Source organism: Micromonospora salmantinae (assembly GCF_022230905.1).
In the GTDB taxonomy this organism is placed as follows: domain Bacteria; phylum Actinomycetota; class Actinomycetes; order Mycobacteriales; family Micromonosporaceae; genus Micromonospora; species Micromonospora salmantinae.
The window spans coordinates 115,344-171,990 of sequence record NZ_JAKKFG010000040.1 but is presented as its reverse complement, the minus strand read 5'-3'; the positions used below and the strand labels follow the sequence as shown (position 1 = coordinate 171,990).

Sequence of the window (56,647 nt, the reverse complement as noted above, 5' to 3'; positions counted from 1 at the left end):
GGACGGATGCCCCGCAGGCTCAGATCGACACCGTGTCGGGCACACTCGGCGACCAGCGCCCGGGAGTCCACGAACAACCGCGGATCGTGGATGCCTCGGGGCACCGTCGGCAGCCGCTCGGCGATCCGGACCGCGACGAGCCGGGCCAGCGCCGTGTCGTTGAGGGTGTCCAGCACCAGCACGCCACCCGGGCGCAGCAGCCGACACGCCTCGGCCACGGCGCGCGGCCAGGCCGGCACGTGCTCCAGCAACTCACCCGCCGAGACCACGTCGGCGCAGCCGTCGGGCAGCGGCACCGCTGTGGCATCACCCTGGACCACCCGCACCCCGTGCTCGGCCGCCTGGACGAGCGCCGAGCGGGTCAGATCCACCCCGACGTGGCGGTAGCCCTTGCCGGCGAGGTGCGGCGCGAGCAGGCCGGCGCCGCAACCCAGATCGACAAGCACCGCGCCCGGACGGGTGGCCGGCGGCACCAGCGCGGCCCGGGCCTCGGCCAGCCAGTGCAGCATCGCGAACGCTCCATCCGGCCGCCACCACTCACCGGCCAGATCGTCGTACTGACGCGGATCGTTTCGCGGCAGCACCCTCGGACCGGTGGGCGCCCCGGCCGCAGCCACGTCTCGCATGGAACCGAGCGTGGCACGACTGCTCGGTAACGACCAGACTTCCGTTATGTCGTCGAGGGTGTTAGGGCTGGTCAGAGCAAGCCATCCGGAACCGGCCGCGGCGGTGACCACGGTGGCCGGTCTGCTGGCCTGGGGAGTGGGCCACCGGCCGGCCGGAATCGTCTCGGTGGTGCTCGCCGTGCTGGCCAGCCAGCTCGCCGTCGGCTGGACCAACGACGCGCTGGACGCCGAGCGGGACGCCACTGTGGGGCGTACCGACAAACCGGTCGCCAGTGGCGCGGTCGGTCGACGCGTCACGGCCTGGGCCGCCGCGGCGGCCGCGGTGGCCTGCCCGCTGCTGGCGCTGACCACGAACCCGGTGGCGGCGTTCTGGCTGACGCTCGCCCTGGTCTCCGCCCTGCTCTACGACTGGCCGCTCAAGGCCACCGCGTTCTCGGTGCTGCCCTACGCCGTGTCGTTCGGCGCGTTGCCCGCCTTCGTGGTGCTGGCGCTGCCCGGTCAGCCGGCCCCGCCGGTCTGGCTGGTGGCGGCGGCAGCCTGTCTGGGCGCCGGCGCGCACTTCGCCAACGTGCTGCCCGACCTGGCCGACGACGCCCGCACCGGCGTGCGCGGCCTGCCCCACCGGCTGGGCGCCGCCGGCAGCCGGGTGGCCGCGGCGGGTCTCCTCCTCGCGGCGACCGCGACACTGGTCCTCGGACCACCCGGGCCGCCGTCGGCGGTCGGCTGGGCGGCGGTCGGCACGGCCGCCGTGGTGCCGCCGCTGAGCTGGTACGCCGGGCGCTCGGCGATCCGGGCCGGCCGGCGGCCGGTGGCGGCCTTCCGGGCGGTGATGCTGGTGGCCCTCATCGACGTGGTTCTGCTGGTGGCGAGCGGTCGGGTGGTGTGAACGCCACCCGGGCAGGTGGCATTGCCGGGTCCGCGTGCGGGCCTCGATCAGTCCCAACTACCCTGGAGCGCGGTCTGCGCGGGTATGGCCACCGTGCCCGGCGTACGGCCCGGGTGGGATTGTGACGAGGAGGACCGACGTGACGCGCTCGATCAGGGGATCCCGGCGGGCGGCCCTGTTGCTGTCCGGGATTGCGGCGGCCAGTCTGCTGGCTTCCGGATGCGGCACCGGTCAGATCGCCGAGACCGCGTTGAAGGAGCCGTCGGTCCAGGGCGTCAGCCTCACCACCAGCAACGGTTCCTTCTCGGTGCGGGGCCTGCTCGTGGACTTCCCGGGCACCGAGGGTTACCAGGCCGGGCAGGACGCGGGGCTCGGCGCTGTGATCTACAACGACTCCAAGGAGACGGTGACTGTCACCGTCACCACGGAGAGCGCCCGCGAGGTGGTGATCAGCGGCGGCTCGGCGAGCCCGTCGCCGTCCGCCTCGGAGTCCGCCTCCATGAGCCCGTCGCCGTCCGGTTCGGCCAGCCCGTCGAACTCGACGTCCGGCTCGCCGAGCCCGTCGGTGACGCCCTCCGAGACCGGATCGTCGTCGGCCACCCCGTCCGCCCCGGAGTCGGCGCGGGCGTCCGGTTCGGCCAGCCCCTCCGCCCCGGGCCAGCCGGCCCGGATCGAGCTGGCGCCGCTGAGCTACATCCAGTTCAACTCCGAGGCCACCACGCAGCTCCGGCTGATCGGCCTGACCGAGGCGCTGCGCTCCGGCCAGAACGTCGTCGTGACCTTCGACTTCGGCAACGGCAACACGGTCACCGGGCAGGCGCCGGTCGCGGTTCCGCTCACCCCGGCGGCCCCTCCGTCGCCGATCATCGAGCGCGAGGGTGGCTACGAGGGCAACGAGGGCGGCACCACCCACGAGTGACCCGACCCGCACATCGACAAACGCCCCGGCGTGGTGACCACCACGCCGGGGTGTTTTCGTCGTACGGGAGGGCTAGCGTCCTGATGTGACCACCTCCCGATCGACCCCTCCGCGTGGCGGCACGGCCGGTGCCGCCCGTGGTCGGTCCGCCGCCCGCGAGCCGCGTCCGGCCTACCAGTGCGACGCCTGCGGGCACCAGCCGCCCAAGTGGGTGGGGCGCTGCCCGGAGTGCGGCGAGTGGGGGGCGGTGGTCGAGCACACGGTGACCGGCCCGACCGTCTCCGGTCGGGTGGTCAGCTCCCGGATGCCGTCCGAGCCGGCCCGACCGATCGCCACCATCAGCGCCGCTCCGGCCCGCGCCGTGCCCACCGGGGTGAGCGAGCTCGACCGGGTGCTCGGCGGGGGCCTGGTCCCGGGTGGCGTGGTGTTGCTCGCCGGCGAGCCCGGCGTGGGCAAGTCGACCCTCCTGCTGGATGTGGCGCAGCAGTGGGCGGTCGGCGCCGGCACCCCCTCGCTGGTGGTCAGCGGCGAAGAGTCGGTCAGTCAGGTGCGCCTGCGCGCCGAGCGGATGGGCACCCTGCACGAGCAGCTCTACCTCGCCGCGGAGAGCGACCTCGCCTCGGTGCTCGGTCACCTGGACGCGGTCAAGCCGGGCCTGTTGGTGCTCGACTCGGTACAGACCATCTCGACCACCGGCACCGAGGGGGTGCCCGGTGGGGTGACCCAGGTCCGCGCGGTCACCGCCGCGCTGGTCTCGGTGGCCAAGGAGCGGGGCATCGCCACAGTGCTGGTCGGGCACGTCACCAAGGACGGCCAGGTGGCCGGGCCTCGGGTGCTGGAGCACCTGGTCGACGTGGTGCTGCACTTCGAGGGCGACAAGCACTCGTCGCTGCGCCTGGTGCGCGGCGTGAAGAACAGGTTCGGCGCGGCCGACGAGGTCGGCTGCTTCGAGATGCACGAGGGCGGCATCAGCAGCCTGGCGGACCCGTCCGGGCTGTTCCTGACCCGCTACGCGGAACCGGTCCCGGGCACCTGCGTGACGGTGGCCATGGAGGGGCGTCGTGCCCTGGTCACCGAGGTGCAGGCGCTGATCGGCGCGACAGTGGCGGGTTCTCCCCGACGCACCGTCTCCGGCCTCGACTCGGCGCGACTGGCGATGGTGCTCGCGGTGCTGCAACGGCGCACCGAGCGGCTGACGTTGCACGACCGGGAGGTCTTCGCCGCCACAGTGGGCGGGATCCGGGTGGTGGAGCCGGCCGCCGACCTGGCGGTGGCCCTGGCGGTCGCCTCCGGCGGGCTCAACCTGGCGATCGCGCCGCACCTGGTGGCGATCGGTGAGGTGGGGCTGACCGGCGAGGTGCGCCGGGTCGGGGCGGTGCCGCGCCGGCTGGCCGAGGCCGCCCGGCTGGGGTTCAAGGTGGCCCTGGTGCCGCCCGGCTGCGGCCCGGCCAGCACCGGCGCAGGCCCCGAGCAGATGCGGGTGACCGAGGTCACCGACGTCCGTTCGGCCCTGCACCATGCGGCCCGCGCGTCCGCCGAGTGACCCACCGTGCCGACGAGGGCGGCGAAACTGGACAGCACGTCGCAAGCGGGAAACGGTGGAAAGGGCGGCATCGTGACACATCACAGTAACCACGACAGCACCCACCGCACGGCAGTCCGTAGACTGTGCCCGTGCCGATCGACCGCGATACCACCAAGCCAGCCGGCGCGCCGCCCCAGGCCCGCACCGGCGCCGTGGGCTCGCCCGCCCGCCCGATCAGCGTGAGCGTGACTGCGGGAGCCGCCGGGAGCGCCGGAGATCCGCTACGGGCCAATCTCGCCCTGATGGCCCCGGGCACCGCCTTGCGCGACGGCCTGGAGCGCATCCTGCGGGGCCGCACGGGCGCGCTCATCGTGCTCGGCTACGACAAGGTGGTCGAGGGCCTCTGCACCGGCGGCTTCCCGCTGGACGTGGAGTTCTCCGCGACGCGCGTGCGCGAGCTGTGCAAGATGGACGGCGCTGTCGTGCTCTCCAGCGACGGCACCAGGATCGTCCGGGCGGCAGTGCACCTGATGCCCGACCCGTCCATCCCGACCGAAGAGTCCGGCACCCGGCACCGCACCGCCGAGCGGGTGGCCCGCCAGACCGGCTATCCGGTCATCTCGGTCAGCCAGTCGATGCGGATCATCAGCCTTTACGTCAACGGCCAACGGCACGTGCTCGACGACTCGGCGGCCATCCTCTCCCGCGCCAACCAGGCGCTCGCCACCCTGGAGCGCTACAAGCTCCGGTTGGACGAGGTCTCCGGCACGCTCTCCGCCCTGGAGATCGAGGATCTGGTCACCGTGCGGGACGCGGTGGCCGTGGTGCAGCGACTGGAGATGGTTCGCCGGATCGCCGACGAGATCGCCGGCTACGTGGTGGAGCTTGGCACCGACGGCCGCCTGCTCGCCCTGCAACTCGACGAGCTGATGGCCGGCGTGGACGCCGACCGCACGCTGGTCATCCGGGACTACCTCCCCGTCGGCCGTAAGTCACGCACGCTGGACGAGGCTCTCGTCGAGCTGGACCTGCTCGGTGCCACCGAGCTGATCGACCTGGTGTCGGTGGCCAAGGCGATCGGCTACCCGGCCGCGTCCGACGCGCTCGACGCCGCGGTCAGCCCGCGCGGCTTCCGACTGCTGGCCAAGGTGCCCCGGCTGCCGGTGGCGGTGGTCGATCGCCTGGTGCTGCACTTCGGCAGCCTCCAGCGTCTGCTCGGCGCGACAGTGGAGGACCTGCAAGCCGTGGAAGGGGTCGGCGACGCCCGGGCCCGTGGCGTCCGTGAGGGGCTGTCCCGGCTCGCCGAGGCATCCATTCTGGAACGCTACGTCTGACCCGGCTCAGCCGGTGACGGTGAGCTTCACCGGGTCGCTGAGCTTCGTGCCGACCCGAGCGAACACCTGGTACGACCCGACCGGCGGGAACGGCCCGGCGGCCAGCGCGCCGTCACAGCGGCTGGTGTCCCGCCCGTTCCACGGCACCTGGTAGGAGCGCTCGAAGTTCGGCGTGAATGACTGCACGTCCGAGCCCTCGACCTTGCCGCAGGTGTCCGACGACCAGACCTTCTCGGCCCCGGACTTGATGAAGATCTCCTGAAGGTCGGCGCCGACGTTGCGGCTGCACGTCCGGTCCGACGTGTTCTTGATCCTCAACTGCAGCTCGACCACCGCGCCCCGCTGCACCGAGGTCGGGCTCGCCGACGAGACCACGCTGATCTCCTCGTTGGTGCAGGTGCCGTCGTCCTCCGAACCGGCCGCCGCGCCCAGCGGCGGTGTGTTGCTGGTGATCGCCGGGCTCGGACTCGTCGCACCCGAATCAGCGGACGCGGACGACGACGGACCGCCGGTCTGCGGCGTCAGCACCGGCCCAGTGGGACCGGACGTCGCAGCGGACGTCGCCGACGGCGAACCTCCCGCCTTGGGCTCCTTGTCGCCGGAGCGACCCGAACCGGTGCAGGAGTAGAGCAGGACAATCAGGAACAGGAACCCCGCTCCGAGTACGACGGCGCGACGCCGCCAGTACACGGCGGGTGGCAGGGGGCCGACCGTCAGACGCATGATGCCCTCCACCGTAGCCGCGCCGTACCCGGCAGTGCGGCGCGACGCGCCGGAGCCACTGCGGGGCGCCCGCACGACCCTCCATTGAGGACGGTCAGGCACCCGATCACAGGTAGACCTTGCGCTGATAGACCGCGTGCGCACCGGCCACCCGGTCCAGGAAGAGTAGCCCCGCACAGTGGTCGATCTCGTGCTGCAACGCCCGAGCCTCGAAGCCGTCGGTCACCAGCCGGACCGGCACGCCGCTGCCCGGCAGGTCACCCTCCACCACCAGCCGGCTGGCCCGCTTCACGTCCCCGGTCAGGTCCGGCACCGACATGCAGCCCTCCCGGCCCGGCTTCCACCGCGTCGCCTCCACCACGCGCGCGTTGCACAACACGAAGGTGCCGTGCGTCGTCACCGCCTTCGGGTGCCCGGTCACGTCGACGGCGAAGACCCGGGCGCCCACCCCGACCTGCGGCGCGGCCAACCCGACGCAGCCCGGCGAGACCTTCATCGTGGCTATCAGGTCGGCCGCGAGCTGGACCGTCTCCTTTGCCGTGGGGTCGACCTCGTCCGCGCCCCGACTCAGCACCGGATGCGGGGCGGACACCACCGCCCGCACCTCGCCCGGCACGTCCAGCGACTCCGGTGTCCAGTCACCCAGGCCGACGTCCGGCTCGCGCTCCTCGCCGGTCACAACAGATCCGGATCCGCCGGCCGGAGGGTGACCTCCACGCCCAGCTCGGCAGCCGTCCGGTGCAGCCGGTCGAGCACAGCGTCCGCAACACCGGCCGGCAACTCGACCTCCGCCAGGACCACGTAGAGCGCACCGGTCAACCGGGTACTCAGGTCGGTGACATTCCCTCCGGCGTCCACCAGCACCCGCGTCATCGCCGCGACGATGCCCATCCGGTCCGAACCGTGCACCGCCATCACGTACGGCTCACCAGCCGGAGGAACATCACCGTCCGGGGTGACCGCGCGTACCGTCGCCAGCAGCTGGCCCTCGGCGGCCAGCGACGCCAGTGCGGCCTCGACCTCGGCGGCGGCCGGGCCGGTGCAGATGAGGGTCATCGCGAAATGCCCCCGCAGCCGCGTCATCGTGCTGTCGGTGAGGTTCGCGCCCAGTCGGGCCAGCACCTCCGCGACGTCGGCAACGATGCCCGGCCGGTCCCGACCGATGACGGTGATCGCGAGCTCGTTCATCCGCGCATTCTCCCCCGTCCACCGAACGAGGACGTGGCACCCCGCCCGAGCCGCCCACCCAACGGGAACGCCGGGCGTGACATCATCGACGACGCCATGACTCAACCCGACTTCGCCACAGTGGTCAGCCGCTGGTTCCAGCAGCACGCCCGTGACCTACCGTGGCGCGAGCCCGGCGTCACCCCGTGGGCCATCCTGGTCAGTGAGGTCATGCTCCAGCAGACACCAGTGGTCCGGGTGGTGCCGGCCTGGCAGGCGTGGCTGGCCCGCTGGCCGGAGCCGGCCGCGTTGGCGGCGGACACGCCAGCCGAGGCGATCCGGATGTGGGGACGCCTCGGCTACCCCCGTCGGGCGGTCCGCCTGCGTGAGTGCGCTGTCGCGATCGTGGACCGGCACGGCGGCCAGGTGCCGGACCGGCTGGAGCAACTGCTCGCTCTGCCCGGCGTCGGCACGTACACCGCGCGGGCGGTTGCCGCCTTCGCGTACGGGCAGCGGCACCCGGTCGTCGACACCAACGTACGCAGAGTCGTGTGCCGGGCGGTGGCCGGCGAACCGGACGCGGGGCCCGTCACCCGACCAGCGGACCTGGTCGCCACCGAGGAACTGCTTCCGACCGAACCGGCCGCAGCGGCACTGGCCAGCGCCGCGTTCATGGAACTGGGCGCGGTGATCTGCACAGCCCGGTCGCCGCGCTGCACCGCCTGCCCCGTCGAGTCGGTCTGCGCCTGGCGGGCGTCCGGCCAGGAGGCGCCGGCCGGGCCGACCCGCCGACCCCAGCGGTACGCGGGCACCGACCGACAGGTCCGCGGTCTGTTGCTCGGAGTGCTCCGGGACAGCACCGGCCCGGTCCCACACCAGCGGTTGGACCAGGTCTGGACCGACGACGTGCAGCGCGCCCGCGCTCTCGCCGGGCTGGTGCAGGACGGGCTGGTCGAACCCGCCGGCGACGAATCGTTCCGCCTGGTCGGTGACGGCCCGTCCCTGCCAACCGCGGATCTCACCACCTGACCCGCCCACCCGGCGCATCCTGCGCGCCGGCCCCGTGGGCCGGCAATCGGCGCCTTCCACCTCAAGATCGTGCTCGATCCTGAATGGAGTGGTGTCGGCCGCGCCGGATGCCACTACAACCAGGATGTTGCGCGATCTTGCGAGTGGGCGGGCGAGCGCGGGCGGCGGCGGCGGGGTGATGTGAGAGGGACGCAACAAGGCGGGGCCCCGGTGGCTTGCGCCACCGGGGCCCCGCCCCTTGCTGGTTGTGTTACTCGTCCACGCCTGCGGCGGCGGTGCCAGCGGCAGTGCCACCGAGATCGGCCGGGACGGCGTCCGGAACTTCGACCGGCTTGTCCGAGCCCCGGAAAACGAGCTTGGACTTGTCGATGTCGTCCGGGTCGCCCTCGCAGTCCACCACGACGATCTGACCCGGGGTCAGCTCGTTGAACAGGATCCGCTCGGAGAGGTTGTCCTCGATGTCGCGCTGGATCGTGCGACGAAGCGGACGGGCACCGAGCACCGGATCGAAGCCCTTCGCGGCCAGGTACTTCTTGGCGTTGTCGGTCAGCTCCAGACCCATGTCCTTGTTCCGCAGCTGGCCCTCGATCCGCTGGATCATGATGTCCACGATCGAGAGGATCTCGGTCTGGCGCAGCTGGTGGAAGACGATGGTGTCGTCGATCCGGTTGAGGAACTCAGGCCGGAAGTGCTGCTTGAGCTCGTCGTTGACCTTCTGCTTCATCCGGTCGTAGTTGGACTCGGAGTCCTCCGACTGCTGGAAGCCCAGCGACACCGCCTTGGCGACGTCACGGGTGCCCAGGTTGGTGGTCAGGATGATGACCGTGTTCTTGAAGTCCACGATCCGACCCTGACCGTCGGTGAGCCGACCGTCTTCGAGGATCTGCAGGAGCGTGTTGAACACGTCCGGGTGGGCCTTCTCGATCTCGTCGAAGAGGACCACCGAGAACGGCCGCCGCCGCACCTTCTCGGTCAGCTGCCCGCCCTCGTCGTAGCCGACGTAGCCGGGAGGGGCACCCACGAGCCGGGAGACCGTGTAACGGTCGTGGAACTCGGACATGTCCAGCTGGATGAGGGAGTCCTCGCTGCCGAAGAGGAACTCGGCGAGCGCCTTGGACAGCTCGGTCTTACCGACACCGGACGGCCCGGCGAAGATGAACGAGCCCGACGGGCGCTTCGGGTCCTTCAGGCCGGCCCGGGTACGCCGGATCGCCTTCGAGACCGCCTTGACCGCGTCCTCCTGGCCGATGACGCGCTTGTGCAGCTCGTCCTCCATGCGCAGCAGGCGCGAGGTCTCCTCCTCGGTCAGCTTGTAGACCGGGATGCCGGTCCAGTTGCCGAGCACCTCGGCGATCTGCTCGTCGTCAACCTCGCTGACGACGTCCAGGTCACCGGCCTTCCACTCCTTCTCCCGCTGAGCCTTCTGGCCGAGGAGCTGCTTCTCCTTGTCGCGCAGCTGGGCGGCGCGCTCGAAGTCCTGCGCGTCGATCGCGGACTCCTTGTCGCGACGCACCTGGGCGATGCGCTCGTCGAAGTCACGCAGGTCTGGCGGCGCGGTCATCCGACGGATCCGCATCCGGGCACCGGCCTCGTCGATCAGGTCGATCGCCTTGTCCGGGAGGAAGCGGTCGGAGATGTACCGGTCGGCCAGGGTCGCGGCAGCCACGAGAGCGGCATCCGTGATCGAGACGCGGTGGTGAGCCTCGTAGCGGTCCCGCAGGCCCTTGAGGATCTCGATGGTGTGGGCCAGCGACGGCTCACCCACCTGGATCGGCTGGAAGCGGCGCTCGAGAGCGGCGTCCTTCTCCAGGTGCTTGCGGTACTCGTCGAGCGTGGTGGCACCGATGGTCTGCAGCTCACCACGGGCCAGCATCGGCTTGAGGATGCTCGCGGCGTCGATCGCGCCCTCGGCGGCACCCGCACCCACCAGGGTGTGGATCTCGTCGATGAACAGGATGATGTCGCCGCGGGTGCGGATCTCCTTGAGCACCTTCTTGAGGCGCTCCTCGAAGTCGCCGCGGTAGCGGGAACCGGCGACGAGCGCGCCCAGGTCGAGCGTGTAGAGCTGCTTGTCCTTGAGGGTCTCGGGCACCTCGCCCTTGATGATCTTCTGGGACAGGCCCTCCACCACGGCGGTCTTGCCGACGCCGGGCTCACCGATCAGGACCGGGTTGTTCTTGGTACGGCGGGAGAGCACCTGCATGACCCGCTCGATTTCCTTCTCGCGCCCGATGACCGGGTCGAGCTTGCCCTCGCGGGCGGCCTGAGTCAGGTTGCGGCCGAACTGGTCCAGCACCAGGCTGGTCGACGGCGCGGCCTCACCCGGCGCGGCGCCCGCCGCGGCAGGCTCCTTGCCCTGGTAGCCGGAGAGCAGCTGGATCACCTGCTGGCGGACCCGGTTGAGGTCGGCGCCGAGCTTGACCAGCACCTGGGCGGCGACGCCCTCGCCCTCACGGATCAGCCCGAGCAGGATGTGCTCCGTGCCGATGTAGTTGTGGCCGAGCTGCAGCGCCTCGCGCAGCGACAGCTCCAGCACCTTCTTGGCCCGCGGCGTGAACGGGATGTGCCCGCTCGGCGCCTGCTGGCCCTGGCCGATGATCTCCTCGACCTGCTGGCGGACGCCCTCCAGGGAGATGCCGAGGCTCTCCAGGGCCTTTGCCGCGACGCCTTCACCTTCGTGGATCAGGCCCAGCAGGATGTGTTCCGTACCGATGTAGTTGTGGTTGAGCATCCGGGCCTCTTCTTGGGCCAGGACGACAACCCGTCGCGCTCGGTCGGTGAACCGCTCGAACATGCCCTCGTGCTCCTCACGTGCCGTGCGCCTTGATGGTCAAGATCTTGGCGGGGCCGGTGCACGAACGTCCAGGACGGGCGTCCGTGCCTCCTTACTCTATCGTCGTTGACCGACTCAGCTGAGGTCGTGTGTCTCTGCTCTGGGTCGGTTCCACGTCGTTTTGAACAACCGTCCGCGCTCAGGAGGTGTTCCGGTAGCCCTGTCGCTACGCGCAGAGCGAAATCCGACTGGCTCGACGGAAGCCCGATCCGGGGTCCGGGAGCGCTCCGGGAAGCCCCGGAGGGCGGACCGGCGGTCGCGACGAGTGCCGCGCCCGGCCCCTGGGGAAGGTTGTCCACAGGCTGTGGATAGCTGTTCCACTGGTTGTGGACAACGTCGGTCGGCCCGGAATGCTTCCCGGCCATGAACGGGCACGGCGACGCCACCCGGATATGGCGACGCCGGCCCGGAGAACTCCTCCGGCCCGGCGTCGGTGTCGCCTGCGGTGGCGGCTGACCACCAGGCTGCTGACGGATCAGCGCTTCGCGTGGAACTCGTCCACGATCTCCTGCGGGATACGACCCCGGTCCGAGATGTCCTTGCCGGCCTTCTTGGCCCACTCCCGGATCGCCTTGTTCTGTTCCCGATCGGCGGTCGCGCCACCCCGACCGCGGGCAGCTCGCCCACCGATCACGACACCGCCCCGGCCAACCTTGGTGCCGGCGCCCACGTACGACGCAAATGCATCGCGCAATTTCGCGGCGTTGGCGCTCGACAGGTCGATCTCGTACTGAACGCCGTCGAGGGCGAACTTGACGGTCTCGTCCGCGTCCCCGCCGTCCAGGTCATCGACCAGCTTGTGAATGATCTGCTTGGCCACGTCCCACATTCCTTTCGAGCAGGGTGCTCCTGCTAACGAGAGCACAATAACCCGCGCGCCGCTCGTCGCGTCAATAGGACCCGGTTACGGCTCGGCGTACGCCCGGACGGGACTACTCCTGGCGGACCAACGGGAAGAGGATCGTTTCCCGAATTCCGAGGCCGGTCAGGGCCATCAAGAGCCGGTCGATTCCCATTCCCATACCGCCGGCCGGCGGCATTCCATACTCCATCGCCCGAAGAAAGTCCTCGTCGAGACGCATCGCCTCGTCGTCGCCACGGGCGGCCAACTGCGCCTGGGCGACCAGCCGTTCCCGCTGCACGATCGGGTCGACAAGCTCGGAGTACGCGGTGCCCAGCTCGAAGCCGAGCACGTAGAGGTCCCACTTCTCGGCCAGCCCCGGCTCGCTGCGGTGCGCCCGGGTGAGCGGGCTCGTCTCCTCCGGGTAGTCCCGTACGAAGGTGGGCGCCTGCAGGCCGGGAACGACCAGTTCCTCGAACAACTCCTCGGCCAGCTTGCCCGGGCCCCACTTCGGGTCCACGGCCAATCCCACCTTGTCCGCGTACTCCACCAGGCGGGAGCGTTCGGTGCGGACGGTGACCTCTTCGCCCAGCGCCTCGGAAAGCACACCGAACAACGTCACGGACCGCCACTCGCCGCCCAGGTCGAACTCGCGCCCGTCGGCGTGGGTCACCACCGTCGAGCCGCTCACCGCGATCGCCGCCTGTTGCACGAGATTGCGGGTCATCTCGGCCATCGTGTCGTAGTCGCCGTACGCCTGGTACGTCTCCAGCATCGCGAACTCCGGCGAGTGCGAAGAGTCGACACCCTCATTACGGAAGTTGCGGTTGATCTCGAAGACGCGGTCGACGCCGCCGACCACAGCGCGCTTGAGAAACAGTTCCGGAGCGATTCGCAGATACAGATCGGTGTTCAACGCATTGCTGTGGGTCACGAACGGTCGGGCCGCCGCGCCGCCATGCAGCAGTTGCAACATCGGCGTTTCCACCTCGATGAAGCCCTGCCCGTGCAGTGAATCGCGCAGACTGCGTACCGCGGCGGCCCGGGTGCGCACCATCTCCCGTGCCTGCGGCCGGACAATCAGGTCGACGTAACGCTGCCGGACGCGCGCCTCCTCGGAGAGGGGCTTGTGGGCCACCGGCAATGGCCGTAGCGCCTTGGCGGTCATCTCCCACTGCTGGGCCAACACCGACAGCTCACCCCGGCGGCTGGTGATCACCTCACCGGTCACGCCGACGTGGTCGCCGAGGTCGACGAGGCGCTTCCACGCCTCCAGCCGCTCCGGCCCGACCCGGTCCAGGGAGAGCATCGCCTGCAACTCGGTGCCGTCACCGTCCCGGAGGGTGGCGAAGCAGAGCTTGCCCGTGTTGCGTACGAAGATCACCCGGCCGGTGACCGCTACCTGGTCGCCGGTCGCGGTGTCGGTCGGCAGGTCGGCGTAGGCCGCCCGGACCTGCGCCAGGGTGGTGGTGCGGGGAAAGCCGACCGGGTAGGGCTCGACGCCCTCGGCGAGCATCCGGTCCCGCTTCTCCCGGCGGACCTTCATCTGCTCGGGAAGGTCATCGGCGGGGTCCACTGGCACGGGGTTCTGCTCGGTCACGGCACGCTTCCTCGTCACGGAGATACAGGGGGTCAGGCCCGAGCGTACTCAAGCGGTCCGGAGGTCGTTACGGGATAACCTGCCCGTCATGGCCGATCACACTCACGCCCTGTCGTTCGGTGCCGCCGCGAGTGATTACGACCGGTTTCGGCCACGTTATCCCGAGGCTGCGGTCCGTTGGGCACTCGACGGGCTGAGCGAAGCCCGGGTGGTCGACCTCGCGGCGGGCACCGGCATCCTGACCCGCGCTGTGCTGGCACTGGGTCACACTGTCGTACCGGTCGAGCCCGATCCGGGGATGCGGGCGCAGCTCGCCGCCAGCACCCCGGGCACGACGGCCTGGCGGGCAGCGCCGAGGCCATGCCGCTGCCCGACTCGGCGGTGGACACGGTGCTGGTCGGGACGGCGTACCACTGGTTCGACCGGGAGCCCGCGCACGCCGAGATCGCCCGGGTGCTCCGCCCCGGCGGCACCTTCGCCCCCATCTGGAACATCCGGGACGGCAGCGTCGACTGGGTGACCGAGCTGGGTCGCATCGCCCACTTCGGGGACAAGTCGACCAGCCAGGTCTTCGGCGAGCGCCCCGACTTCGGCCCCGCGTTCGACGCCGTCGAGAAGCGCGAGTTCACGCACCGCACCACGCTCACGCCGGACGAGGTGCTCGGCATGGTCCGCACCCGCTCGTACTGGCTCACCGCCTCCACCGACGATCAGCGGCGGGTCGAGCGCGAACTGACAGCACTCCTGAACACCCACCCTGCCCTGGCTGGCCGAGACACCATCGAACTGCCGTACCGGACGCTGGTGCTGCGCGCCCGACGGCACTGACGCCCGCACGAAGGCCGCCCCGACGGCGGCCGGGGTCACAGGTTGCGGTCGTAGACCATCCGCAGACCGATCAGCGTGATCATCGGCTCGTGGTGGGTGATGCTGCGACACTCGTTGATCACCAGGGAGGCGAGGCCGCCGGTGGCGATCACCGCCCGCACCTCGCCCAACTCCTCGGTCATCCGCTCGACGATCCGGTCCACCTGCCCGGCGAAGCCGAAGTACAGGCCGGCCTGGAGGCACTCCACCGTGTTCTTGCCGATCACCGAGCGGGGCTTGGTGGCCTCGACCTTGCGCAGCTGCGCGGCCCGGGCGGCCAGCGCGTCGAAGGAGATCTCGATGCCCGGGGCGAACGCGCCGCCGAGGAACTCACCGCGCTCGCTGATCACGTCGAAGTTGGTGGTGGTGCCGAAGTCCACCACGATCGACGGGCCGCCGTAGAGGGTGTACGCGGCCAGGGTGTTCACCACCCGGTCGGCGCCGACCTCCTTCGGGTTGTCGATCGCCAACTGCACCCCGGTCCGCACGCCCGGCTCTACCACGACGCTCGGCAGGTCGGCGTAGTAACGACTGAGCATGGTGCGCAGCGACCGCAGCGCGGCCGGCACCGTGGAGCAGGCGGCCACACCGGTGATCTCGACGTTGTCCCCGGCGAGCAGACCCCGGAACATCAGGCCCAGCTCGTCCGCCGTCGAGCGGGCATCGGTCTTGATCCGCCAGGAGTGCACCAGCTTGTCGCCGTCGAAGGTCGCCAGCACGGTGTTGGTGTTTCCGATGTCGATGCAGAGCAGCACGCACGCAGCCTAGACAACTAGTCGGTGCGCAGGTCCAGCGCGATGTCCAGGATCGGCGACGAGTGCGTCAGCGCGCCCACCGAGAGGAAGTCCACGCCGGTGGCCGCGTACCGGCCGGCCACCTCCAGGGTCAGCCCGCCGGTCGCCTCCAACTCCGCCCGGTCACCCACCGCGGCCACCGCCCCGGCCAGCACCTCCGGCGTCATGTTGTCGCACAGCAGGAAGTCCGCACCGGCCTCCACCGCCTCCACCGCCTCGTCGACGGTGGTCACCTCGACCTGCACCGGCACCTCCGGGAACGCCTCCCGGACCCGCCGGTAGGCAGCAGTGATCCCCCCGGCCGCCAGCTTGTGGTTGTCCTTGATCATGGCCACGTCGTAGAGGCCCATCCGCTTGTTGGTGCCACCGCCGGCCCGCACCGCGTACTTCTCCAGCGCCCGCAGGCCCGGCGTCGTCTTGCGGGTGTCCAGCACCATCGCCTTCGAGCCGGCCAGCGCGTCCGCCCACGCGCGGGTGTGGGTGGCCACCCCGGACATCCGGCAGAGCAGGTTGAGTGCCGTCCGCTCGGCCGTCAACAGCAGCCGGGTCGGGCCGGTCACCGTCGCCAGCACGTCGCCGCGGGCCACCCGCTCACCGTCGCGGGCCAGCACCGACACCTCGACGGTACGACCGAAGCCAGTCACCTCGCCCACCAGCTCGAACACGGCGGCGGCCACCGCCATCCCGGCCAACACCCCGTCCGCGCGGGCCACCAGGTCGGCGGTGTCGGTCTGTTCCGCCGGAATGGTGGCCACGCTCGTGACGTCCAGGAAATCCGGGCCCAGATCCTCGACCAGCGCGCCCTCGATCACCTGCCGTACGTGCGCCGGATCCAACCCGGCCGCCCGCAACGCCGTCTCCGTCGACTCCGTCATGACGATGTCCCCTCCCACTGTTGCGTCACCCGGCCCTGCGCCCCGACCGCCCCGACCAGATGGCCCAGCCACCGTTCGTCGGCCGTCGGGAAGTCCTCCCGCCAGTGGCAGCCCCGGGTCTCACCACGGGCGTACGCGGCGGCAACCAGCGTCGACGCCACGGTGAGCAGGTTCGTCGCCTCCCAGTCGGCGGTCCTCGGCCGGCCCCGGGCAACGCCCAGCTCGGTCAACGTCCCGGCCGTTCCGGCCAGCGTCGCCGCGGATCGGAGCACCCCGGCCCCCCGGGTCATCGCCCGTTGCAGGGTCGGTGTCACCTCCGCGGGCAGCACCCAGCCCGTCCCGCCACGCCAGGCACCGGTCCCCGCCGGCTGGGCCTGCTCGGGCAGGCCGGCCGCGATGTCCTCGGCGATCCGCCGGGAGAAGACCAGACCCTCCAGCAGCGAGTTGCTGGCCAGCCGGTTCGCGCCGTGCACGCCGGTGCAGGCGACCTCGCCGCAGGCGTACAGGCCGGGGATGGAGGTACGGCCGCGCAGATCGGTGCGGACCCCGCCGGAGGCGTAGTGGGCGGCCGGCGCCACCGGGATCAGATCGGTCGCCGGGTCCACGCCGATCGCCAGGCAGGACGCCACGATGGTGGGGAACCGGCCGGCCAGGAAGTCGCCGCCCAGGTGCCGCGCGTCGAGGAAGACGTGGTCCGCGCCGGTGGCCAGCAGCACCCGGTGGATGCCCTTGGCCACCACGTCCCGGGGTGCCAGCTCAGCCAACTCGTGCTGGCCCACCATGAACCTCTTGCCGTCCGCGTCCACCAGGTACGCGCCCTCGCCGCGCAACGCCTCCGAGACCAGCGGCTGCTGCGCGTGCCCCGCCCCGGGCACCCCCGCGCCGGACGGGGTGATCAGGGCAGTCGGGTGGAACTGGACGAACTCCACGTCGGTCACGGCCGCGCCGGCCCGCAGCGCCAGCGCCACCCCGTCCCCGGTGGAGACCGCCGGGTTGGTGGTGGCCGAGAAGATCTGCCCCATGCCGCCGGTGGCGAGCACCACGGCACGGGCCAGCAGCGCGCCGACGCCGTCCTCGCTGCCCTCACCCAACACGTGCAGGGTGATCCCGCAGGCCGGGCCGAGCCCGTCCGGACCGTCGCCGGGCGCGCGCAGGAGATCCAGCACGAGGGCGTGCTCGACCAGCCGGATCCACGGGTCGCGCTGCACAGCGGCGTGCAGGGCCCGCTGCACCTCCGCGCCGGTGGCGTCGCCGCCGGCGTGCACGATCCGGTCCGCCCGGTGCCCGCCCTCACGGGTCAGCATCAGCGAGCCGTCCGGGTGCCGATCGAACTCGGCGCCGATCCGCATCAGCTCACGGAGCCGGGTCGGACCCTCCTCGACCAGCACCCGGACCGCCGCCGGGTCGCACAGCCCGACCCCGGCGACCTCGGTGTCCCGGGCATGCGCCGCCGGGGTGTCGGCCGGGTCGAGCACGGCGGCGATGCCGCCCTGCGCCCACCGGGTCGAGCCGTCGTCAATGTTGACCTTGGTGACCACAGTGACGTGCAGACCGGCCTCACGCAGGTGCAGCGCTGCGGTCAACCCGGCCACGCCGGAACCCACCACGATCACGTCGGTGGTCTCCACCCAGCCGGGCGCGGGCGCGGCCAGCAGCGCGGGTAGGGCAGGCAGGTCGACGGTCGGGAGGTCCATCCCCCCAGTCAACCCGAACCATCCTCGCCCGGGGCGGCGGGGGCGGGACGAGTGTTTTGGGCGACCCCGTCCGGCGCGCGCCACGCCGCGCCGACCGTCAGGCCGTGGTCACTTCGTCCGGACCGGCAGACCAGCCGGGCCCGCGCCCTTCAGCGAGGCGGCAACCGTACGGTCGCTGAGCCACAGGTAGCAGCGGACGCCGCGATCACCGACCTTCCAGCGCCCCGCCCCCGGCGGGCGGACCACCACACCGCTGCGGAAGCGCAGCTTGGTGTCGTCCGGTACGCCCGCGTACCGGGCCAGGACGCTACGACAACCCGTGTAGAGCGGCAGCCAGTCGGCGTCCCGGGTCGGGTACGCCAGGTCCGGTGCGCGCCACACCCCGACGAACTCGGCGTCGTGCTGTGTGCCGCACTCCACCGGGGTCAGCGTCTGCACACCCCGGCCGGCGCCACCGCGGGTCTGCTGGCAACCGAGGCGCAGCCCGGTGGGGCCCTTCAACGCGTCCCGCAGACTGCCCGACCGGACCACCACCGTGGCTGCCGCCTCGACAGTGGTCAGCTCTGTGAGGTCGCAGCGGAACCACCGGGAACCCGCCGCCCACCCCGGCCCGTTGGGCAGCGCCACTGACAGCCGCAGCCGGCCGGACCGCCAGTCGTCACCCACGTAGCCGGTCGCCCGGGTGTCGCACTCGGCGAACGCACCCCGCAACTCGGCCGAACCACCCGCCGGAGCGGCCGTCCGCTCGGCCGGGAACGCCCCGACGTGCACGGTCTCCAGGCGGTGCGGCCCGGCGCAGTCCACCGGCTCATAGCTGGCCAGGCTGACCAGATCGGTGAAGTCGGCGGTGTGACACACACCGGCGGCCGGGGTGAACGCCGACGGTGCCGGCAACGCCGCCCAGTCGTCGGTCAGATCACCGTCCAGGCCGCCGGACCCGGCACAGCCCACCAGCAGCACTGCCGTCACGGCAGCGGCGAACAGGGTCGTCATGGCACGGCGCATCGCGGCCTCCCCCAGCCACCGACCGGCTTCCGCCAGCGTGCCCAGGGTAACCGGAAATGACCTTCTGGTGACAGACCGGAATCGCGGTACGCGGGATCAGACTCCGGACACGGCCAACGGGCTGGGCACCGGGCTACCGGCCGTCCCAGGCGCCACCGCAGCCGGATCGGTACCCAACTCGATCACGCGGTTGTCGGCGTCGACGTGCACGACCCGTGGCCGGTAGGACCGGGCCTCGGCATCGTCCATCTGCCCGTACGAGATCAGGATGACCAGGTCGCCGGGGTGCACCAGGTGCGCGGCGGCGCCGTTGATGCCGATCACGCCGCTGCCCCGCTCGCCCGGGATCACGTACGTCTCCAGCCGGGCGCCATTGGTGATGTCCACGATCGCCACCTGCTCGCCGGGGAGCAGGTCGGCGGCGTCGAGCAGATCCTCGTCCACAGTCACCGAACCGACGTAGTGCAGGTCGGCCTGGGTCACAGTGGCTCGGTGGATCTTCGACTTGAGCATGGTCCGCAACATCGGAGTGGCCTTTCGCGGTATCGGTGGAGGGTGGTACGGCCGGGTCAGGGACGCGGGGCGAGGCGGATCGCCGCGTTGTCGATCAACCGGGTGGCGCCCACCCAGGCGGCGATCACCAGCCGGGCCGGCCCGGTCACCGGCCCCGGTTCCAACTCGGGATCGGTGAGCACCAGGTAGTCGAGGCGGGCACCGGGCGTACCGGCGCCGAACGCGGCGTGCGCGGCGGTCAGCACCGCCCCCGCGTCCAGGCCGTCGTCGGCGGCTTGCGCGCCGGCCCGCAGCGCGGCGGACAGACTCAGCGCGGCGGCCCGCTCCGGCTCGCTCAGGTAACGGTTGCGGCTGGAGAGCGCCAGCCCGTCCGGCTCCCGAACGGTCGGCACGCCGACCACCTCGACCGGCACGTCCAGGTCGCGGGTCATCCGCCGGACCAGGGTGAGCTGCTGGTAGTCCTTCTCGCCGAAGAACGCCAGGTCCGGCCGGGTGAGCTGGAGCAGCTTCAGCACCACAGTGAGCACGCCGTGGAAGAAGCCGGGGCGGCTGGCCCCCTCCAGCTCGGCGCCGAGCGGGCCCGGATCGAGGCGTACGCGGGGCTGACCGTCCGGGTACATGTCCGCCACCGACGGGGCGAAGACCAGATCGGCGCCCGCCCGCCGGCACACCTCCAGGTCGGCGTCGAGGGTGCGCGGGTAGCGGTCGAAGTCCTCGTTCGGCCCGAACTGCAACGGGTTCACGAAGACCGTAACCAGCACGTGGTCGGCCTGTTCCCGGGCCGCGCGCAGCAACGTCTCGTGCCCGGAGTGCAGCGCGCCCATGGTCATCACCACCCCGACGGTGCCCTTCAGCCCGGCCCGGGCCTCGGCCAACTCGGCGCGCGTGTGCACCACCTGGGTCATGCCGCCACCTCCCGACCGCTGTCGGCCAACACGCCGAGCAGCGACTGTGCGTCCACCGGCCGCAGCCGGCCGGCGGCGATCGCCCGGTCGGCGGTACGACGGGCCAACGCCAGGTACGCGGGAACGGACTCCGGTGCGGTGGCCGTCAACCGGGCCAGGTGCCGCTGCACGGTGCCCGCGTCGCCGCGGGAGACCGGGCCGGTCAACGCGTCGTCGCCGAGCCGCAGCGCGTTCTCCAGGGCGGCCCGCAGCAGCGGGGCGAGCACCTTCTCCGGCCGGGACACCCCGGCGTCCCGCAACCGGTCGGTCGCCTCGTTGACCAGAGTCACCAGGTGGTTCGCGCCGTGGGCCAACGCGGCGTGGTAGAGCGGACGATCCGACTCGGCCACCCACTCGGGCACGCCACCGAGGTCGGCGACCAGCCGGGCAGCCAGCGGACGCAACTCCGCCGGGGCGGTCACCCCGTACGAGATGCCGTCCAGCCGGGCCAGGTCGTCCGGCGTACCGGTGAAGGTCATCGCGGGGTGCAGGGCGAGCGGCCGGGCGCCGGCCGCGACGGCCGGCCCCAGCACGGCCAGGCCGTGCGCTCCCGAGGTGTGCGCGACGATCTGGCCCGGGTGCAGCGCACCCCGCTCCGCGAGGTCGGTCACCACACCGGCCAGTTTGTCGTCCGGCACCGCGATCAGCAGCAGGTCGGCGGCGGCGTGGGCCACGGCGGTGACCGGGCGGCGAGGCACCTCGGGCAACAGCAGGGCGAGGCGGGCGCGGCTGGCTCCGGAGCTGCCGGAGACGGCAACCACCCGGTGCCCGGCGGCGGCGAGCGCGGCGCCCAGCACGGCGCCGACCCGACCGGCGCCAACGACACCGACGGTGAGCAGACGGGAGGTGGCGCGGGCGCCGGGAACGGCGCTATCCCACGAGGCGGCGGGCCCGGTTGGGCCGGCCGGACGCGGGCGCAACGGTGCGCTCATGACGACGATCCAGTCCTCGAGAAGGGGTACCGGTCGATCGCAAGTATGCGCCCGGCCTACCGAACCCGGACAAGCATGTGTGAAAACCTTCACCACCCCCGGAAGTGCCCTCCGCCACCGTCCCCGACCACCGCAGAAGCGCCCCCACCAGCGCGTTCCCGCGACCAGCTTGATCAAGTGATGAAAAATAGGCACCCGGATCGTTTCTGACCTCCTTTTCATCACCTGATCACCGCATGCCGCACCCTGGACCTGGAGTGACCTGATGTCGATCGCCTGGCGAGACGCGATGAGCCGGGCCCTCTACGGGCCGGGCGGCTTCTTCGTCGCCGACACCGGGCCGGCCGACCACTTCCGCACCAGCGTGCACGCGTCCCCGGCCTTCGCCACCGCCCTGCTGCGCCTCGTCACTGAGGTGGACGCCGCCCTCGGCCACCCCTCGCGACTTGACGTGGTCGACGTGGGCGCTGGGCGTGGGGAACTGCTGCAAAGCCTGCTGGGGCTCGTCGCTTCCGCACCCGCCGTCGGGGTTGCGGTGGGGGTTTCCGGGGAGCCCACCCGCTCCGGGCGGTCAGGCTTGATCCCTGCGCGGGCGGGCTCCCCGGAAACCCTGACTCCCACGGCCTCCGTCCATCGGTCGCCCGACGAGCCGTCGTCGGTCGCCCCCCGTACGTCGCTCGCGGAACGGATCCGCTTCACAGCCGTCGAGTACGCGGACCGCCCCGAGAACCTGCCCGAGGAGATCAACTGGACAGCCGAGATCCCCGACAGGATCACCGGAGTGCTACTCGCCACCGAATGGTTGGACAACGTCCCGCTGGACGTCGCAGCACACACCGAGGACGGCTGGCGATACCTGCTCGTCGATCCCAAGAGCGGTGCCGAATCAGTTGGCGAACTGGTCAGCCCCGATGATCTCGACTGGCTCACCACCTGGTGGCCCGGCCCCGAAACCCCCCACAGCAACCACGGACGAGCCGAGATCGGCCGGACCAGGGACGAAGCCTGGGCCGACGCGGTGAGGAAGATCAGCCGAGGGCTGGCAGTGGCAGTCGACTACGGGCACCTGCGGGAGAGCAGGCCGGTGAACGGGACGTTGACCGGGTACCGGGGTGGACGGCAGGTGCCTCCGGTTCCCGACGGGTCGAGTGATGTCACCGCGCACGTGGCAATGGATTCGGTGGCCTCCGCTGGTGCGGCGGTCGCCCGGTGCGCGTACTCCCTGGTCTTGCAGCGGGAGGCGCTGCGGGCGCTCGGGGCCGACGGCGGGCGACCACCGCTCAGCCTGGCCGGCACCGACCCGGTCGGCTACGTGCGGGCGCTGGCCGCCGCGTCGGCGGTGGCCGAACTGACCGACCCGGCCGGGCTCGGCGGGCACTGGTGGTTGCGCCAGCCGGTCGGCATCCCGCTCGGGCCGGCCGTGGCACGATGACGGGCATGACCACCGACGCCGGGGACCTCCGTGAACTGACCGTCGGCACCGGGGCCGGGCTGATCGCCGGCACCGGTGATCAGCAGCTCGGCACCGACATGGTGCTGAACATCGGCCCGCAGCACCCCTCCACCCATGGTGTGCTGCGGTTGAAGCTGGTGCTCGACGGCGAGCGCGTGGTCGCCTGTGAACCGATTGTCGGTTACATGCACCGGGGCGCGGAGAAGCTCTTCGAGGTGCGTGACTACCGGCAGATCATCGTGCTGGCCAACCGGCACGACTGGCTCTCGGCGTTCTCCAACGAGCTGGGTGTGGTGCTCGCTGTGGAACGCCTGATGGGCATGGAGGTGCCGGAGCGGGCCACCTGGCTGCGGATGGCCCTCGCGGAGCTGAACCGGGTGCTGAACCACCTGATGTTCCTCGGCTCGTACCCGTTGGAGATCGGGGCGATCACGCCGATCTTCTACGCCTTCCGGGAACGCGAGACCATCCAGGCGGTGATGGAGGAGGTCTCCGGCGGTCGGATCCACTACATGTTCAACCGGGTGGGTGGCCTCAAGGAAGAGGTGCCGTACGGGTGGACCGGACGGGCCCGCGCGGCGATCGGCGAGGTACGCCGCCGGTTGCCAGACCTGGACCACCTGATCCGGCGTAACGAGATCTTCCTGGCCCGTACCGTCGGCGTGGGTGTGCTGTCCGCCGCGGACGCCGCCGCGTTCGGCGCGTCCGGCCCGGTGGCCCGCGCGTCCGGGCTCGACCTGGACCTGCGCCGCGACGACCCCTACCTGGCCTACGACGAGCTGGACGTGCCGGTGGTCACCAAGACCGCCGGCGACTGCCACGCCCGTTTCGAGGTGCTGCTCGACCAGGTGTACGCGTCACTGGACCTCGCCGAGCAGTGCCTCGACCGGGTGGACCGGCTGACCGGGCCGATCAACACCCGGCTGCCGAAGGTGCTCAAGGCGCCGGAGGGGCACACGTACGCCTGGACGGAGAACCCGCTCGGCATCAACGGCTACTACCTGGTGTCGCGGGGTGAGAAGACGCCATGGCGGTTGAAGCTGCGCACCGCCTCGTACGCGAACGTGCAGGCGTTGGCCACCCTGCTCCCCGGCTGCCTGGTCCCGGATCTGATCGCGATCCTCGGCTCGATGTTCTTCGTGGTCGGCGACATCGACAAGTGACCCGAGCCGCCTGACCGGTCACCGCCAGCGGTCGGTGGGTGGCGCGCCGCCGGCACGCGGCACGTCGTCCTGCGGCGGGTAGCCGTAGCGCTCGTCGACCCGCCGCCGGCCGGTCCGTTCCGGCGCGGGTTCCGCCTGGTGGCCGCGTTGGCGCGGTGGGCGCCACTCGGCCGGCACCGGCACACCGCCCACCGGCAGCGCGGGCCTTCCCGGCTCGGCCCGCCGACCACCGTCGTGGCGGCGGGGTTCTTCATACCGGCCGGCGGCCTCGTGGCGGCGCGGCTCCTCGTAGCGGCCGGCGTCCTCGTGGCGGCGCGGTTCCTCGTGGCGGCGCGGATCCTCGTGACGGCGCGGTTCCTCGTAGCGGGCGGCGTCCTCGTCACGGCGCGGCTCCTCGTGACGGACGGCGGCCCAGCGGTCGGCCACCCGGTACTCGGTGCCGGTGGCGTCAGCGTGCACCTCGGCCCGACGTTCGCCGACCCGCAACTCGCGACCGTTCTCGTCGTCGCGGACGGCGGCCCACCGGTCACCGGCCCGCAACTGCGACCAGTACTCGCCGGTGTCGTCAGCCTGCAGCGGCGGCCCGGGCTGCGGTGCGGCGGCCCCCGTCCGGTCGCGCTGCTCCGACCAGCCCCGGTCGTCAGGGCTGTCCCAGGATTCCGCCGGCGGTCTCTCCGGGGTGCGGTGTGACCGGGCCGCCGGGGCGGGCTCGTCGGGCTGGGCGTAGGCGTCACGCCGATCGGTCCACTCCGGTTCGTCGCGGCGGCCCGTCCAGCCCGGCTCGTCGCCGTACCCGGCCCTGGGGTGCTGCTCCGGCTCGCTCCTCGCCCGGCCGGACGGCCGCGGGGGCTGATCGGCGTCGCCGCGGGTCCACTCCTGCGCGGGTGCGGTCCACTGACCGGCGTACCCGCCGCCGTAGCGCCCGGCCGGCTCGGCCGGGCCACCGTCCACCACCGTGTGCCGGGTGGTGACGTGCACGGTCTCGGTGTGTCGGACCACGCCACCCGGCCGGTGCGCGGCCTCGGGGCGGTCGTGCTCCCGGGGACGGGCCGAGCCGTACGCGGTGGCGGCCGGCCGTTCCCCGCCGTACATCCCGGCGGCGGCCGGCGGCTCGGGGGCCTCCCGGGCGTACGCCGGCTCGTCGTCGTCCGCGTGCTCGGGGCGCCCCCACCGGGGCGCGTCGTCGGGGCCGGACACCCGGGCTCGGCCGGCCGGCGCGTCGCCCCGGTTACGGGCCACCGGCGTGTCGTCCACCGGCGGCTCGACGGCAGCCACCCGCGCCCGTCCGGCGCCCGCCGGCTCGACAGCGGGGGCGGCACCGGCGAGGGCGGCACCGCTGGCGTCGAGACGACGGCGCACCGCGGCGATCCCCTCGTGGGCCCGTTGCGCCTGGTCGAGCGCCTGGTTACCGCGCTGGGCGGCGGCCACGATCTCGCCGCGCAGCTCCCGACGCAGTTCCTCGATCTCGTCCAGCAATTCGTCGGTCCGCGCCGAGGCGCCCTCGCCGTCGGGCCGCAACGCGATGGAGAGGCCGATCAGCACCACCGCGAGGATGGCGAGCACCGCGGCGAAACGCAGCGGGCCATTGCCGTCGGCCACCAGCAGGATCAGCGCCGCCACCGGCGCGAGCGCGACGCCCGCCCAGAAGAGCATGGTCAGCAGCAGTGGTTGACGCCGGGCGTCAGAGGTGGCCGGGGCTGGCATGGATGTGCAGCCTACCCACGATATCCACCGGAGGGAACGGGGTCCCCGGGACGTGCGGACGCCCCCGCCCGGTCGGGGGCGGGGGCGTCCTCAGCACGTGCGGAAAGGGCTCAGCTGGTGGCGAAGGCGCCATCCGAGGAGAAGATCAGACCCACGCTGATCGAGCCGTCGCGCAGCCCGCTCTTGGTCAGCGGCCCGCCCTGGTCCAGGGAGGAGAACTTGCCGACCGACAGCCCGTAGGTCTTCTCCAGGCCCGGCTTGCAGAACGGACGCTGCTCGCACTCCGGCGGGCCACCCAGCACTGTCGCGCTACCGGAGCACTTCGCGGCCAGCTCGGAGAGGGTCCGCACGCCGTACTTGTCGGCGAATGCCTGGGTCACCGCGAAGGCGTTCTGGTCCTGCGCGGCGGCCGGGGTGCCGAAGGTGAGGCCGGCCTTGTCGCCCTCGGCCTTCAGCGCGGTCACCGTCGTGTTGACGTCCGGCGAGGAGATCGGCTGGGCGTTCTGGCCGTTGGCCTTGGTGTTGAGGAACTCGGCCATGGTCGCCGCGTACTCCGGGACGACCTGGATCTCGCCCTTCTCCAGGGCCGGCGCGTAGAGCTCCCGGTTGCCGATCTGCTGCACCTTGACCTGGTAGCCGGCGGCGGTGAGCGCGATCCGGTACAGCTCGCCCAGGATCTGACTCTCGGCGAAGTTGCCAGCGCCCACAGTGATGTCACCGCCCGGCCCCTTGGCGATGCCCGCGGTGAGGTTGTTCGCGCTGGCGAACTCCTCGGCCGCCACCTTGGGGGTCTTGCGGTCCTCGTTGACGGCCTTGTTGAGCTGGATCAGCTTCGGGGTGTCGAGCGCGGCGGAGACCTTGTCCAGTGCGGCGATCAGCTGCGGATTCGCCGCCTTGCTGTTGACAGCGGGAATGACGTTGTCGGAGTTCTGGAGCTTCTTGTCGTCCTGCAGAGCGATGAGCTGCTGGCCGGCGACCGGGGCGCACCCGGCGCCGGAGGCGCTCGTCTGGGGTGCGTCGGTGCCGGACGAGCCGGCGTCACCGCAGCCGGTGAGGAGTGCTGCCCCGGCGACGGCGCTGACCGCCCCGATCGCCAGACGTGTACGTGCGCGCATGTGCCCGCCTTCCGTGTCCCGGCGCGGCCCGTTCCGGGCCGGCCGCGTGTCCGACGGGCGATCCTGACTGTCGGCCGCCCGCGAATGTCCACCCAACATGCTCCGGAACCGACCGACAACTTGGGATGGACTTCGTCACCCCATCGTCACCGATTTGACGGGCGTGGGTCGTCAGCTCGCCGCGCTCTCACCCGGACGGGTCAGGCGCTCCCGGTGGCGTCGGCGGCCCGGGGCCGCCCGAGGCGCTGCCGCCCGCGCCGCAGCGGCTTGGGGGTGACCAGCCGTTCGACGCCGCCGAGGACCACCTCGGCCAGCAACGCGAGCCCGGCCACCAGCACACCGCCGGCGACGATCTGCCCGCCGCCGGCCGCGATACCGATACCGAAGCCGGTCCGGATGATCTGGCCCAGGCCGCCGCCGTTGACGAAGGAGGCCAGCGCCGCGGTCGCGATCACCTGGACCGCCGCGGTGCGGAAGCCGGCCGCCAGGTAGGGCACCGCGAGCGGCAACTCCACCCGGCGCAGCAGCTGCCCGCCGGACAGACCCATCCCCCGGGCCGCGTCGCGGGCCTCCGGGTCCACCTGCCGCACCCCGGTGTACGCGTTGGCCAGCAGCGGCGGCACGGCGAAGACAGCCAGTGCCACCACGACCGGTGTCTTCCCGAAGCCGCTGGCGAAGACGACCGGGAGGATGGTCAGCAGCGCCAGGGTGGGGATGGCCAGGGTCGCGTTGGAGATCAGCACCACGAGGCCGCCACCTCGACCGAGGTGCCCCAACCAGAGCCCGAGCGGCCAGGCCACCAGGCAGCCGAGCGCCACCGCCAGGGCGGAGATCGTCAGGTGCTCGCCGAGTCGGTCCAGCATGCCGCCGGGGTTCGTCCAGTTCAGTGGGTCGTTGATCCAGGTGATGGCCTGCCCGATCGGGTTTTCCGCGACGGTCACCGTGCCCTCCGGGTGGACCAGGGAGTCACCAGTCGGGCGACCAGGATGAGCAACAGGTCGAGCACGACAGCGAGCGCCACGCAGAGCAGGGCGGCCGTCATGATCTCGGCCTTGTAGAGGTTGTTCTGGAAGCCCGCGAAGATCAATTGCCCGAGCCCGCCGTGCCCGACCAGCACCCCGACCGTGACCAACGCCACAGTCGAGACCGTCGCCAGCCGTACGCCGGTGACGATGCCCGGCAGCGCCAGCGGCAGGTCGATCCGGAACAGCCGCCTCCAGCGGCCGTAACCCATGCCCTCGGCGGCCTCGCGAACCTCCGGAGGCACCTGATTGAGACCGGCCACCACGTTGCGCACGATCAGCAGCAGCGCGTAGAGGACCAGCCCGACCAGCACCGTGGTCGCCCCGGTGCCCAGGTAGGGGGCGATGAACGCGAAGAGCGCCAACGACGGGATGGTGTAGACCACCCCGCTGACAGCGAGGATCGGACCGGCGAGCGGACGGACCCAGTACGCCAGCACTGACAACGGCAGGGCGATCAGCACCGCTATCAACACCGCTCGGCCGGTGAGGGAGGCGTGTTCGCGCACCGCGGCGAGGATCGTGTCAGAGTTGTCCCGCACGTACTGCCAGGAGAACCAGGGGTTACCCGGGTCGGCCCGGTAGCTCAGGCGGAAGGACATACGTGGACGTTACCCCGGAGGCTGCCAGCGTGGCCCAGTCCCCTCGCGCGGCGTCGATCTCCCTGGAGGGCATCCAGAAGCGCTACCCGAACGGCACCGAAGCTGTCCGGGACCTCAGCCTGGAGGTCCGGGCCGGCGAGCTGGTGGTGCTGATCGGCCCGTCCGGCTGCGGCAAGTCGACGGTGCTGCGGATGATCAATCGCCTGATCGAACCGACCGCCGGTCGCATCACGCTCGGCGACGAGGACGTCACGAACGTCGACCCGGTGCGACTGCGCCGTCGAATCGGATACGTGATCCAGAACGTCGGTCTCTTTCCACACCAGACCGTGCGAGCCAACGTGGCCACCGTGCCGGGCCTGCTCCGCTGGCCCAAGGGCCAGACCCGGGCCCGGGTCGACGAGCTGCTCGACCTGGTCGGGCTGGACCCGGCGGAGTTCGGCGGGCGCTACCCGCACGAGCTGTCGGGTGGCCAGCGGCAGCGGGTCGGGGTGGCTCGCGCGCTCGCCGCCGACCCGGTGGTGCTGTTGATGGACGAGCCGTTCTCGGCCGTCGACCCGATCGTCCGGGCCCGCCTGCAGGAGGAGTTCCTGCGCCTCCAGGCCGAGGTGCGCAAGACGATCGTGCTGGTCACCCACGACCTCGACGAGGCCGTTCGGCTCGGTGACCGGATCGCGGTCCTCTCCGAGGGCGGGCACCTGGAGCAGTACGACACTCCGGCCGCACTGCTCGGCGCACCCGCCACTGCGTTCGTACGCGAGTTCGTCGGCGCCGACCGGGGCATCCGCCGGTTGGCGGTCACCCCGCTCGACCGGGAGGCGCTGGAGCCGGTGCCCGAGGACGCCGCACCGGACCTGCCCACCGTCGCTGTCGACGGCTCGGCGTACGACGCGTTGGCGGTCCTGCTCACCTCGGGCCGGGACCGGCTCCTCGTGACCGACGCCGGCCAGCCGGTGGGCGCGCTCAGCCGACAGCGCCTCCTCGACCTCGGCCGCCCGACCAGCTGACCCCCTGGCCGGGGCAGGTACGACCGTCGCGCCCGGCCTGGCCTCGGTCGGGTCAGGCGCGACCGCCGAGGCTGGCGATGCCGATGATCCACCCGGTGAGGAAGCCGTAACCGGCACCGGTGCTGGCGTCCTGTAGGGCCCCCAGCAGTGACGGTGCCGGGCCGAGCAGCGCCGCCAACACGGCGGCCAGCCCGCCAGCCAGCACGTACGCGGCCCAGCCGGAGAAGAACTGGCTGACCGGGCCGGGCACCCGGGCGACCTGAGCGGCGGGCAACAGGTAGAGCAGCGCCACCGCGAGGACCACCAGCAGCACGGCTCGCAGGTCGGCGGCGAACAACCCGCCGGCCTGCCCGTCCGCGTCGAGCCGCCAGGCTGGCCAGGCGAGCAGGCGCGCGTAGAACGCCCCGCCCGACTCCGGGTCGGTCAGTGTGACGGCCCAGCCGGTGTACGCCGGACTGCCGCAGATCCCGACCAACAGCAACACGGCGAGCGCGCCGGTGCCGGCGGCCGTGCCGTAGCGGCTGACCGGGCCGGAACGGTGGATGAGCGACGCGATCCGCCCAGGCCCCGAACCGGTGGCTCGGACGGACCTGGGCTGCCCCGAGCGGCTCAGTGCTTCATCAGGTAGTCGATGAAGGCGGCCCGCAGCAGCGGCGCCGACTCCTCGTAGCCGTGACCGGTCAGCTCCCGCCACAGCGCGTTGGCCTCGTCGATCGTCGGGCCGATCGAGTTCGGGGCGCCATCCAGCACCGTGGCCTCGTCCGCGTTCGGCAGGTGGCGCAGCACCGACCAGAAGAAGCCCACGTCCCGATGCTCCCGGGCCCGGGCGAACGCCCGCTCCCGCAGCTCCTCGGTGGACAGCGCGTCAAGCTCCTCGAACGAGGTTCCGCCCGGGGTGGCGGCAGGTGAGTCGGTCATGTCGCCGAGCCTAACGGTCGAGATCAGCTCCGGCTCGGCGGACGCGACGCGGCTCACCGCTCGTCGGTGTCCCACCGTCGCGGGCTGTCCTCCCACCGCGGATCCCGCCACGGGTCGATCGGTTGCGGCGCGGCCTGCGTCGGCAGCGTGGGAGGCCAGTTGTCGACGGACTGCGGCTGCGGCGTGGTCCAGCCCGAGCTGATCGTGCCGTCGCCGACCGGCTCGACCCGCTCAGGGCTGCCCGCTCGGGGCCGCCCGAGCGTCTCGACCAGCCGGGTGGCCAGCAGGCCGACGCCGAGCGCCGCCCCGCCGACCACCCAGTTGCTCAGCGTCCAGCCGCGCTCCGGCGCGTACACCTGAAAGACCGTGACCAGGCCGACCGCCAACAGCGTGCCGAACACACCGCCCCGGCGGCCGTACGCGCTGGTGCCGGCGAGCACTGCCACGCCGATGGCCAGCACCGTCCAGTCCAGCCCCGAGGTGGGCGCCACCGGCCCGGGGTCGTTGGCGGCGAGCAGGATGCCGGCCAGAGCGGCCAACACCGTGGAGACGACCAACGCGACGGCGGTCACCACGGCGGCCACCGCGCCCCGCCGACGGGCCGGGTCGGCGATCGGTCGGTACCGGCCGACGAGCCGGCGGATCGCCCGGATCGCGCCGAACAGCCCACCCAGGACGGCCACCGCGGCGAAGCCGGCGAAGAGGTAACCGGCGCTGCCGGTGGGGTCGTAGTCGCCCTGCACCAGCACGGGCGCCGATCGACGTTCGATGTACACCACCACGGCGGCGGCGCCGGCCAGGCTGGCGGCCCAGCCCGGCACGTGCAGCACCACCACGGCCAGCGCCAGCGCCAGTCCCCCCACCGCGGCGACCGCCACAGCCGGGCCGAGGGACGCCGGCAGGCCCCGGTCACCCTGCTCGGCGTAGTGCAGGGCTGCCGCTACCGCGATCGGGCCGACTGCCAGGTTCGGCGCGGCCGTCCGCAGGCTCAGCCCGGCGGCCAGGGCGAGCAACCCCAGCCCGACCGCGTCGATCAGCAGCGTGCGCAGGTTGCCGTCGCGCACCGCGGCCGGATCCTCCCGCCAGAGCAGCCAGCTCACGGCGGCCAGCCCGGCCAGCAGCAGCAGCTCCCACCCCAGGTGTACGCCGATCCGATCCCGGCCGGGCTCACCGTGGGTGGGATCGTCGAAGACGTTGTCCAGGACAGCGGCCGGCACCCCCGACGAGGGTTCGGCCGACCGGTCCCGGCCCGCTTCTTCGTACCCCATGACGCCGCCTCCCCAGTGGCCGACCGTCCCCAGTCCGGCGCACGGACGGACCCTGGGTGGCCCTTGCTCTCCGATCGCAGGCACCGTACCCGCGACCGCAGCCGGGCGTAACCCCCTGCTCAGCGCTGGCCGGGGCGGTTCTCCCGAGGGTCCTGCTCGCGCTCGTCGTCGGGGCGTTCCGGCACCCGGCAGGAGCGTTCCAACCAGAGCGCGGCGCCGACCAGCGCCAGCGAGGCGAGCAGGCCCCCGACGGCGGCCGGTCGATCGTCCAGGGCGGCACGGGTGGTCTCCACGAAGAGCCAGCCGGTGAGCCCCGCGTAGAAGCCCGCGAAGATCGCGGCGGCCAGCGCCGACGCCTTGGCCAACACCACGAAGCGGGCGACCAACAGCGGATTGACCGGCTCCCGACCCGGCTTGCGCTCGATCCGGCCCCGGGTGTTGACGGCGGCGTACGCCTCCAGCACGGCGAGCCCGGCCAGCGTCACCACCGGCAGCCAGGGCAGCCGGGGAATGCCGCTGTAGTAGAGGGTGCTGATCAGCAGCCAGGCCACCGCCGCCGCAGCCAGGCCGGCCACGACCAGGGTCGAGATCCGGGTGGGGCCCATCCGCGACCCGTCCGGGCCCGACCCGCGGGGTGGGGGCTTCGCCTGCGTCATGCCGGCCGGTTCCGCTCGGTCATGCCGTCGACTCTAACGCCAACTCCGGCCGGGGACGCAGTTCCAACGCGTCGTCCGCCGCCGGGCCGGTGGTCAGCAGGTCGGTCAGCCAGCCGTGACCGGGCAGCCGACCGTACGGCTGGATGTCGATCCACGGACGCAGCACGAAGGCGCGCAGGTGCGCCCGGGGGTGCGGCAGGGTCAGCTCCTCCTCGTCGCTGAGCACCGGCTCGTCGTCGTCGCCCCAGACCGCGATCACGTCCACGTCGAGGGTGCGCGGCCCGAACCGCCGCTGCGGGTCGCGGACCCGGCCGGCCGCGCGCTCCGCGTCGCGGGCCCGCTCCAGCCAGTCGCGCGGGGTCGCGCTCTCGTCCTGCACGAGGACCACCGCGTTGAGGTACGCGGGCTGATCGGTGTCGCCCCACGGTGGAGTCTCGTACACCCCGGAGAGCACGAACACCGCGTCGCCGAGGGTGGCGACGGCCGTGCGCAGGTGCTCCAGGCGGTCGCCCAGGTTGCTGCCGAGCGAGAGGACCGCCCGGGTCACCGGGTACGCGCCCGGGTCATGGTGACGGCCACGTCGGTGAAGGTGTGCGGCACCGGAGCCTCCGGCTTGTGCACGGTGATCGTCGCCGCGTCGACCCGAACGTCTACCAGGCAGACCGCGAGGAGCCGGTCCGCGAGGGTCTCGATCAGGTTGACCGGCTCGCCGGTCACCACCGCCACCAGGCGTTCGGCCAGCTCGCCGTAGTGCACTGTTGCGGTGACGTCGTCGCTGGCCGCGGCCGGGCCGAGGTCCAACTCCAGGACAGCGTCGACCACGAAGTCCTGCCCCTGTTCGCGCTCGAAGTCGTACACCCCGTGCCGACCGCGCGCCCGCAGGCCGGTCAGCTGGATCCGGTCCGCCGTCATCGCCGTACCTCCTGCTCGTGATCGTCTTGCGTCCGCTTGCTGTCGTGCGGCGGCACGGCCAGGCGGGGGCTGCCGGTCGCCGCCCAGACGGCGAGCGCGTCGGCGGTGGCCTGCACGTCGTGCACGCGTACGCCCCAGGCGCCCGCGGCGACCGCCAGCACACTGGTGGCCACTGTGGCCGCCTCCCGCTGGGCGGTCGGTCGCGGCGTGCCGTCCGCGGCGGCGAGCAACCCACCGAGGTACGACTTGCGGCTCGCGCCGAAGAGCAGCGGGTAGCCGAGATCCAGCAACTCCGGCAGGCGGGCGCTGAGTTCCCAGTTGTGCGCGGCCGTCTTGGCGAAGCCGAGCCCGGGGTCGACGATGAGGCGGTCGGCCGCCACCCCGGCGGCCAGCGCAGTGTCGATCCGTTGGGCCAACTCGGCCCGGACGTCGGCCACCACGTCGGTGTAGGTGGCCAACTCGCGCATGGCACGGGAGTGCCCACGCCAGTGCATCAGCACCCAGGGGCAGTTCGCGTCGCGGACCACCCGGGCCATGTCCGGGTCGGCCAGGCCACCGGAGACGTCGTTGACCACCGCCGCGCCGGCGGCCAGGGCGGCCTCCGCGACCCGCGCGCGGCTGGTGTCGACGCTGACCGCCACGCCGGCGGCGGTCAGCTCGCGGATGACCGGCAACACCCGCTCGGCCTCGGTCGCGGCGTCGATCCGCTCGGCGCCCGGACGGGTCGACTCGCCACCGATGTCGACCAGGTGCGCACCGGCGTCGCGTAGACGGACGCCGTGTCCGACGGCGGCGTCCAGGTCGGCGTACCGTCCGCCGTCGGAGAAGGAGTCCGGTGTGACGTTGAGGACGCCCATCACCACCGGGCCCGAAGCCCGCACCAGATCGGTCACGACTAGACGGTACCGGTCGCGGCGGCGGCGCCCAGCGACCCGGGTAGGCCCCGCACCACTGCCCCTGACGTGCCGATTAGAACAGGTGTACGATCGGTCATCCGGGCAGTATCGGGCAGCCCCTTCGCGGCTTGTCGCAATCCGGGGCGGCCCGTACGCTTTGGAATTGGCCAGCATCGAGATGGCGAAGCTTGGAGGGAGGGCCGAAGCGGGGGAAAACCGCCCAAACCTCGCCACCCTCCGTGGTGAGTAACGAACACAGGGTCAAGAACGCCATGCCCTGTGGAGCACTTTTCCCGCCAGGCTTGCCTATTGCACCGCCGCGGCACCGCCGGCCGCGCTATGGGGAGGTTCCAGTGATCGCCTTCGAGCTCATGGAGACGGCGTCGTCCGGCGTCGCCCACGCGCTCTCCACCCTGGCGTCGGCTCCACTCGCGGAGCCGGCACCGAAGGGGATCGACACCAACAGTGTCGTCACCTTCTTCGCCAGCAAGATCGCGCCGATCCTGCTTGCCGTCCTGGGCGTCATCTTCATCGGCCGTGCCAGCCGAGGCGAGATCTCCAAGGTGCTGACCAGCTCCGCGATCGCCATCGTCGGGCTCGCCTTCATCGCGGGCGCGGCAACACTCTTCTTCGTCGGCGATTACCTGATCGACCTGATCTTCGAATAGGCGCTTCACCAGATGCGGCTGCGCACCGACGACGACATCTACCGGGCCCGCCTGGTCTACCTCGGGCCGCCCGGTTACACCCTTCCGGTCCACCTGCCCTACGCCCAGTACGGGCTCTTCATGCTGCTGGTCCCCCTCTACATGTTCATCCACTGGCTGTTCACGTTGACGGTCGAGCTCTTCCCAGCCTGGGAGATCGCGCTCGCCATCGTGACCACGTCGTTCATCTTCCGGCACGTCGACCCCGATCGGCCGGCGCGGGTGGTCATCCGCACCGCGCTGACCGACTGGCGACGCACCCGGGAGCCGGCGGTCGAGCAGCGCGATCCGCGCCTGGTCGGCAGCCGGATCAGGATTAGGGAGGAGCTGGCATGACCGGACGTACGTCGAACGGTCCTTCGCAGGACGCGGGCAGGGGTCTGCCGACACTCGCCGAGGCGGTCGCATGAGCCGCTCCTCCACGCCGGGCTCCCCGGCCGGCCGCCCGGGCGCGCCGGCAGGTCACCGTGCGCACTCGTTCGACTACACCGAGGACGAGGGCGAGGTTGCCCTCGACCCCGCGCTGGTGACGTCGCCCGGCCATGGTGCCGTCGGCGTCTTCCAGGCACCCCGGCCGGTCCCTCGCCGGACGCCACCGGCCGAGCCCACCGCCGTGTCGGCCGGCGAGAACGCCGACATCGACTCCCCCTTCCTGGACCTCTTCGGCGGCGGGGGGCGACCCACCTCGCCACGAGCCGTCACCGCCGGCCCCAGCACCCGCGAGCAGCCGGCGATCCCGCATCAGCCGCCACCCACCGCCAGCCCGGCGCCACCCCGCGCGGTTCCCGAGCTCGAGCCACCGTGGACGCCGGCCGACCCGCCCGGCAACGGTGGCCGACCCGTCGAGCCACGACACGGTGGCGGCCACCCGGCCAGCGAGTCCCGGGTGCCGCACCAGGCCGGCGATCGACGACCGATGCTGCGTCCGCCGGACGAGCCCTACCCGGCCACCGGCGGCGGGTCGCCGTCGGCGACCACCGGTTCCGTCCGCCGAGCCGCCAACACCGTGCCGGGCAGCCGCCCCACAGCGACGTCGCCGGCCCGACCGGCGGCTCAGGCGCCGCCCCAGCCGGCGGTCGCTGCCGGCCGGGCCACGGCTCCGTCGGAGCAGCCGGCCATGATCACGGCTGCGGATCGGCCAGCTCTCGAACGTACGGCGCGCCGGGCCACCGAAGCGGATCGGCCCAGGAGCACCGGCACCGCGGCCACCGGCAAGGAGATCGCCGCACCCCGACAGCGCACGGCGAGCCGACCGGACCGACCGATCAAGCCGACCCGGGTTCGCGCTCCGAAGATCAAATTCGGGGATCGGGATCCGTCTGTCGAGCTGGCCATCACCGAGATCGCCGGCCACCTGACCTTCACGCCGAACACCGTCACCGCCTGGTACTGGCTGCCCGAGGTCCGCTGGGCGTTCCGGCCGGACGCCGAGCGCGAGGCGCTGCTGTCGGCGATCTCCGAGCAGTACGCCGGCCTGGCCGGCTTCCGACTGCACCTGCGCCGCACCACCCGGCCGTTCCCCGCCGACGAGTGGGCGCGCACCATCGACACGCACACCTCGGCGCCACTGCCCGACGTCCCCGGCACCACCGGCTGGGCCGACCACCTGGTCGCCGCCCAACGCCACCTGATGGCGGTCAACCACGCCGAGGGCCAGACCTACCTGGGTGTCACCTTCGCCCGGCGTTCCCTCGGCGACTCCCTCACCGAGCGGCTGCTGCGCACCTTCGGCCGGGGCACCGCCGATGGGGAACGCCGCAAGCTGGGCCGCACCGTGGAACAGTTCGACGAGGTGCTCGGGGCGTTCGGCATGCGCGGCCGGCGGGTCACCGCCCAGGAACTGGAATGGCTGCTCTACCGCTCGGTGGCGCTGTGCATGTCGCCGCCGAGCACCCTCTCCCCCGTCACCGACGGGCGCTGGGAGCGCGGCGACCTGCTCGCCATGACCGAGCAGGTCGAGCGCTACCGCACCCCGTACGGCTCGACGGTCAAGCTGGTCAACCGGATGACCGGCGAGGAGCGGCACGTGGCAGTGCTCGCGGTCGGCCGGATGGAGCCGCTGGAGATCCCGGAACGACACGAGCCCTGGCTGCACTTCCACGAGCGACTGCCGTGGCCGATGGAAATCTCCACCCGCGTCGACATCCTCGGCTCCGGCGACTCCTTCCGCAATCTCGAACACCGGCTGCGGATGATCCGCTCGCAACAGCTCGACTACGCCGAACACGGCATCGACGCGCCCCCGGAGCTGGAGCGACTGGCCAAGCGCGCCCTGGTGATCGGCGACGAGATGACCACCGGCCTGCCGGTCGACTCGGCCCGTGCGCACGGCTGGCACCGGATCGCGGTCGGCGGCCGGACCAGGGAGGAATGCCTGGAGCGGGCCCGCCGGCTCATCCAGCTCTACTCCCGAGAGCTACGCATCTCGCTGCAGCACCCGAAGAACCAGGACTGGCTGGCCCGCGAGTTCATCCCCGGCGAGCCGATCGCCAACACCGGCTACGTGCGCCGCATGCCGGTGCCGTTGCTCGCCGCCGCGCTCCCCCAGGCCGCATCCAACGTCGGCGACCGGCGGGGCGACCTGATCGGCCGAACCGCCGGCACCTGCCGCCGCCCGGTCTTCCTCGATCTGCACTTCCCCATGGAGGTCCGGGAACGCTCCGGGCTCGCGGTCTTCGTCGCCGAACCGGGCGGTGGCAAGTCCACACTGCTCGGCGCCCTGGGCTACCTGGCCGCCCGCCGAGGTGTCCAGGTGACCCTGCTCGACCCGTCCGGCCCGTTGGCCCGCCTCTGCGCGATGCCCGAGCTGCGGCCGTACTCCCGGGTGTTGAACCTGACCGGCTCGGAGCACGGCACCCTGGCGCCCTACTCGCTCATCCCGACGCCGCTGCGCTCCGAGTTCGGCACCGGGGCCGCCGGCGACCGGGAATTCGAGATCGCGGTCTCCAACGCCCGAGCCGAGCGGCGGATGCTGGTCCAGGACATCTGCATGATGCTCGTCCCGCCGCAGGTCGCCAGGGAGGCGTCGACCGCCACCCTCTTCCGGCACGCGGTCCGCCAGGTCCCCGCCGAGGAGACCTCCACCCTTGACGACGTGGTGAGCTGCCTCGGGCGGCTCGACGACGACGCCGGCAAGGAACTGGCCAACCTCCTGCTGGACACCGCCGAGATGCCACTGGCCATGCTCTTCTTCGGCCGACCGCCGGAAGGGCTGCTCGGTGCCGACGCGGCACTCACCGTGATCACCATGGCCGGGCTACGGTTGCCCGACCTCAAGATCGAACGCGAGTACTGGTCGGCCGAGGAAGCACTGGCCCTGCCGATGCTGCACACCGCGCACCGGCTCGCCGTCCGGCGCTGCTACGGCGGCTCGATGTCGTCCCGCAAACTCGTCGGCCTCGACGAGGCGCACTTCATGGAAGGCTGGCGGTCCGGGCGCTCCTTCCTGGTCCGACTCGCCCGCGACTCCCGCAAGTGGAACCTGGCCGCACTGGTCGCCTCCCAGAACCCCAAAGACATCCTCGGCCTCGACGTGCAGAACCTCGTCTCCACCGTCTTCGTCGGTCGCATCGCCGAGGACGCCGAGATCGCCTCCGAAGCGCTACGGCTGTTGCGGGTGCCGGTGAACGACGGGTACGAAGCCACCCTCGCCTCGCTCTCCGCCGCCGACACCAGCTCGTCCAGCCGGCTCGGCTTCCGCGAGTTCGTGATGCGCGACGTCGACGGCCGGGTGCAGAAGGTTCGCGTCGACGTCTCGTACGTCGAAGGGCTGCTGGACCACCTCGACACGACGCCCGCCGCGATCGCCGCGGCGGCCGGAGTCCTGCCGAGCATCCCCCTGCCGGATCTGGAGGCGTGACATGGCTAGGGCCTGGGCAAGGACTGCGTCGTTCCTGCTCGCCCTTGGCGTACTGGCCGGGGCCACCCTCACCTGGCCGCTGATCGGTGCAGAGGCCGCAGCCGCCGCACCGCCCGCCGCCCAGGCCCGCGCCGACCTCTGCACGACCGCCGAATGGCAGGCCGACTTCCGCGCCTGCGTAGCGAAGCTAGAAGCGGTCGCCGACGACCAGGTCACCTGCCGCAACGCACCAACCCCGGGTACGCCTGACTCCGGGCTCGCCGGCTGGTTCGCCGCCGCGCCGCCGACGGAGGCTGCGAATGGAGTAGCTGGTCGGTACAGCCTCTATGGCTACGGGGGTTATAGCTACACCACCTACGACGTCGGTGGTTGCGCCTCAAGTGTGCTCCATCCGGACTACAAGTTCACCACGACGATCGCCAATGGCGAGTTCATGGCCGCCACCGCGATCATCGGCGCATCAAATGCGCTCAGAGAGCGCGCCTGGGACCCCGGTTCGATGTGGGGTTGGGCTGACCCGCTTGTCGAACAGGCGACCAAGGCCGTGTACCAGAAGGTGTTCAGCGTCTTCGGAATCGTCACCCTGTGTGTGGTGGGACTGTACCTACTCTGGCGGTCCCGCCAGTCAGACATGAGCAACGCGATGACCACCGCGGGCTGGGCACTGCTGGTGATGGTCGCGGTCACGGCGCTGGCCGCGTGGCCGGTCAAGTCAGCGAACATCGCGGACGGCGCACTTGTCACCAGCCTCGGAGTGGTGCATGACGCCGTTGGGCCGCAGGCGAAGGAGCCGGACCCGGGGCGGTGCATCGATCCTGCCCGCTGCAAGGACCTACGCGCCCCTGCCGTCCGCGCAAGCGACACCGCTACCGAGACGATGCTCTACCGGAACTGGCTTCGGGGCGTATTAGGTTCAGCAGAAAGCGAGACCGCGCTCAAATACGGCCCCGCACTTTACGATGCAAAGTCTCTGACGTGGGGCGAGGCCAAGTCGATGCGCGCCAGCTCCGCGGCCCGAGACGCGACGATCAAGGCAAAGCAGCAGCAGTGGGCCCGGGTGGCACAGCAGATCAAGACCGAAGACCCAGAGGCATACGAATACCTCCAGGGTGTACGCGATATGGACCGCGTCGGTGCAGGGTTCATCGCCGTGCTCGCGGCCTTACTCTTCGCCATGTTCGACCTGACCGCGTCCCTACTGGTCCTGCTGGGTTTCCTGATCTTCCGATGGGCGGTGATCGCGGCACCCATCCTGGGCACCATCGGTCTACTGCGGCCGGCCAGCGCCGGTCTGCGACGGTTGGCGAACGCCGTGGTCGCCGCGCTGTTCAACATCGCCATCTTCGGCACCGGGGCAGCCATCTACCTGTTCGCCGTCGATCTGATCATGAGTACCCCCACCATGCCGGGTTGGCTTCAGGTGGTGCTGGTCTGGCTCTGCGGGGTGGTCGGATGGCTGCTGCTGCGGCCGTACCGGCGGATCACCCAACTCGGTGGCAAGGACAGCAGCGAAGCGGTCGGTTCCGCCGGGTCCTGGCATCGCCGGTTCTTCCGCGACATGCGGACCGCCGCTCGCCTGGACGTAGCCGAGCCGGGCGGCACCGCCGAGCCGGTGGGCGGACGTCGACTGTCGCCCGATGCAACCCAGACCCGGCTACGTCCCGAGGCGCGGCGGGAGGACCCGGCCCCGGTGCCGACCGCAGTGGCCGACGGCCGGCGCGCGGACGCGGTACGCCCCGACGGTCGAGAGCGGCCCGAAGAGGCCCCGGCGGAGGAGGGCAGGGGTCGGAGCCGCAAGACCGCCCCGCAGCCCCGACGCCGACAGCCAGCGACCTGGACCGAGCCGGACGTTCCGGCTGAGAATCCGTCGTTCGTTGTCTACCGCCCGGGCTCCACCGAGCGTGTACCGGATCGCACCGGACCTCGGGTGCGCTCAGAGGCGAGGTGACGGTCATGCGACGGGCGTTGGAATTCCTCTTCACCCGGGCGCTGCGGTCCCGGCTGGGCGTTGCGCTCGTGATCGGGGTGGTGGTCGTCGGTGTGCTCGGGGCGGCCAGGCTGATCTCCAACCCGGGAGACTCAGCCGATGGGTTGAGTAGCCGTCCGGATGGGCCGATCATCACCGTGGACCCGACGGCTGGCGACGACGGTCTGCTCAACAGCGCGGCTCCGCCGTCACCAGTGACGTCGCCCGGCGCCCGCACGCCCGAACAGACCGCCGACCGCTTCGCCAAGGCCTGGCTGGGCCGTCCCGGGATGACCACCGAAGAGTGGCAGGCTGGTCTGCGGCCACTTTCCACACCGGGGTTGAGGGAGAAGTTGACCGGTGCCGAGCCCGAGAGCGTGCCGGCCGAGAAGGTCACTGGTCCTCCAACCATGCGGGAGCGGACCGAAACGTTCGTCGAGTTGCTGCTCCCCCTTGATGCCGGCGGGCTCCGGTTGGAGCTGGTCACCTCCGACGATGGTTGGCTGGTCGACGTTCTGGACTGGGAGCGGCCGTGAGCGACGTTGGTAGCGCCAAAATCCGCCGCGGTCCCCTCCGGCTCGGTGTGGTCGCCGCGGTGCTCACCGGGATGTTGCTTCTGCTCTGCTGCACCGGCGGCACCGCGGCGTTCTTCCTCACCGGGCTCGGAGGCGACGACGCCGAGAACGGCGACATCATGGCGGGCATGGAGTGCGGGCCGGGCCGAGCGGTCAACATCGCGGGCAAGCTGCCGCGATTCGCCCAGTACGGCGACAGCCAGGTCCGCAATGCCGCGATCATCATCAAGGTCGGCCAGGACATGGGCGTGCCTTCGCGAGGTTGGGTGGTCGCCCTCGCCACAGCTATGCAGGAGTCCGCCCTACGCAACCTGGCGAACAGCGGCGTAGCCGAGTCCCTGGCTCTGCCGCACGAGGGCGTTGGCGCGGACCACGACTCGCTGGGCCTGTTCCAGCAGCGGCCGGGTTGGGGCAGTGTCGCCGAGCGGTTGAACCCCGCGTACGCGGCCCGCAAGTTCTACGAGAAGCTCGTGAAGGTGGGGAGCTGGCAACAACGACCGCTGACCGTGGTCGCGCAGCGAGTCCAGGTCAGCGCATACCCGGACGCGTACGCCAAGCACGAAGAAATAGCCAGCCGGATCGTGGACGCGCTGGCCGGCGGCGCGGCCCGCACCGTCGAGATCAACGGCAAGGCGGTGTGCAACGCGGCCGAGCGCGGCCAGATCGCTGCCTCCGGTTGGACCGCACCGATCCCTGGCGGAGTCGGCTCCGGTTTCCGCACCGCCAGCCGGCCCAGCCACAACGGAGTCGACATCGGCGCGGCAAAGGGCACCGAGATTCGCGCGGCAGCGACCGGTCGAGTGTTGGTTTCGACCTGCGACGAGGACCGCCGCCTGCGGCAGGACTGCAACGTGGACGGCTTCCCCGGCAAGGGAGGCTGCGGCTGGTTCGTCGACCTGCTGCACGCCGGTGGCTACATCACCCGGTACTGCCACATGGTGGTTCAGCCCTTCGTCAAGAAGAATCAGATCGTGACGGCCGGTCAGGTGATCGGCAAGGTCGGCAGCAGTGGTAACTCCTCCGGCCCGCACCTGCATTTCGAGGTTCACCTGCAGAACAACCGCAACGCCTCCGGCGCGGTGAACCCGGTCCCGTTCATGCGCGAGCGGGGTGCCCCGCTGCGCGCCGCTGAGTGAGGCCACCACGGGTATGACCGGACCGTTACCCGACCCGTTCGCCGACCAGCCGGACTGGGCACCGCAGCCGCCGAGACCGCTGGCGATCGTCCCCGCGACCGAGCGGGTCGAGCTACGCGGTCGACGGGTGCTGGTCGGGCTACCCGGGATGGGTTGGCGCGGGGACCTGCGCGCGGACGACCGGGTGGTGCAGAGCGCCCGGACCTACGTTCCGGTGATCCCCGAGCACGAGTGGTACCGGGCCGAAGCCGACCAGGTCGAGGTGTTCGCGCCGCTGGTGCCGGTGGAGCGGGTCTGGGTGGAAACCGTCGGCAGCCGTCCGGAAGTTGACGACGCCCGGGACAACGGCATCCGGTTGGTTTCGCTGGACGGACCGGCACACCGGACCCCCACACCGGTCTTCGAAGCGGACGCGGTCACCGGTCGGCGGGTGGTGCACGTCGAGGGCGGCCTGGAGCACCGCGACCTTCGAGCGGTCACCGAAACCTACTCGGGTGCCGAAGGCGACATCTGCGTGCGAGTCACACCCGAGGTGGAGTGGTACCGCTGGGCCTGGCGCGGCCAGTCACCCACCACGCTGGAGGTCCCGGTTCACCTCCTGTGGATCGAATGAGAGTCAACTAATCCTGGAGCCGGCACATACACGCCATCCTTCGCGGTTGTTCAAATCGAACTGCCACGTGTCCGCCAAGCTCTGATGGATTCCATCAATTGAGGCACTCCGCCGGATGACAGCGATCACGGTGGCTTCGGTGCCGGCAGTCTCAGTCACGACAACGTCTTCGATGTTGATCGAAAAGGAGACTCCCAGTTCTTGCTCCCTGCGGGCAACCTCCGCAGCGAACTCATCGACCGAGGGAACTGCACCATGGCAGGTGAACAACTTCGCTCGGTTCGGGTCACCGGAGACGAGCGTCGCCTGAAGGTAATTGATCACCGCGACGTCTGGCGTGCTGCGGTCGGGCGTTGAGGCGCGGTTGTACCAAACCAGGGCGGTGGCGACCCCGCCGAGGCAGAGCAGCGCGAGCACGCCCGCGACGACAGTGAGCACCGTCCGCATTCGACGGCGTGGCGGCTGCGGTGCCGGCGGTGCCGGGGCGGGCGGCAGCTGCTCCGACGGTGTCCGCTGGGCCGGTACGCGGGAGACCTGGGAACCGGCGGGGGGCTGCACTGATTCCACCTCCTGAAGTTATCGGCTGGACGCTCCGGAGCCAATGCCTCAGATCCAGCGGATCGTGACGGACCCCTCCCCACCGGTGAGATCCACGACAACACCGTCGCAGCGCCGAGGCACCTCCCGGAGGAGGACCGTCGGCTGGGATACCGTCTCTGCTTGGGGAGGGGTTGCCAACCTCGGGTAGAGGGGGTGGACGCGGTGGCCGGTCCGAAGGCTCGCACGAACCGCGCCGCAGCCCTGCACCGTCGGGCGGCGGCCGTCGCGACAGCGGCTGCCGGCATCCTGGACGAGATGCGGCCGGCTCCGGCCGATCAGCGCCGCCAGTACGAGGTGGCCGATCGGTTACGGACAGCTGCGGCCCTGCTGGCACCGGGCTGGTCGGGCGCGGCACTGAGCTCGCTCACCGTGGACTCGCCGGCGGGTGATGGTCCGCCGCCGTTCGTTCGGGTCGGTACTGCGGCGCCGTTGGACGACGCTCGTTTCCCCGCGTTGGTGCCACTTGTCGGCACCGGTCACCTGAGCGTGGACGCTGACGCGCGGGAGCCGCGGGTGGCGGGTTTGCTCCGGGCCGTACTTTTGCGGTTGTTGGGTGCGGCACCGGCGGGTGCCCTGCTGATTCGCGCGGTGGATGCCACCGGCGCGGTGCTGACGCCGTTCGGGGCGCTGGCGGATGCTGGCCTGTTGCCGCCGCCGGCGGTGGACGTGGCGGGTCTGCGCGCGGTGCTGATCGAGGCGGAGCAGTGGGTGACGCCGGGGGCGAGTGGGCGACGCCGTCACGATCGGACGCTGTTGCTGGTGGTGGCCGCGCTGCCGGAGTCGACCGGCCCGACCGATCTGGCGCGCATCGAGACGTTGGCCGAGCAGGGGCCGGCCGCTGGGCTGCACCTGGTGGTGGCGGGTTGGCCGCCCGCCGGCCCGTACTCGGCCCGGGCACCACTGCCGCACACCACTTCGCTGGCGCTGCGGAATGCGTACGCGCTGCTCGGCGATCCGCCGGGGGCGTCGTTCGCGGGGCCGGGTGCCGATCCGCCGGGCGGGTTGAACTCGCCGGTCTTCGTCGAGTCGGACCCGCCGGCCGAGCTGGTCGACGCGGTCTGTCGGCGGCTCGCCGAGCAGGTGGAGGCGGGTTCCCGGTTGGCGTTGGGTGCTCTGCTGCCGCCGACGGGCGAGCGACTGTGGGAATCGGATTCGGCCGACGGGCTGACCACTACCGTCGGCGACGCCGGGGGCCGGTCGGTGCCGCTGGGCTTCACCGAGTTGACCCCGCACTGGCTGGTGAGTGGCCGGTCTGCGGCCGGCCGGGCGGCGTTCCTGACCACCGCGCTACTCGGCCTGGCCGCCCGGTACGGCCCGGACGACCTGGCGTTCTACCTGACGGATCTCGGCGACGGCGAGTCCTTCGTGGAGTTCTTGCAGACCGAGCGGGACCGGTCGTGGGTTCCGCAGGTGCGCGCGGCAGCGATGGCCGCCGACCGGGAGTACGTCCGGGATCTGCTGGACGAGTTGACGGCCGAGGTCCAGCGCCGCACGGAGGCGGGCGTTCGGGCCGGGGGGCAACGCTTCGCGGAGCTGCGTCAGCACCAGCCGCTGCCCCGGATCGTCTGTGTGGTGGACAATGTGCCGCTGCTCTTCGCCGAGCGGGACCGGCTGGCCGCCGAGGTGGCCGCGCAGTTGGACGGGCTGGCCCGGGCGGGTCGGGCGTACGGCGTGCACCTGGTCCTGGCGGGGGCGGGCGAGTTGGGGCTGAGTGCGCGCGCGGATGCTGGTCATCGGGATTCGGTGCTTGGGCAGTTTCCGGTACGGGTGGCGCTGCCGGGTGGCAGTCCGGTGTTGGAGCCGACGAACGACTCGGCCGCCGGTCTACCGGTGGGCAGTGCGGTGGTGAACACGGCCGGCGGGCTCGGCGGCCCACGGGGTGCGATCCGGGGTCACGAACGGTTGATTCGTCACCCGGACCCGCAGGATCATCCGGAGGTCGTGGAGAAGCTGCGGCACGAGTTGTGGGAAGCCCGTCCGGCCGGGTCGGTGCCGCCGGTGGTCTTCGCGGGTTACGCCCGGCCGATGCTGGCCAACGATCCGCGCCACCGGGCGGCCCTGGCGGGACAGGCGCACGGACCGGCCGCCCTGTTGGGCCGGGCGGTGGATGTGGCCCGCTCGACGGTGGCCGTGCCGTTGGGGCCGGCGGCCGGGCGAAACCTCGCGGTGCTGGGGTCGGGCGCCGCGGCGGGCGGGCTGTTGGCGACGGCGGCGCGGAGCACGTCGGCTCACCACACTCCGGGCAGTGCCCGCTTCCTGGTGTCGGCACCGGATCCGGGCGCCCGGGCCTTGGCGGAGGCGTTGACGGCCGATCTGGCGACCCGGCATTCGGCCGAGTTGGTGGATCTGCCGAGGCTGCTCGCGGACGCGGCCGAGGACCTGCCGACGTACCTTGTGGTCTTCGGGTTGGACCGGCCGGGTCCTCGGGAGCTTCCGGTGGACCGGCTGCGGTCGATCCTGCGGGACGGGCCGCCGGCGGGGCGGCATCTGTTGGGCTGGTGGCGTGCGGTGCCGCCGTTCGCCGCGTTGTTCGAGCCGGCGGGCGAGGTCGACAAGCTGGCGGCGGTGGCCGTGCTGGACGTGCCGGTCGCGCAGCTCACTGCGGTCTTCGGTCGGCAGGTCGAGTGGCAGGTGCGCTCCGACCGGGCGGTGCTCTGGGACGGCCCGGACGAGCGGGGCACCGTCCTGGTGCCGTTCGCCGACGAGGCCGGCTGATCGGGTGGCGCGGGTGGAGGGTGTCGGGGTGGATCCGATCGCGACGGTGACCGGGCCGGGGCGGCAGCGGGCAGCTGCGGCGACCGGGGACGCGACGCCGCGGGCGGTCGAGCCCAGCGCTGCCTGGACGGAGTATCTTGCGGCCGCCCGCCAGTTGGACGGGGTACGCCGGGGCGCGGCTACAGCTGCCGGTGAGCAGGCCCGGTCGGCGGAGGCCGCCCGGGAGGAGTTGACGGTGGTCCGTACCGGGCTGGCGAGTCAGCAGGAACGGCTGCGCGAGTTGGCCGTACCGGCGATCTCCCTGGTGCCGTCGCCGCCGGAGCTGACCGAGGCGGCCCGGTCGATGGCGGGTGGCCCGGCGGCCGTTTTGGCGGCGCTGCGGACGGCGCGTGGTTGGGCCGAGGCGGCGGACGCTGCGCTGGCCGCGCGCCGCCGGTTCCGGCCCGGGTCCTGGCCCGCGCGGGCGCGCAACCTCCTGGTGTACGGGCCGTTCGCGCTGCTGGTGCCACTGATCCAGGTCGTGGTTCTGGCCACGACGGGGGTGGGACCGGCCACTGTGGCGGCGTTGATCTGCGGGCTGCCGATGCCGGCGGTCGCGTTCGTCGCCGGTTGGATCGGCATTGGCCGGTTGTTCCGGGTCAGCCCCACCGAGCGGCTGGACCGTACGGTGCGTTTCGGCGCGCTGGTGTGCCTGGTGCCGGCGGTGCTGGCCACGGCCGGCCTGCTGTTGGCGCTGCTCGCCGGCTGACCCGTCGGGCCGGAAGGCCGTCCGGCCGGAACGACGCCGAGCGGGTGGGGGAAACGCAACGGCCGGCCGTCCCGGATGGGTGTCGGCCGGCCGTGGTGCGTCGGGGTGTCAGCGGGGGATGATCAGCGCCATCGCCTCGGCCCGCGACTTGGAGTCCGACTGCAGGATGCCGCGTACGGCCGACGTGATGGTCTTGGCACCGGATTTCTGGATGCCGCGCATCGCCATGCACATGTGTTCGCATTCGAGCACGACGACGACGCCGCGTGGTGCGAGTTTGCTCATCAGCAGGTCGGCGACCTGCGACGTGAGCCGTTCCTGCACCTGCGGACGACGGGCGAAGACCTCGACGAGTCGGGCCAACTTGGACAGGCCGGTGATCCGCCCGTCGGGGCCCGGGATGTAGCCGATGTGCGCGCTGCCCCGGAAGGGCAGCAGGTGGTGCTCACAGAGGCTCATCACGTCGATGTCCCGGACGATGACCAGCTCTTCGTGGTTGGCCTCGAAGGTGGTGCTGAGCACCTTGGCCGGGTCGACCCGCAGGCCGGCGAAGAGTTCGGCGTACGCACGGGCGACCCGGGCCGGGGTCTGCTGGAGTCCGTCGCGGTCCGGGTCCTCGCCGACCGCGATCAGGATCTCGCGGACGGCTTTCTCGATCCGGCCGAGGTCGACCGCGTCCTCGACGGGGCGGCCGGTCAGTTTGCCGCTGATCAGCCGCGCGGCCACGTAGTCCAGCTCGTCGTCGCCGTCGGGTCGTTGCTCAGTGCGTGCCGTCCGAGTTGTTGGACGGCGCGACGCCGCCGACCGACGCCTGCGCGCCGTCGGCCTGGGCCTGCGCCTTGAGCTTGTCCTTCTCCGCAGGGGTGAGCACGGGCGGCTCGGTGGAGGGCTGGCGCTTGCCGAAGCCGTTGTACGGCGCCAGCGGCGGGCGCTTGACCACCCGGGAGCAGATCCGCGCCATGTCGGCCGTGGAGAGGGTTTCCTTCTCCATCAGCTCGAGCACGATGTTGTCCAGGACGTCCCGGTATTCCACCAGGATCTCCCAGGCCTCGTCGTGCGCCAGCTCGACCAGTGCCCGCATCTCGCCGTCGATCTCGGCGGCCACCGAGTCCGAGTAGTCCCGCTCGTGGCCCATGTTGCGGCCGAGGAACGGCTCGTCCCCGCTGGTGCCGTACTTGATCGCGCCGAGCTTGGAGCTCATGCCGTACTGGGTGATCATCGCGCGGGCCAGTTGGGTGGCCTTCTCGATGTCGTTGCCGGCGCCGGTGGTCGGCTCGTGGAAGACCAGTTCCTCGGCGGCGCGACCGCCCAGCGCGTACGCCAGGGTGTCGATCATTTCGGCGCGGGTCTGGGTGTACTTGTCTTCGGTCGGGAGCACCAGGGTGTGGCCCAGCGAGCGGCCACGGGACAGGATCGTCACCTTGTGCACCGGCGCGGCGTGCGGCAGCGCCCAGGCGACCAGAGCGTGACCACCCTCGTGGTACGCGGTGATCTTCTTTTCGTTGTCGCTCATGACGCGGGTCCGCCGCTGCGGACCGGCGACCACCCGGTCGATCGACTCTTCCAGCGAGTCGTTGCTGATCGCCCGCTGCTCCTTGCGAGCGGTGAGCAGGGCCGACTCGTTGATCACATTGGCCAGGTCGGCGCCGCTGAAGCCCGGCGTACGGCGGGCCACCGCGTCGAGGTCGACGTCGGGCGTGAACGGCTTGCCCTTGGCGTGCACCCGCAGGATGGCCTTGCGGCCCTCCATGTCGGGGGCGTCCACCGGGATCTGCCGGTCGAACCGGCCCGGGCGCAGCAGCGCCGGGTCGAGGATGTCCGGCCGGTTGGTGGCCGCGATCAGGATGACTCCGCCCTTGGTGTCGAAGCCGTCCATCTCGACGAGCAGCTGGTTGAGCGTCTGCTCCCGCTCGTCGTGGCCGCCGCCCATGCCGGCGCCACGGTGCCGGCCGACGGCGTCGATCTCGTCGACGAAGACGATCGCCGGGGCGTTGGTCTTGGCCTGCTCGAACAGGTCACGGACCCGGCTGGCGCCGACGCCGACGAACATCTCCACGAAGTCGGAGCCGGAGATGGAGTAGAAGGGCACGCCGGCCTCGCCGGCGACCGCGCGGGCCAGCAGCGTCTTGCCGGTGCCGGGCGGGCCGAACAGCAGCACGCCCTTCGGGATCTTGGCGCCCAGGGCCTGGTACTTGGCCGGGTTCTGCAGGAAGTCCTTGATCTCGTACAGCTCTTCGACGGCCTCCTCGGCACCCGCGACGTCCGCGAAGGTCGTCTTCGGAGTGTCCTTGGTGATCATCTTGGCCTTGGACTTGCCGAAGTTGAGCACCCGGGAGCCGCCGCCCTGCATCTGCGACATGAAGAACAGCAGCAGGAGCACGAGCAGCGCGATCGGCAGCAGGTTGACCAGCAGGCTCACCCAGATGCTGTCCGAGGAGACCTTGGCGTCGGCCGGGCCGGTGACCCGGTTGTTCGCCTTGGCGTCCAGCACCTCGTTCCAGATCTCGTCGCCGACCTGGTACGGGAACTGGGCCTCGATCTTGTTGGTCTCGGTCTTGCCGAACTTGGTCTTCTGGGCCAGGTCCAGCTGGAGCGTCTGCTCCTTGTCCTGGAAGACCACCTTGTTGATCTTGGCGGTGTGCAGTTGATCGAGCGCAACGGAAGTGTCCACGCGGTGGTAGCTGGGACCACTGGTGAACAGCTGACTGAGCACAACGGCGCCGAGGATGACCAGGATGATCCAGACCACCGGTCGGCGGAAGAAACGCGTACGTTCCATACTGTTGTCGAGCGCCGGGGCGCCCGCATCCTCCTGATCGACGTCCTGACCGTCTGATGGTGTCGCCGCGTTGAGCGGCGGCCGGGGCCGCCGTGCGGGCCAGCCTCGACCCCGAGGCGCGAAAACTACCGCGCCGCGGTCATTCGACGGTACACCGTGCACGCGAGGAGTGAGCTTGCGAGCCCCGCAGTCGTGCACCATCAAAGACCGCGTACGGGTGGAAGCCGGCGTGGCGGGGAGTCCGGCTCGGCCACCCGAGCGCCCGGTCACGCGATCGAGAGGGTCGAGCGCGGAGAAACCTCCGGGCCACCGTGCTACACGGTAACCGCATCAGCTGAGAGCGCGCTGAACGTCGGCTTGATGGATGCCGATGCAAGTAGGGCTCATGTCGACCGGTGGGCCGCCGTGCCGGGTCGGGCCCGACGTCAGGAGCGGGCGTAGACCTCGGGCTTGAGCACCCCGACGTACGGCAGCTCCCGGTAGCGCTCGGCGAAGTCGAGGCCGTACCCGACCACGAACTCGGTGGGAATGTCGAAGCCGACGTACTTCACCGGGACCGGCACCTTCACCGCGTCCGGCTTGCGGAACAGGGCGACCACCTCGACGCTGGCCGCCGAGCGCGACTCGAGGTAGCGCAGCAGCCAGGAGAGCGTGAGCCCGGAGTCGACGATGTCCTCGACGACGACCACGTGCCGACCGGCGATGTCCCGGTCCAGATCCTTGAGGATGCGGACCACCCCGGAGGAGGTGGTGCCCTGGCCGTAGGACGAGATGGCCATGAAGTCGAGCTCCGCCGGCGGGCCGTTGCGGCCCAGCGCCCGGGCGAAGTCCGCCATGAACATCACCGCGCCCTTGAGTACGCACACCAGCAGCAGCCCGTCGCCGACGTGGGAGTAGTCGGCGGAAACCTGCTTGGCCAGCTCCGCCGTCTTCTCGCGGATCTGCGCCTCGGAAATGATCACGTGGTCGATGTCGGCGTCGTACCAGGAGCCGTCAGCCATGACTCCTAGCCTGCCGTACGTCGGATGGCCTCCGTCGGCGGGGCCGCACCTTTTGGCGCGGTCCCGCCGAGGATTTTCCGGGCAAATAACGCTAAAGACATCAGTTGGTGCGTGACCGCCAGCGGCGGCCATCGTCGCTCGGCTTCCAGTCGGCCGAATCGTGGCTGTCGACGGTGAGGCCGGCCGCCGAGGCGGCGGCGAGGAGGACGAGGAACAGGAGGATGAACAGGAACTCCATGGCGGCGCTCGCTTTCGCATGATTGCTGTCGGTTTCGCCGCCGGTGCGCACCGGACTGAGACCAGTCTGCGACCTCACGAAGCGACCGGACAGTGGCAGGAATGCCATCGGTCATCGATTTACTGCCACCTGTCGGGTTACCCTCGTCACATGCTGCGGTCCGTTGCCGTCCTCGCCCTCGACCAGGTCGCTCCCTTCGAGCTCGGCGTGCTCGCCGAGGTGTTCGGCACCGACCGGACAGCCGACGGTTTCCCCGCCTACCGCTTCCAGGTGTGCAGCCCGGACGGCGCTCCCGTGCGCACCTCGTCCGGCTTCCACCTCACCCCGCACGCCGACCTCGGCCCGGTCGACGAGGCCGACCTGGTGGCCATCCCCGCGCACAGCCAGGGCACCACAGTCCCCGGCCCGGTGCTCGACGCGCTCCGCCGGGCCGACGCCCGCGGAGCGCACCTGTTCAGCGTCTGCTCCGGAGCCTTCCTGCTCGGCGAGGCCGGGCTGCTCGACGACCGCGAGTGCACTACCCACTGGCGGTACGTGGACGAGCTGCAACGCCGACACCCGCGCGCCCGGGTGCGGTGCAACTCGCTCTACGTCCAGGACGGCCGGTTGCTCACCAGCGCCGGCACGGCGGCCGGCATCGACGCGTGCCTGCACCTGATCCGCCAGGAGCACGGCTCGGCCACCGCGACCCGGCTGGCCCGGCGGATGGTGGTCCCGCCGCACCGCGACGGCGGTCAGTCCCAGTACGTCGAGGCGCCCATCCCGAAGGCGCCCGAGGCACCCACCCTCGAACCGGTGCTCGAGTGGCTGATGGGTCACCTGGACCGGACGATCACCGTGGAGGAGTTGGCCGCCCGCGCCGGCATGGCGCCCCGCACGTTCGCCCGCCGGTTCCGCGCCGAGACCGGCACCACCCCGCACGACTGGCTCACCAACCAGCGGGTGCTGCTCGCCCGGCGGCTGCTGGAGGAGACCCCGTTGAGCGTGGAGGCGGTCGCCGACCAGTCCGGCTTCGGCGACGCGGCCGCCTTGCGCCACCACTTCAGTCGCCGGGTCGGTGCCACCCCGCACAGCTACCGGACCACCTTCCGGGACCGGGCGCACAGCGGCTGAGACCGGCCGGGCAGGTCAGGTGGGGCGCACCGAATCCAGTCGGCCGTCTCGGCGCAGCACCCGGACACCGCCGGGCAGGTCGGCCGGGCCCTGACCGTGCCAATCGGTCACCAGGGCGTCCAGGGCGGCGACGTGCCGGTGCGACAGGGCAGCGGGCAGCGCGCCCAACTCGCGGGCCCAGGAGTGCAGCACCCGGCCGCGTACGGCGGGAACCAGGCCGAGCAGCGCCGGCACGGACAGCCCTCCGTCGGGGCACCGGGCCGCCGCCAGCGCCGTCCCCGCCAGCTCGTCGAGCGCGGCGTTGTCGGCGGCCACCAGCCGGGCGGTACGCGCCAGGTTGTCCACCACGCCCGGCCCGAGCGCCCGCACCAGCGCCGGCAGCAGGTCGCCGCGCACCCTCGAGCGGGCGTACGACGGGTCGCTGTTGTGCGGGTCCTGCCACGGGCTCAGCCCGAGCACGGCGCAGGCGGCGCACGTCTGCTCCCGGCCGATCTCCAGCAGCGGGCGCAGCAGTGGCACCCCGCCCAGATCGCGTCGGGCGGGCATCCCGGCCAGCCCTCGTGGGCCGGCGCCCCGGGCGAGCGCGAGCAGCACCGTCTCCGCCTGGTCGTCCCGGGTGTGCCCGGTGAGCACCGCGACGGCGTTCTGCTGCCGGGCCGCCTCGGTCAGCGCCTGGTAGCGGGCCTCACGGGCAGCCGCCTCCGGCCCGCCGGGACGCCCGGCCACCTCCACCCGGACCACAGTCGCCGACGCGAACCCGACACCTCGCCCCCAGGTGGCCACCGCCTCGGCGCGCTCCGCGGAACCGTCCTGCAAGCCGTGGTCGACGGTGACGAGCGTCGCGTCGCGGCCCAGCCGCGGCGCCACGAAGACGGTGGCCGCCGCGAGCGCGAGCGAGTCGGCACCACCGGAGCAGGCGACCAGCACCGGACCGCCGGACGGCAGACCGGTCAGGGCGCGGCGGACCGCCACCCGGATCGCGGCCACCGACGGAGCGAGCGCGGCCACCGGCGGGTGGTCAGCCAGCGGCCGGGATGGTGCCGGCCGGGCCGTGCACCCGGGCGACCCAGGCGTCCGGGTCACCCAACTCCGACAGGCGAGGCAGGGTCAGCGGCGAGTTGAAGATCGAATTGAACCCGTCCATGCCGACGCGTTCCACCACCCCGTGCACGAACTTGCGTCCCTCGGCGTACTGGCGCATCTTGACGTCCACCCCCAGCAGCCGGCGGATCGCCTTCTCCAGCGGGTTGCCGGCCTCCCGGCGTCGGTTGAACGACGCCCGGATCCGCTCCACGCTCGGGATCACCTGCGGGCCGACGCCGTCCATCACGAACTCGGCGTGCCCCTCCAGCAGGGTCATCAACGCGGTGAGCCGGTCCAGTACGGCCCGCTGTGCCGGGGTCTGCACGATGTCCAGCACGCTGGTGCGGCTCTCCGGGTCACGGACCGCGTCGGACAACGTGGCCACCCCGCGCCGCAACCGCTCGACCAGGTGCTCACTTCCGCTGGACGAGGCGTCGACGAACGCCTGCACCTCGCTGAGGAAGTAGGCCCGCATCCACGGCACGGCCGTGAACTGGGTGCGGTGGGTGACCTCGTGCAGACACACCCAGAGCCGGAAGTCCCGAGGGTCGGCGCCGAGCTTGCGCTCCACCTCGACGATGTTCGGTGCGACAAGCAGCAGCTGGCCCGGGTCGGCCGAGAAGACCTCGTACTGGCCGAGCACCCGGCCGGAGAGGTAGGCCAGCACCGTCCCCGCCTGCACCCCGGTGAGCCGGGACCCGATCGCCTCGGTCAACGCGCCCGGTTGCTTGTCGCCGGAGAGCCGACTCACCAGCGGTGTGATCACCTCGCGGAGACCGGCGATGTTTGTCGCGGCCCAGTCGCGGCGATCGACCACCCGGACCGGCGGATGCGACACCTGCGCCCGCAACCCCGTGTAGTCGGCCACGTGCCCGGCCGCCTCGTCCGTCAGCCGACGCAGGTCGCCGACCACGTCGGTGGCTTCCGCGTACGACACGCGGGGGCCAGACTTGCTCAACGCCCCCGCGGTGGCGGCGGCCAGATCCCAGTCCACGAACTGCGCCATGAACCCACCGTACCCGCGCCGCGACACCCCGGCCCGGGCTCGCGCCCTCGATCGACGCCGATGGCGACCGCGTCGCCCCCCGGACCGGCGACGGTCAGCCGCAGCCGCAACCGGCCAGCGCGGCGGCGATCCGGTCCAGTGCCGGCTGGGCGGTGTCCCGGTCCCCCGGCACCTTGTCGGTGAGCACCGCGAAGGTCAACAGCCGCCCATCGGCGGTGGTGACCAGGCCCGCGACGGAGTGCACGCCGGTCAGGGTGCCGGTCTTGGCCCGGACGCTGCCCGCGCCCGCGGCGGTGCCCGCGGTGTTGCGGTAGCGCTCGTTCAGGGTCCCGGACCAGCCGCCCACCGGCAGACCACCGAAGACGCCGGCCAACTCCGGATGGTCCGGGCTGGCGGCCAAGCGGATCAGATCGGTCAGCAGCGACGGGCTGATCCGGTTGAGCCGGGACAGGCCGCTGCCGTCGGAGACGCTGATCTCGTCGGCGGGCAGGCCCAGCTCCGCCACCTCGGCGTCCATGGCGGCGGCGCCGCCGTCGAACGAGGCGGGCTGACCGCGGGCCAACGCGACCTGCCGGGCGAGCGCCTCGGCCACCAGGTTGTCGCTCTCGCTGATCATGACGTCGACCAGCCGGATCAGCGGCGGAGACTGCACCACGCCGAGTTCGGTACCCGGTGCCGGGCTGGCACCGGCCGCCGCCTGAGGCGGGGCCGCACCCCGCTTCACGGAGTCGGTCGGCACCCCGAGCAACCGGGCGAACGCCTTGCCGGCGGCCAGGTCCGGCTCGGCGAACCGCGGGGCGGACCCGTGCTCGACACCCGGGTCGGTACGCGCGCCGTCGGTCATCAACGCGGTCACCGCGCCGCCCGAACCGCCGGTGGGGATGTCGTCGTCCCAGCCGGGGCCGTAGATCGGGCCGGAGTAGACCGAACCGTCGACTGTGACACTGGTCGGGGGCGTGCCGCCGAGCGCGGTACGCACCTGGGCGGCCAGGTCGTCGAGGCGCGCCGCCCCCGGGTAGTAACCCTTCTTGTTGATCGCGAGGGTCGGGTCGCCGCCCCCGACGATCACCACCTCGCCGGCCTTCGCGCCGGCCACGGCACGGGTGGGAATCCGGTAGCCCGGCCCCCGGGCCGCCAGCACTGTCACAGCGGTAGCCAGCTTCGTCACCGAGGCGGGCACGGTGCCGTCGTCCGCTCCCTTGGCGAACAGCGTCTGACCGGTGATCACGTCGGCGACCGAGACGTTCACCCGGTCGCCCAGGGCGGCGACGCCGACCAGTGGATCGAGCACGGCCCGAACCCCGTCCGGGGTGGGCACCGGGGCGTTCGAGTCCGGGCCGCCCAGCACGTCCGACGGGGCGGGTTCCGGAGTCACGCCGACAGCGTTCGGCCCGGACCCGGCGTCGTCGCCCAGCCATCCGGCGACCGGGCCGGGACGGGTGATCACGACTCCGACGCTGGCGAGCACCAGCAGGAGCACGGCGGCCAGCACCACCGGCAGCCGTCTCCGGCGGCGCGACGCGGCGACTGCGGGCGCGGGCGCGGCGTCGGCGGGTGCCGGCAACGCGGAGATCGGCGGGCCCACCGGGGGGACGCCGCCGGGGCCGGTCGGCCCGGGATCGAACGACGGGCTGAGCGGCGCAGGGCTGACCGGGACCGTGGCACTGCCGCGTGGCGGGCCGCTCACCGGTTGCTCACCGCCGGCTACCGGGAAGTGACCCGCGTTCGGAGCGGGCGACGCCGGCCCGGCCGGCGGGCGCCAGGGCAGCGGCGGGGGTCGCTCGGGCACCGTCTCCGGTGCCGGGGTCGGTGCGTCGGGAGCCCGTGGAAGGTGCGCCTCCGGCACCGGGACCCGCCCCTTGGCACTGCCGGAGCCGGATCGTCCGGTACCGTGCGCGGAGCCCCCGTCCGGGCGGTAGTGTGAATCTTCCCTCCCCACGACCCCCTCCTCCCCCAGCGAAAATCGGCTTGGGTGACACTACTTCGGTCCGAAGACTATGCGGCGGCCGGAGTCGGCGGGTGGGCATTCACCTGTCCGGAGGGCCGCCATTGGTTCCGTTAGCCAGCGTGGGCAGACGAGGGAGCGTGCAGATGGATTTCGACGTGACGGTTGAGATCCCCAAAGGTCACCGGAACAAGTACGAGGTGGACCACAAGACCGGCCGGATCCGGTTGGACCGCACCCTCTTCACCTCCACCCAGTACCCGGCCGACTATGGGTTCATCGAGGGCACGCTGGGCGAGGACGGCGACCCTCTGGACGCCCTCGTGCTGGTCCCCGAGCCGACCTTCCCGGGTTGTCTGATCCGCTGCCGCACCATCGGCATGTTCCGGATGACCGACGAGAAGGGCGGGGACGACAAGGTCCTCTGCGTGCCCTACGAGGACCCCCGCCAGGAGCACCTGCGCGACATCCACCACCTGGGCGAGTTCGACCGCCTGGAGATCCAGCACTTCTTCGAGGTGTACAAGGACCTGGAGCCCGGCAAGTCGGTGGAGGGCGCGACCTGGGTCGGCCGCACCGAGGCCGAGGCCGAGATCCACGCCTCCTACCAGCGGGCCCGCGACGCCGAGGCGCGCGGCGAATCCACCCACTGACGACCGCTGACGCACCGGGCCCGAGGGCCGCTCAACCGAGCAGCCCTCGGGCCCGGTCGTACAGGTCGAGCACCGCGCAGGCGATCG

Annotated in this window: 54 protein-coding genes (2 of these 54 only partly in view); 20 read left to right on the top strand and 34 right to left on the bottom strand. The window is 71.8% G+C overall.

All coding sequences use genetic code 11. From position 1 onward, the window contains the following. Window positions 1-626, bottom strand: the 5' portion of a protein-coding gene (locus PSH03_RS23610; protein ID WP_210780837.1) for a class I SAM-dependent methyltransferase. The gene continues 148 nt to the left of window position 1, outside the view; only the first 626 of its 774 coding nucleotides appear in the window; it begins with the start codon at window positions 624-626; its stop codon lies beyond the left edge, outside the window. Window positions 627-672: 46 nt separating this feature from the next. On the opposite strand from PSH03_RS23610, the gene PSH03_RS23605 reads away from it, so the two are divergent. From PSH03_RS23605 to disA, 4 genes are all read left to right on the top strand, one after another. Next, window positions 673-1,512, top strand: coding sequence for a UbiA family prenyltransferase (locus tag PSH03_RS23605; RefSeq protein WP_372494851.1), 840 nt, complete (start codon window positions 673-675; stop codon window positions 1,510-1,512). 139 nt (window positions 1,513-1,651) lie between these two features. Next, window positions 1,652-2,431: a hypothetical protein gene (locus tag PSH03_RS23600; RefSeq protein ID WP_238690437.1), complete on the top strand. Its 780-nt coding sequence runs from the start codon at window positions 1,652-1,654 to the stop codon at window positions 2,429-2,431. Window positions 2,432-2,516: 85 nt separating this feature from the next. Next, entirely contained in the window at window positions 2,517-3,974 is a 1,458-nt protein-coding gene (radA, locus tag PSH03_RS23595) for a DNA repair protein RadA (RefSeq protein ID WP_210780834.1), read from the top strand. Between the two features lie 131 nt (window positions 3,975-4,105). Continuing rightward, window positions 4,106-5,290: a DNA integrity scanning diadenylate cyclase DisA gene (gene disA / locus PSH03_RS23590; RefSeq protein ID WP_030327921.1), complete on the top strand. Its 1,185-nt coding sequence runs from the start codon at window positions 4,106-4,108 to the stop codon at window positions 5,288-5,290. A 6-nt stretch (window positions 5,291-5,296) separates the two neighbouring features. On the opposite strand, the gene PSH03_RS23585 is transcribed toward disA, so the two are convergent. From PSH03_RS23585 to PSH03_RS23575, 3 genes are all read right to left on the bottom strand, one after another. After that, window positions 5,297-6,013 (bottom strand): hypothetical protein, encoded by a 717-nt coding sequence (locus PSH03_RS23585; RefSeq protein ID WP_238690436.1) that lies wholly within the window; start codon window positions 6,011-6,013, stop codon window positions 5,297-5,299. Window positions 6,014-6,119: 106 nt separating this feature from the next. Then, window positions 6,120-6,692, bottom strand: coding sequence for a peptide deformylase (locus PSH03_RS23580; protein ID WP_210780832.1), 573 nt, complete (start codon window positions 6,690-6,692; stop codon window positions 6,120-6,122). Further along, window positions 6,689-7,201, bottom strand: coding sequence for a glycine cleavage system transcriptional repressor (locus tag PSH03_RS23575; protein ID WP_210780831.1), 513 nt, complete (start codon window positions 7,199-7,201; stop codon window positions 6,689-6,691). The genes PSH03_RS23580 and PSH03_RS23575 overlap by 4 nt, the downstream gene beginning before the upstream one ends. A gap of 96 nt (window positions 7,202-7,297) precedes the next feature. Here PSH03_RS23575 and PSH03_RS23570 point away from each other — a divergent pair, with 96 nt between their 5' ends. After that, on the top strand, window positions 7,298-8,209 hold the full coding sequence (locus tag PSH03_RS23570; RefSeq protein WP_210780830.1) for an iron-sulfur binding domain-containing protein: 912 nt from the start codon (window positions 7,298-7,300) through the stop codon (window positions 8,207-8,209). Between the two features lie 250 nt (window positions 8,210-8,459). On the opposite strand, the gene PSH03_RS23565 is transcribed toward PSH03_RS23570, so the two are convergent. From PSH03_RS23565 to lysS, 3 genes are all read right to left on the bottom strand, one after another. Beyond that, window positions 8,460-11,003, bottom strand: a complete 2,544-nt coding sequence (locus tag PSH03_RS23565; RefSeq protein WP_203125971.1) for an ATP-dependent Clp protease ATP-binding subunit — start codon at window positions 11,001-11,003, stop codon at window positions 8,460-8,462. Window positions 11,004-11,517: 514 nt separating this feature from the next. Beyond that, window positions 11,518-11,862: a histone-like nucleoid-structuring protein Lsr2 gene (locus PSH03_RS23560; protein WP_036392792.1), complete on the bottom strand. Its 345-nt coding sequence runs from the start codon at window positions 11,860-11,862 to the stop codon at window positions 11,518-11,520. A gap of 112 nt (window positions 11,863-11,974) precedes the next feature. After that, window positions 11,975-13,483, bottom strand: coding sequence for a lysine--tRNA ligase (gene lysS, locus PSH03_RS23555; protein WP_210780829.1), 1,509 nt, complete (start codon window positions 13,481-13,483; stop codon window positions 11,975-11,977). A 360-nt stretch (window positions 13,484-13,843) separates the two neighbouring features. Between lysS and PSH03_RS23550 the strand changes: the two genes are divergently transcribed. Then, window positions 13,844-14,311, top strand: a complete 468-nt coding sequence (locus tag PSH03_RS23550) for a class I SAM-dependent methyltransferase (RefSeq protein WP_238690435.1) — start codon at window positions 13,844-13,846, stop codon at window positions 14,309-14,311. Window positions 14,312-14,346: 35 nt separating this feature from the next. Here the strand turns inward: PSH03_RS23550 and PSH03_RS23545 are convergent, their stop codons facing one another. From PSH03_RS23545 to PSH03_RS23515, 7 genes are all read right to left on the bottom strand, one after another. Next, a complete protein-coding gene (locus PSH03_RS23545) occupies window positions 14,347-15,105 on the bottom strand; it encodes a type III pantothenate kinase (protein ID WP_091403191.1) in 759 nt (252 codons plus the stop codon). Between the two features lie 17 nt (window positions 15,106-15,122). Next, the gene (nadC, locus tag PSH03_RS23540) at window positions 15,123-16,019 is read right to left on the bottom strand and encodes a carboxylating nicotinate-nucleotide diphosphorylase (RefSeq protein WP_238690434.1); all 897 of its coding nucleotides are present in this window, start codon (window positions 16,017-16,019) and stop codon (window positions 15,123-15,125) included. Continuing rightward, a complete protein-coding gene (locus PSH03_RS23535; RefSeq protein WP_210780826.1) occupies window positions 16,016-17,713 on the bottom strand; it encodes an L-aspartate oxidase in 1,698 nt (565 codons plus the stop codon). The genes nadC and PSH03_RS23535 overlap by 4 nt, the downstream gene beginning before the upstream one ends. A 108-nt stretch (window positions 17,714-17,821) precedes the next feature. Beyond that, the gene (locus tag PSH03_RS23530) at window positions 17,822-18,718 is read right to left on the bottom strand and encodes a septum formation family protein (protein ID WP_238690433.1); all 897 of its coding nucleotides are present in this window, start codon (window positions 18,716-18,718) and stop codon (window positions 17,822-17,824) included. 96 nt (window positions 18,719-18,814) lie between these two features. Beyond that, complete coding sequence (gene panD / locus PSH03_RS23525) at window positions 18,815-19,243, bottom strand: aspartate 1-decarboxylase (protein WP_238690432.1); 429 nt, start codon at window positions 19,241-19,243, stop codon at window positions 18,815-18,817. A gap of 44 nt (window positions 19,244-19,287) precedes the next feature. Beyond that, on the bottom strand, window positions 19,288-20,136 hold the full coding sequence (gene panC / locus PSH03_RS23520) for a pantoate--beta-alanine ligase (protein ID WP_210780823.1): 849 nt from the start codon (window positions 20,134-20,136) through the stop codon (window positions 19,288-19,290). Further along, window positions 20,133-21,107 (bottom strand): Rossmann-like and DUF2520 domain-containing protein, encoded by a 975-nt coding sequence (locus PSH03_RS23515; RefSeq protein ID WP_238690431.1) that lies wholly within the window; start codon window positions 21,105-21,107, stop codon window positions 20,133-20,135. Before PSH03_RS23515 ends, panC begins: the two co-directional genes overlap by 4 nt. A gap of 265 nt (window positions 21,108-21,372) precedes the next feature. Between PSH03_RS23515 and PSH03_RS23510 the strand changes: the two genes are divergently transcribed. Beyond that, window positions 21,373-22,539 (top strand): SAM-dependent methyltransferase, encoded by a 1,167-nt coding sequence (locus PSH03_RS23510; protein ID WP_238690430.1) that lies wholly within the window; start codon window positions 21,373-21,375, stop codon window positions 22,537-22,539. Further along, complete coding sequence (locus PSH03_RS23505) at window positions 22,536-23,723, top strand: NADH-quinone oxidoreductase subunit D (protein WP_181539454.1); 1,188 nt, start codon at window positions 22,536-22,538, stop codon at window positions 23,721-23,723. Before PSH03_RS23510 ends, PSH03_RS23505 begins: the two co-directional genes overlap by 4 nt. An 18-nt stretch (window positions 23,724-23,741) precedes the next feature. On the opposite strand, the gene PSH03_RS23500 is transcribed toward PSH03_RS23505, so the two are convergent. The 4 genes from PSH03_RS23500 to PSH03_RS23485 form a co-directional block, all read right to left on the bottom strand. Beyond that, on the bottom strand, window positions 23,742-25,427 hold the full coding sequence (locus PSH03_RS23500; protein ID WP_238690429.1) for a hypothetical protein: 1,686 nt from the start codon (window positions 25,425-25,427) through the stop codon (window positions 23,742-23,744). Window positions 25,428-25,537: 110 nt separating this feature from the next. Then, window positions 25,538-26,542: a glycine betaine ABC transporter substrate-binding protein gene (locus PSH03_RS23495; RefSeq protein ID WP_210780820.1), complete on the bottom strand. Its 1,005-nt coding sequence runs from the start codon at window positions 26,540-26,542 to the stop codon at window positions 25,538-25,540. 200 nt (window positions 26,543-26,742) lie between these two features. Then, complete coding sequence (locus tag PSH03_RS23490; protein WP_210780819.1) at window positions 26,743-27,483, bottom strand: ABC transporter permease; 741 nt, start codon at window positions 27,481-27,483, stop codon at window positions 26,743-26,745. Continuing rightward, a complete protein-coding gene (locus tag PSH03_RS23485) occupies window positions 27,480-28,166 on the bottom strand; it encodes an ABC transporter permease (RefSeq protein ID WP_091403225.1) in 687 nt (228 codons plus the stop codon). Before PSH03_RS23485 ends, PSH03_RS23490 begins: the two co-directional genes overlap by 4 nt. Window positions 28,167-28,168: 2 nt before the next feature. On the opposite strand from PSH03_RS23485, the gene PSH03_RS23480 reads away from it, so the two are divergent. Beyond that, window positions 28,169-29,173 carry an ABC transporter ATP-binding protein gene (locus PSH03_RS23480; protein ID WP_210780818.1) on the top strand — a complete coding sequence of 335 codons (1,005 nt, stop codon included), beginning with the start codon at window positions 28,169-28,171 and terminating at the stop codon, window positions 29,171-29,173. Between the two features lie 52 nt (window positions 29,174-29,225). Here PSH03_RS23480 and PSH03_RS23475 read toward each other — a convergent pair whose 3' ends face one another. From PSH03_RS23475 to folP, 7 genes are all read right to left on the bottom strand, one after another. Next, complete coding sequence (locus PSH03_RS23475; protein ID WP_307850426.1) at window positions 29,226-29,657, bottom strand: hypothetical protein; 432 nt, start codon at window positions 29,655-29,657, stop codon at window positions 29,226-29,228. Between the two features lie 125 nt (window positions 29,658-29,782). Then, the gene (locus PSH03_RS23470) at window positions 29,783-30,091 is read right to left on the bottom strand and encodes a hypothetical protein (RefSeq protein ID WP_091403607.1); all 309 of its coding nucleotides are present in this window, start codon (window positions 30,089-30,091) and stop codon (window positions 29,783-29,785) included. A 53-nt stretch (window positions 30,092-30,144) separates the two neighbouring features. Continuing rightward, on the bottom strand, window positions 30,145-31,359 hold the full coding sequence (locus PSH03_RS23465; RefSeq protein ID WP_210780817.1) for an ABC transporter permease: 1,215 nt from the start codon (window positions 31,357-31,359) through the stop codon (window positions 30,145-30,147). Between the two features lie 119 nt (window positions 31,360-31,478). After that, on the bottom strand, window positions 31,479-32,015 hold the full coding sequence (locus tag PSH03_RS23460; RefSeq protein WP_238690428.1) for a DUF3180 domain-containing protein: 537 nt from the start codon (window positions 32,013-32,015) through the stop codon (window positions 31,479-31,481). Window positions 32,016-32,034: 19 nt separating this feature from the next. Continuing rightward, entirely contained in the window at window positions 32,035-32,562 is a 528-nt protein-coding gene (gene folK / locus PSH03_RS23455; RefSeq protein ID WP_238690427.1) for a 2-amino-4-hydroxy-6-hydroxymethyldihydropteridine diphosphokinase, read from the bottom strand. Then, the gene (folB, locus tag PSH03_RS23450; protein WP_238690426.1) at window positions 32,559-32,927 is read right to left on the bottom strand and encodes a dihydroneopterin aldolase; all 369 of its coding nucleotides are present in this window, start codon (window positions 32,925-32,927) and stop codon (window positions 32,559-32,561) included. Before folB ends, folK begins: the two co-directional genes overlap by 4 nt. Next, window positions 32,924-33,820, bottom strand: coding sequence for a dihydropteroate synthase (gene folP / locus PSH03_RS23445; RefSeq protein ID WP_238690425.1), 897 nt, complete (start codon window positions 33,818-33,820; stop codon window positions 32,924-32,926). The genes folB and folP overlap by 4 nt, the downstream gene beginning before the upstream one ends. Window positions 33,821-34,176: 356 nt before the next feature. On the opposite strand from folP, the gene PSH03_RS23440 reads away from it, so the two are divergent. The 7 genes from PSH03_RS23440 (at window position 34,177) to PSH03_RS23410 (ending at window position 42,679) form a co-directional block, all read left to right on the top strand. Further along, complete coding sequence (locus PSH03_RS23440; RefSeq protein WP_030327982.1) at window positions 34,177-34,491, top strand: hypothetical protein; 315 nt, start codon at window positions 34,177-34,179, stop codon at window positions 34,489-34,491. Between the two features lie 12 nt (window positions 34,492-34,503). After that, the gene (locus PSH03_RS23435; RefSeq protein WP_053654782.1) at window positions 34,504-34,866 is read left to right on the top strand and encodes a hypothetical protein; all 363 of its coding nucleotides are present in this window, start codon (window positions 34,504-34,506) and stop codon (window positions 34,864-34,866) included. Window positions 34,867-34,936: 70 nt separating this feature from the next. After that, a complete protein-coding gene (locus tag PSH03_RS23430) occupies window positions 34,937-38,389 on the top strand; it encodes an ATP-binding protein (RefSeq protein ID WP_238690424.1) in 3,453 nt (1,150 codons plus the stop codon). Window position 38,390: 1 nt separating this feature from the next. Further along, window positions 38,391-40,337, top strand: coding sequence for an MFS transporter (locus PSH03_RS23425; RefSeq protein WP_238690423.1), 1,947 nt, complete (start codon window positions 38,391-38,393; stop codon window positions 40,335-40,337). Further along, window positions 40,334-40,891 carry a hypothetical protein gene (locus PSH03_RS23420; RefSeq protein WP_238687038.1) on the top strand — a complete coding sequence of 186 codons (558 nt, stop codon included), beginning with the start codon at window positions 40,334-40,336 and terminating at the stop codon, window positions 40,889-40,891. Before PSH03_RS23425 ends, PSH03_RS23420 begins: the two co-directional genes overlap by 4 nt. Window positions 40,892-40,962: 71 nt before the next feature. Further along, complete coding sequence (locus PSH03_RS23415; RefSeq protein WP_255751058.1) at window positions 40,963-42,066, top strand: M23 family metallopeptidase; 1,104 nt, start codon at window positions 40,963-40,965, stop codon at window positions 42,064-42,066. A 13-nt stretch (window positions 42,067-42,079) separates the two neighbouring features. Next, window positions 42,080-42,679 (top strand): hypothetical protein, encoded by a 600-nt coding sequence (locus PSH03_RS23410; protein WP_238687040.1) that lies wholly within the window; start codon window positions 42,080-42,082, stop codon window positions 42,677-42,679. A gap of 3 nt (window positions 42,680-42,682) precedes the next feature. On the opposite strand, the gene PSH03_RS23405 is transcribed toward PSH03_RS23410, so the two are convergent. Then, on the bottom strand, window positions 42,683-43,117 hold the full coding sequence (locus tag PSH03_RS23405; protein WP_372494845.1) for a hypothetical protein: 435 nt from the start codon (window positions 43,115-43,117) through the stop codon (window positions 42,683-42,685). Between the two features lie 315 nt (window positions 43,118-43,432). Here PSH03_RS23405 and PSH03_RS23400 point away from each other — a divergent pair, with 315 nt between their 5' ends. Together PSH03_RS23400 and PSH03_RS23395 are read left to right on the top strand one after the other, a co-directional pair. Then, a complete protein-coding gene (locus tag PSH03_RS23400) occupies window positions 43,433-45,994 on the top strand; it encodes an FtsK/SpoIIIE domain-containing protein (protein WP_238690420.1) in 2,562 nt (853 codons plus the stop codon). Between the two features lie 28 nt (window positions 45,995-46,022). After that, on the top strand, window positions 46,023-46,742 hold the full coding sequence (locus PSH03_RS23395; RefSeq protein ID WP_210780806.1) for a hypothetical protein: 720 nt from the start codon (window positions 46,023-46,025) through the stop codon (window positions 46,740-46,742). Between the two features lie 108 nt (window positions 46,743-46,850). Here PSH03_RS23395 and folE read toward each other — a convergent pair whose 3' ends face one another. From folE to PSH03_RS23375, 4 genes are all read right to left on the bottom strand, one after another. Continuing rightward, window positions 46,851-47,468, bottom strand: a complete 618-nt coding sequence (gene folE / locus PSH03_RS23390; protein WP_238690419.1) for a GTP cyclohydrolase I FolE — start codon at window positions 47,466-47,468, stop codon at window positions 46,851-46,853. Between the two features lie 34 nt (window positions 47,469-47,502). Next, the gene (gene ftsH, locus PSH03_RS23385) at window positions 47,503-49,521 is read right to left on the bottom strand and encodes an ATP-dependent zinc metalloprotease FtsH (protein ID WP_210780805.1); all 2,019 of its coding nucleotides are present in this window, start codon (window positions 49,519-49,521) and stop codon (window positions 47,503-47,505) included. Between the two features lie 425 nt (window positions 49,522-49,946). After that, the gene (gene hpt / locus PSH03_RS23380) at window positions 49,947-50,522 is read right to left on the bottom strand and encodes a hypoxanthine phosphoribosyltransferase (protein ID WP_210780804.1); all 576 of its coding nucleotides are present in this window, start codon (window positions 50,520-50,522) and stop codon (window positions 49,947-49,949) included. A gap of 100 nt (window positions 50,523-50,622) precedes the next feature. Further along, window positions 50,623-50,868, bottom strand: a complete 246-nt coding sequence (locus PSH03_RS23375; RefSeq protein WP_238667229.1) for a hypothetical protein — start codon at window positions 50,866-50,868, stop codon at window positions 50,623-50,625. A gap of 42 nt (window positions 50,869-50,910) precedes the next feature. Between PSH03_RS23375 and PSH03_RS23370 the strand changes: the two genes are divergently transcribed. Beyond that, a complete protein-coding gene (locus PSH03_RS23370) occupies window positions 50,911-51,873 on the top strand; it encodes a GlxA family transcriptional regulator (RefSeq protein WP_203121473.1) in 963 nt (320 codons plus the stop codon). A gap of 15 nt (window positions 51,874-51,888) precedes the next feature. Here the strand turns inward: PSH03_RS23370 and tilS are convergent, their stop codons facing one another. The 3 genes from tilS to dacB all read right to left on the bottom strand — a co-directional run bounded on the left by tilS (window position 51,889) and on the right by dacB (window position 55,526). Continuing rightward, entirely contained in the window at window positions 51,889-52,881 is a 993-nt protein-coding gene (gene tilS / locus PSH03_RS23365) for a tRNA lysidine(34) synthetase TilS (RefSeq protein ID WP_210780803.1), read from the bottom strand. Window positions 52,882-52,891: 10 nt separating this feature from the next. Further along, window positions 52,892-53,962 carry an Rv3626c family coenzyme F420 biosynthesis-associated protein gene (locus tag PSH03_RS23360; RefSeq protein ID WP_091403614.1) on the bottom strand — a complete coding sequence of 357 codons (1,071 nt, stop codon included), beginning with the start codon at window positions 53,960-53,962 and terminating at the stop codon, window positions 52,892-52,894. A gap of 94 nt (window positions 53,963-54,056) precedes the next feature. Next, on the bottom strand, window positions 54,057-55,526 hold the full coding sequence (gene dacB, locus PSH03_RS23355) for a D-alanyl-D-alanine carboxypeptidase/D-alanyl-D-alanine endopeptidase (protein WP_372494850.1): 1,470 nt from the start codon (window positions 55,524-55,526) through the stop codon (window positions 54,057-54,059). Window positions 55,527-56,053: 527 nt separating this feature from the next. Here dacB and PSH03_RS23350 point away from each other — a divergent pair. Beyond that, a complete protein-coding gene (locus PSH03_RS23350; RefSeq protein WP_210780802.1) occupies window positions 56,054-56,560 on the top strand; it encodes an inorganic diphosphatase in 507 nt (168 codons plus the stop codon). 31 nt (window positions 56,561-56,591) lie between these two features. On the opposite strand, the gene eccD is transcribed toward PSH03_RS23350, so the two are convergent. Further along, window positions 56,592-56,647: the end of a type VII secretion integral membrane protein EccD gene (eccD, locus tag PSH03_RS23345; protein WP_238690417.1), read on the bottom strand. Its footprint extends 1,348 nt past the window's final position; the window shows 56 of its 1,404 coding nt (coding positions 1,349-1,404); its start codon lies beyond the right edge, outside the window; the stop codon is at window positions 56,592-56,594.

Bases quoted from the DNA above. Each gene is read 5' to 3' on its own strand.
- PSH03_RS23605 (WP_372494851.1), top strand. From the start codon at position 673: ATGTCGTCGAGGGTGTTAGGGCTGGTCAGAGCAAGCCATCCGGAACCG.
- PSH03_RS23585 (WP_238690436.1), bottom strand. From the start codon at position 6,013: ATGCGTCTGACGGTCGGCCCCCTGCCACCCGCCGTGTACTGGCGGCGT.
- PSH03_RS23575 (WP_210780831.1), bottom strand. From the start codon at position 7,201: ATGAACGAGCTCGCGATCACCGTCATCGGTCGGGACCGGCCGGGCATC.
- PSH03_RS23570 (WP_210780830.1), top strand. From the start codon at position 7,298: ATGACTCAACCCGACTTCGCCACAGTGGTCAGCCGCTGGTTCCAGCAG.
- PSH03_RS23565 (WP_203125971.1), bottom strand. From the start codon at position 11,003: ATGTTCGAGCGGTTCACCGACCGAGCGCGACGGGTTGTCGTCCTGGCC.
- PSH03_RS23550 (WP_238690435.1), top strand. From the start codon at position 13,844: ATGCCGCTGCCCGACTCGGCGGTGGACACGGTGCTGGTCGGGACGGCG.
- nadC (WP_238690434.1), bottom strand. From the start codon at position 16,019: ATGACGGAGTCGACGGAGACGGCGTTGCGGGCGGCCGGGTTGGATCCG.
- PSH03_RS23535 (WP_210780826.1), bottom strand. From the start codon at position 17,713: ATGGACCTCCCGACCGTCGACCTGCCTGCCCTACCCGCGCTGCTGGCC.
- PSH03_RS23530 (WP_238690433.1), bottom strand. From the start codon at position 18,718: ATGCGCCGTGCCATGACGACCCTGTTCGCCGCTGCCGTGACGGCAGTG.
- panD (WP_238690432.1), bottom strand. From the start codon at position 19,243: ATGTTGCGGACCATGCTCAAGTCGAAGATCCACCGAGCCACTGTGACC.
- panC (WP_210780823.1), bottom strand. From the start codon at position 20,136: ATGACCCAGGTGGTGCACACGCGCGCCGAGTTGGCCGAGGCCCGGGCC.
- PSH03_RS23515 (WP_238690431.1), bottom strand. From the start codon at position 21,107: ATGAGCGCACCGTTGCGCCCGCGTCCGGCCGGCCCAACCGGGCCCGCC.
- PSH03_RS23510 (WP_238690430.1), top strand. From the start codon at position 21,373: ATGTCGATCGCCTGGCGAGACGCGATGAGCCGGGCCCTCTACGGGCCG.
- PSH03_RS23505 (WP_181539454.1), top strand. From the start codon at position 22,536: ATGACGGGCATGACCACCGACGCCGGGGACCTCCGTGAACTGACCGTC.
- PSH03_RS23500 (WP_238690429.1), bottom strand. From the start codon at position 25,427: ATGCCAGCCCCGGCCACCTCTGACGCCCGGCGTCAACCACTGCTGCTG.
- PSH03_RS23495 (WP_210780820.1), bottom strand. From the start codon at position 26,542: ATGCGCGCACGTACACGTCTGGCGATCGGGGCGGTCAGCGCCGTCGCC.
- PSH03_RS23485 (WP_091403225.1), bottom strand. From the start codon at position 28,166: ATGTCCTTCCGCCTGAGCTACCGGGCCGACCCGGGTAACCCCTGGTTC.
- PSH03_RS23470 (WP_091403607.1), bottom strand. From the start codon at position 30,091: ATGACCGACTCACCTGCCGCCACCCCGGGCGGAACCTCGTTCGAGGAG.
- PSH03_RS23465 (WP_210780817.1), bottom strand. From the start codon at position 31,359: ATGGGGTACGAAGAAGCGGGCCGGGACCGGTCGGCCGAACCCTCGTCG.
- PSH03_RS23460 (WP_238690428.1), bottom strand. From the start codon at position 32,015: ATGACGCAGGCGAAGCCCCCACCCCGCGGGTCGGGCCCGGACGGGTCG.
- folB (WP_238690426.1), bottom strand. From the start codon at position 32,927: ATGACGGCGGACCGGATCCAGCTGACCGGCCTGCGGGCGCGCGGTCGG.
- PSH03_RS23435 (WP_053654782.1), top strand. From the start codon at position 34,504: ATGCGGCTGCGCACCGACGACGACATCTACCGGGCCCGCCTGGTCTAC.
- PSH03_RS23430 (WP_238690424.1), top strand. From the start codon at position 34,937: ATGAGCCGCTCCTCCACGCCGGGCTCCCCGGCCGGCCGCCCGGGCGCG.
- PSH03_RS23425 (WP_238690423.1), top strand. From the start codon at position 38,391: ATGGCTAGGGCCTGGGCAAGGACTGCGTCGTTCCTGCTCGCCCTTGGC.
- PSH03_RS23415 (WP_255751058.1), top strand. From the start codon at position 40,963: ATGTTGCTTCTGCTCTGCTGCACCGGCGGCACCGCGGCGTTCTTCCTC.
- PSH03_RS23410 (WP_238687040.1), top strand. From the start codon at position 42,080: ATGACCGGACCGTTACCCGACCCGTTCGCCGACCAGCCGGACTGGGCA.
- ftsH (WP_210780805.1), bottom strand. From the start codon at position 49,521: ATGGAACGTACGCGTTTCTTCCGCCGACCGGTGGTCTGGATCATCCTG.
- hpt (WP_210780804.1), bottom strand. From the start codon at position 50,522: ATGGCTGACGGCTCCTGGTACGACGCCGACATCGACCACGTGATCATT.
- PSH03_RS23375 (WP_238667229.1), bottom strand. From the start codon at position 50,868: ATGGCATTCCTGCCACTGTCCGGTCGCTTCGTGAGGTCGCAGACTGGT.
- PSH03_RS23370 (WP_203121473.1), top strand. From the start codon at position 50,911: ATGCTGCGGTCCGTTGCCGTCCTCGCCCTCGACCAGGTCGCTCCCTTC.
- PSH03_RS23360 (WP_091403614.1), bottom strand. From the start codon at position 53,962: ATGGCGCAGTTCGTGGACTGGGATCTGGCCGCCGCCACCGCGGGGGCG.
- PSH03_RS23350 (WP_210780802.1), top strand. From the start codon at position 56,054: ATGGATTTCGACGTGACGGTTGAGATCCCCAAAGGTCACCGGAACAAG.